This window comes from Sheuella amnicola (assembly GCF_010499255.1).
GTDB classification, from domain to species: domain Bacteria; phylum Pseudomonadota; class Gammaproteobacteria; order Burkholderiales; family Burkholderiaceae_B; genus Zwartia; species Zwartia amnicola.
This window is the reverse complement of sequence record NZ_JAAGRN010000001.1, coordinates 288,358-346,028: the sequence shown is the minus strand read 5'-3', so window position 1 is coordinate 346,028 and position 57,671 is coordinate 288,358. Positions and strand designations below refer to the sequence as shown.

The following is a 57,671-nucleotide window of genomic DNA, read 5'->3' as shown; positions in this document are numbered from 1 at the left end:
GTGCAACACGGTCTAAAGACTGGTGAAACACTTGGTACGGAGTTTTAAAACCTAATCGTTTTCGTGGTCGGTGGTTAATACGATCTTGAATCATTTTAAGTTCATCCGAGGTCACAGTCGATAAGGGGCGTTTTTTAGGAATGTATTGGCGCAGCAAACCATTAAAGTTTTCGTTCGAACCGCGTTGCCAACTAGCAAACGGATCTGCAAAGTAAGCCGTCGAGTTCAACGCCTTATCCACAACAGCATGATCAGCAAACTCTTTTCCGTTGTCGTAAGTCAATGTCTTGACGCAATTCGCCAGAGGCGCGAGACCCGCAATGATCGCTTGACTGACCAAGCCGGACGTTTTGCGAGTCACATGGGCCAGAATGGCAAACCCACTTTTGCGCTCAACCAGCGTCACGATAGCTTGTTTGTGGCCTGCACCAATGATGGTATCGCCTTCCCAGTGCCCGACTTGACTGCGAGTTTCAACAGAAACAGGACGTTGGGCAATGGGGCGCCTACCAATGATTTGGCCACGACGGTCCTGTCCTCCAGCGTAGCGCTTACGCCGTTTCTTCTGGCAGCGAAGGTGTTTCCACAGCGTACCGCCCTGAGCCTTGTCCGCGTAGACATGTCGGTAGATGGTTTCGTGGCTGACAGGCAAGAAAGCAGCAATCTGTTCAGGACTCCACTGCAGCTTGAGGCGCTCGACGACCTTATCTCTTGTCGTTTGATCAATTTGAAAGGCGTTACGGCTCGATTGGGCTCTTTCCTGACTAAGCAAATTCGCTTGTCGAGGGCGATAGCCTCGCAAACCAGAATTACGCAAAACCTCCCGGCTGATTGTCGACTTATGTCGACCCAGTATCCGGGCAATCGCTTGGAGGTTCTGTCCTGCTTTCATAAGTACGGAAATCTGATAACGTTCTATTTGGCTGAGATGTTTATAGCTCATAAGGTAACTTTGACTTGGCGGTCGAGAAATCTGAGATGCTAGAACATTCTCAGCCACCCACCTAATTAATCAAAGTTGCACTTCGTACTTGAAACCGCCAACACTTATATCTAGTCAAAACAAAAAGAATCAGATGCTTTCCAGCAAAAACGACACCAGTCATCTTAGAGGGCTTCTTTATATCGTCCTCTTCGGCTTATTCACGGTGCATATCTTTGGCACACTGGCCTATCAAGTATTAACCCATGGGCAGCACCACTGGTTCGATAGTTTTTACATGACTTTCATCACTGTTTCCACTATTGGATTCAGTGAAGTATTCGATATGTCCAATAATCCGGCGGCAAGAGCCTTGACCGTGTTATTAGGCATTTTCGGGGCCGGCACTTTGTCGATGATGTTTTCGATCATGACGGTCCTTTTTCTTGAATCCGATATAAATGAAACCTTGCAAAGGAAGCGCATGGATCAGGCCGTAAAAAAACTGAAAAACCATTACATTCTGTGTGGACTCGGTCGTGTCGGTGAAAACGTCGCGCAAGAGCTCTCAATAACCAAGCGACCTTTTGTTTCTATTGATCCGAATCCTCAGGCTATACAAAACCTGAAAGATAAAAATCCCGGTTTTTTATATGTGCTTGGAGACGCGACCGACGATGATTGCCTCAAACATGCCGGTATAGATCATGCAGTGGGCTTATTCGCAGTTTCCGGTGAAGATGCCTTGAATATGATGATCATTATCACCGCCAGGCAATTACGTCCGGACCTGCGTATCGTTGCCCGCTGTCATGATGTTAAAAATATCGAGAAAATGAAAAAGGCTGGCGCAGACTCAATCGTTTCGCCTGACTTTACCGGAGGAATGCGTATCGCATCGGCGATGGTTAGGCCTCATGTCGTATCCTTCATTGAAGAAATGCTGCGTGATGAAGCATCTTTTAGAGTAGAGGAAATTGAAATACCAAGCTCACGGACTGGCGAGTCATTGGGGAATATCGCCCAGCGTCATGAAAATTACATTTTGATGGGCGTCAGGAGACAAAACGGACAATTGATTTTCAATCCGTCATCCAGTTGGATTATTGAACAGGGGTCCATACTGATTGCAATGGCCAATACGGAAGGCAGGCAAAACCTGATCGATCAGCTAAGCTGATCATCAGGCAGGGAAATGCTTCTTCCAATGGCGCGCGATATCGATACGCCGACAGATCCACACCTTGTCGTGCGAACAGACGTGATTTAAAAATTTCTGTAATGCAACGATTCTTCCCGGCCGTCCAAGCAGTCGACAATGCATGCCAATCGACATCATCTTGGGTTGATGTTCACCCTCAGCATACAGAGAGTCGAAACTATCCCTGAGATATTCGAAGAAATGCTGTGAGGTATTGAACCCTTGTGGCGTGGCGAACCGCATATCGTTGCAGTCGAGGGTGTAAGGAACGATCAATTGTTTTTCACTCGTTCCATCCGACTTTTTGACCGAGGTCCAAAAGGGCAGGTCATCACCGTAATAATCGCTGTCATATTCGTAACCGCCGTTTTCTACGACGAGCCTGCGCGTATTCGGGCTGTCACGACCGGTATACCAACCCAATGGCCAAAGTCCACCCGTCAGCTCCCTGATTTGTTGAGTGGCCAAGCGCATGTGCTCGCGTTCCGTCGCTTCATCAATATTTTGATAATGAAGCCACCTTAAACCGTGACACGCGATTTCATGCCCGCTTTCAACTAGTGATGAAGCGAGTTCAGGATGTCTTTGTAGAGCTTGCGCTACCCCGAAAATGGTCAGTGGCAACTTTCTTTTATTGAATTCGTTCAGTATTCGCCAAACTCCTGCACGCGACCCATATTCATAAATGGATTCCATGCTCATGTGGCGCGCCGGAAAACTCTCGGCACCGACAATCTCGGAAAGAAATCGTTCCGAACCAGGATCGCCATCCATCACATTGCTTTCCGCACCTTCTTCATAATTGAGCACAAACTGCAAAGCGATGCGTGCCTGGCCAGGCCAATGCGGATGAGGGGGGTGACCGTTATAGCCAATCAGATCGCGCGGGTTTTCCTGGCTGATTGTCATTCTTACTCCTTGGGACAAGGAACTTCATTATTAGGTTGTATACGAGTTTCTCCGGGTGCTGATGAAATCATGACTGCCGCACCTTGTTTATATTCGCACAATCTGCCAACTTGGACCGAATTCATCGTGTGAGTTCCATCCTGATAGGTAATCGATACGCCCTCAACCATAACCGTATTGGAAACCAGCGAGCCGCCTGCACCGCCCGCTAAGCCGCCAAGGGCTATACCGGCGCCGGTGTTTCGAGATTGGTTACCCAGAACACCACCAATTACCGCGCCAAGTACGGCTCCACCAATCATGGCCGCCTGCTGGCCTTTAGTGTTATCCACTTCGACCTGGACAGGCGATAAGGCGATGATTTGAATAGTTTTGGCAGATTGCTGTTGATTAACCTGACCGCCACGATATACGTTTGGCTTGTAATTCTGACCGGTCGCACAACCGGCGAGTGCTAATACGCTGACCGATAACAGCGAACAACAAAATTTACGATTCATTTGATAAACCACCCATAGCGATGCTGATGTCCGATCGGACATCAGATATCGGTATTTTAAAAAAATAATCCTGTTTCAAGCTATGTTGAAACAGGATGAAACCGATACACCCCGGTCGATTTAGCTCAAGCCCTCGGCTTTTAAGGCCTTTTGAACACCGGTATCTTCGGACATTCTGGCAAAGTGAGCCTGCAAGTTCTTCAAAGAGCTCAGATCGATTTTTTTGGCAACTGCCCAACGCATCACAACATAGAGATAAGCGTCAGCCACCGAACGACTGTCGGATAACCAGTTGCGATTAGCCAATCGACTATCGGCGATAGCAAATAATTCTTTTAAGCGAGTTTCTGCATTGGCAACCAAACTCGCTTGTGCCGACTCGCCCTCGACAAATCTGGGGGCTCCAAAAACAAGGCTAAAAGTCTTGTGTAAATCAGAGTTCAGGAAGCCTAGCCAGCGACGGGTTTCAGAGCGCGCAGCAAGTGATGTACCACCCAAAAGCAGTGCCTGCGGATATTTCTCATCCAAATATTCAAGAATGGCAACGTTTTGCGTCAGGTAAAAACCGTTGTCATCAATGGCAGGTACCGCACCAAGCGGACTAATTTTCAAGTAGGGGGCTTCTTTAAGTGCTGTACGGGATACAGCTTCATATGTGAAGGGTTGACCTGTCCACTGAAGTGCAATGTGATCTACAAGTGAACAAGCGCCGGGCAAGCCAAAAAGTTTCATATCTTGATCCTGTGAATCTAACTAAATGAAAGAGGGAAGTTGTTGTTGAAGAATATCATTTCGTCACGTGATCTGAACCCCCTTAATTATCAGGGTCATTTATAGGGTTATTAATAGGGCCATTTCAATGCGGCGCTGCAGCAAAGAAAATGCCTCAAGCTTGTGCCAGCATTGGAAACAATCAAATTTCCTCGATCTGTGGAAAAGGGTAAGATCACAAAATCTTATTACAGGAATCAAACATGAGCCGCTCATTCAAAATTGCAGTACTACCAGGCGATGGTATTGGTAAAGAAGTCATGCCAGAAGGATTGCGAGTTTTAAAAACCGCTGCTGATAAATTCGGCCTGAATCTCGAGTTCCGCCATTTTGACTGGGCTTCTTGTGATTACTACGCAAAGACTGGCGAAATGATGCCAGCTGACTGGAAGAGTCATTTAATTGATTGCGATGCGATCTATTTCGGTGCAGTGGGTTGGCCTGACATTGTGCCTGACCATGTTTCCCTTTACGGATCATTGCTCAAGTTTCGGCGGGAATTTGATCAATACATCAATTTGCGCCCTGTGCGCTTATTCGATGGTGTCCCATGCCCGTTGGCCAATCGCAAAGCGGGTGATATCGATTTTTATGTTGTTCGCGAAAATACCGAGGGTGAATATTCCGCAGTTGGTGGTCGAATGTTTGAAGGCACGGACAGGGAAATTGTTCTGCAGGAATCGATTTTCACTCGCAAGGGTACGGACCGTGTCCTGCGTTTTGCCTTTGAGATGGCAACACGGCGTGCACGACGTCATGTAACGATTGCAACCAAGTCAAATGGTATCGCCATCAGCATGCCTTACTGGGATGAACGCGCAGCCGCAATCGGAAAGGAATATCCCGGCATTACGACCGATAAACAGCATATCGATATTCTCTCGGCTCGATTCGTATTGCAACCGGATCGCTTCGATATTGTTGTCGCTTCCAACTTGTTCGGCGATATCCTTTCGGATCTCGGTCCTGCCTGTACCGGCACGATCGGACTTGCACCATCTGCCAACCTGAACCCGGACCGCACTTTCCCATCCCTGTTCGAACCCGTGCACGGTTCGGCACCGGATATTTACGGTAAAAACATCGCGAACCCGGTTGCCATGATTTGGTCCGGAGCCTTGATGCTCGAATATCTGGGTCGCAGTTTATCTGAAGCAGAGCAAAAGCCTTACCAGGACGCGCACGATGCGATTGTTAAATCCATCGAAAAGGTTCTGGTTCAAGGCCCGCACACACCAGATTTAGGTGGCAAGTCATCCACATCCGACATGGGAGCAGCGATCAGCAAGCTTCTTGCCTGATAGTTCATGAAAGATGGTAGAGGAGACTACGTCATGTCGATAAACAAAAAAAATAACTTGAATTCGAGTCAGTTGGTACAAGGCAAGCGTCGGCAAGCTTTGCTTGGAGGTGCTGCGGTACTTTGCGCACCGGCCTTGTTGACTCGAAACGCATTTGCTCAGTCTTATCCTAGCAGGCCTGTCACCTTTATCTGCCCCTGGCCTGCAGGCGGTACGGCTGATGCAACTATGCGGGTTTTGGCTCAAATGATGTCCAAGGATCTAGGACAACCCGTTGTGGTCGAAAACAGGGCAGGCGCGGCCGGCATGATTGGTGCAAAGGCCCTCGCAAGCGCAAAGCCGGATGGCTACACGATTGGTCAACTTGCGCTGTCCGTTACACGGTTTTCCCAACTAGGCACAGTCCAGATAGATCCGATCAAGGACTACACCTTTTTAGGAATGACCTCGGCGCAAACTTTCGGCATCGTGGTGACCTCGGAGTCTCCCTACAAAACGATTCAGGAATTAATTGCATTCGCAAAAGCAAACCCCGATAAATTAACCTATTCGACCTCTGGAGTTGCCGGTCAAACCCACATCGGCATGGAAGAGTTTGCTCAGGCTGCCGGCATCAAGCTCAGACATGTGCCATACAAGGGTGGGGCGCCCGCGCTGCAAGGTCTTTTAGGCGGTCAAGTGGATATGCTTGCGGATTCGAGCTCCTGGTCGCAACTTGTCGAGTCGGGCAAATTACGCTTGCTGGTGACATGGGGTGAGGAGCGACTTCCGCGTTTCAAGTCCGTACCGACACTCAAGGAATTGGGCTTTGGTGTTGTCAATGATGCACCTAACGGCGTAGCTGCACCTGCAGGTCTTGAACCCGCAGTGGCAACCAAGCTTTCCCAGGCTGTTGAAAAGGCGGCAAAGAGTGAAGAGTTCAAAGCGGCTTGTCTCAAGATTGATGCCCCAGTGATGTATAAAGATCCGCAAGCCTATCGCCAGTACTTTGTGGATACCTACAAAAAAGAAACGATTCTGATTGAAAAACTGCAGTTGAAAAAACTGCTTGAGGGATAATTGATTCATGCCTGACTACACTAATCGCTTTAAAAAATCCCTCAAAGAAGGGCGTGCAAATATCGGGCTTTGGATCTCTTTGCCTACCGCGTTCACAACTGAAATCTGCGCTACCGCGGAATTCGACTGGATGCTGCTGGATGGTGAACATACTCCAACCGATCCTTTGACCATCATGTCACAGTTGCAAGCGTGTGCTGCCTACAACACGCAAGCAGTCGCGCGTCCGCCCATCGGCGAAACCTACATGATCAAACAGTTGCTTGATCTGGGTGTTCAAAATTTACTGATTCCCATGGTCGATACTCCGGAGCAGGCAAAAGAGCTCGTTCGGGCGGTACGCTATCCACCTCATGGCATTCGCGGTGTGGGCTATGGATCTGCCCGTGTCTCACGTTGGGACTCAAGAAAAGATTATGTTAAAGGCGCCAATGAAGAAGTTTGCTTGCTTGTGCAAGTCGAAACTGCGACCGGACTCGGCAATATCGATGCCATTTGCGCTGTTGATGGAGTCGACGGCGTCTTTTTGGGACCTTCGGACATTTCTGCCGCGTTAGGCCACCTTGGAAACCCAGGGCATCCCGAGGTTGTCGCAGAAATCGAAAGATGTATTGCCATCGTACTGAAGCACGGCAAAGCGGCGGGCATTCTTACGCCAGATCGAAATCTTGCTAAACGCTACCTCGAACTTGGTTGTACCTTCGTTGCAGTCGGTGCCGATGCCCGCATTCTTGCATTGGGTGCGCGTGAACTTCGCGCGGCTTTCCCAAGCTGATTATTCGGTAAGTCACACCGAAAGACATATCCCCATCTGGATTAAATGGGGATATGTTATTTTGGTCCAATGTATTTCCCCCACTGCGCAGACTTGATGATGAGGTCTAAGATTCATATATTGTCTGCAAAGGAAATATCTAGATGAAACTGACGTTCTTAGGTGCTGCCGGTACCGTAACCGGCTCGAAGACCCTTGTTTCTGTCGGAAACAAACGTATTCTGATTGACTGTGGACTTTTTCAAGGCTTCAAGAATCTCAGATTATTGAATTGGACTGATTTCCCGTTTGATGTAAATGACTTGGACGCGGTCATTTTGACTCACGCGCATCTGGATCATTCGGGTGCGTTACCATTATTAGTCAAGCAAGGCTATCGCGGTCCGATCTACGCAACGCCTTCTACGATCGATCTTTGCGAAATCATGCTTCTCGATAGCGCAAAACTTCAGGAAGAAGAAGCATCCTTCGCCAATCGCCATCACACATCCGGACATCAACCGGCATTGCCGCTTTATGACACACACGATGCAAAAAGGGCGCTTAAACAATTCAAATCCCTGAACATGAATCGGTCTTTGACTGTAGCTGAAGGCATAAGTGTTCGATTTCGGTCGGCAGGACACATCCTAGGCGCAAGTTCAGCAGAAATCACTGCCGAGGGTAAAACGGTTCTATTTTCTGGCGATCTTGGGCGTCCGGATAATCAGATCATGTTTCCGCCCGAACAGATCGACCACGCAGACTACATCATTGTTGAATCCACCTATGGTGACCGAACTCACGATAAAACCGATCCAGTCGAAAAATTTGCAGAAATCGTGAATCGTACGGTCGCGCGTGGAGGCATTGTTGTTGTGCCTTCATTCGCAGTTGGTCGTGCGCAGGAACTTTTACTTGCTATCTACAGAATGAAAAAGCGTCGATTGATACCGGATTTGCCCGTGTATCTGAATAGCCCAATGGCAATCGACATGACAGAGATTTATATGCGCCACTGCAAGGAACATAGGCTGTCAAAAGAAGAGTGTTCAGGAATGGGCTCAGTAGCAAAAATGGTGAGAACTGTGGAAGAGTCCAGACAACTTGATGCCATAAGGTTCCCATCGATTATCGTATCGGCGAGCGGTATGGCCACAGGCGGCAGGGTGCTTCACCATATCAAGGCGCTTGCTCCGGATCACAGGAATACGATTTTGTTTGCCGGATTTCAGGCCGGCGGTACACGTGGCGCCCGGATGGTCGCAGGTGAAAAATCGATTCGCATCTATGGCGATGACGTTCCGGTTAATGCTGAAGTCATATCTCTGGAGGGCATGTCCGCGCATGCGGACTCCGATCAGGTGATTGAATGGCTTAAAACAGCACCGTCTGCACCAAAAGCGGTTTATCTGACTCACGGCGAACCTGGACCAGCCGACACGCTCAGGCAAAGAATTAAACACGAGCTTGGATGGTCAGCTATGGCGCCATTGCTTGGACAGACAATTGACTTAATGTAAATGTCGCATAATGTATATTATGTAAAGTAATTATTTTATGTGTTTTGAAATGTAACTAATAAGCTGAAACCAGTACTTCGGATCAATCAGAATGAGATTATGTATTTTCGGTACGGGCGCAGTGGGTGGTCACCTCGCAGCAAGATTCATCTCTGCTGCAAAGGATGAGGTTTCTGTCATAGCCAGAGGTGCCCAACTTCAAGCCATTCGCACCAACGGGATCACCCTCCAATATGGCGATACCGTCTTTACAGGGCATCCCGCTCACGCGACGGATGATCCTGATGAACTTACGCCCCAGGATGTCATCATCGTGACCCTAAAGGCGCAAGCCATTCCGACGGTTGTCGAATCAATCGAAAAGTTGTTGTCACCAACAGGAGTTGTCATCTTTGCAATCAATGGCATACCGTGGTGGTGGAACTTCGGACTTCCAGTTGATCAAAAACCATTACCCTTGCTTGATCCGGATGCCAGTTTGTGGACAAGACTGAGAAAGCGTACTTTAGGCTGCGTTATCTATTCGCCCAACGAAGTAACGCGACCCGGAGTGGTCTTGGGGGCTCCCGGTGATCGCTGGATGATCGGTGAGCCTGACGGCTCCGAAACCCAGCGTCTGTCTGATGTAATCGCCCTTTTTGAGCGAGCCAATATCAAAGGCATTGCGACCTGCGATATTCGTAAGGAAGTCTGGAAGAAACTGGTCATCAATGCTGGGCTGAATCCCCTTGCTGCCCTCACCCGTTTGCCGACCGCTCAAATGACTTCTAACGAATCAGTCAGGCAGCAAATGAAGGATGTCATGCGAGAAGTATTGGAAATTGCCGCAGCAAGTGGCACGGACTTGCGCGATACGACAGACCTCGATGAAATGGTCGCACCTAAAAAGCGCCCCGGCTCTCTTCGTGCCTCCATGTTGCAGGATGTCTTAGCGGGCCGTTCTCTTGAAATTGAAGCCATTATCGGACAGGTTGTCGAATTTGCGCATGAATTAAAAGTGCCTGCACCCAAATGTGAATTACTTTTGGGCCTGACCAGAGGACTGGATCAATCTTTACACGCAGTCTGACGAGCTTGACCTTGGACCGAATAGCAATAAAATTGAACGAATCGCTTTCAACAGGATAATCGTCATGCATAGCCAAGAAAACATCGGAAAGTTAATACTGAGACTCGGTCTCGGTATTCTGCTGCTGATGCATGGCCTGAATAAATTGATTTATGGCTTGGACATGGTGGGTAACCTTGTAACGAATGCGGGCTGGCCCTACTTCATTACATATGGCGTATTGATTGGCGAGGTTCTGGCACCTTCGTTGATTATTCTTGGAGTTTTAACACGTGCATCTGCGATATTGATTGCTGTAAATATGGCAGTTGGTATTTATCTTGTTCATATGCGCGATATCTTCGTCATTGCAAAAAATGGCGCGTGGGCCCTCGAGCTGCAAGGTTTTTATTTGATCTCTGCCCTTGCAATTGCTTTCCTCGGGGCCGGATCTTACAGCTTCGCGGGCAGTCGAGGTCGATTCAATTAGCAGAAAATCCAAGTTCAATTCGGGATGCCGAATTGGGCTTTGATTCTGGCCATATCGGCCTCCATCTCGTGCCTTGCCTGCAATAAGCATTGAGCGGTATCACCTGCCTGTTTATGCTTACATTCATCAATTGCTATTTGATATGCTGCCATTGCTTCTTTTTTTGCAGTCGCGAACTGCTCATCTAACGTGATGTCCTCTTGCGTCCATCTTTCAGGATCATGATCTCGTTTTTGAACTTCAGTTAGAGATTGCGAATTGGGAGGGGGCGCAAGTGGCACAGGTACAGACAATGGACTCTGTGAATAGGCCATGGTCGAATAAACAAACAATCCAGAACTCACTATGTGTAAGACCGTAGTTTTAAAATAAATGTTCATGATGACACCAATTGATGTGGCATGATTTATACACTCAAGCTTATGCGATTTTCGCCACTCTACCCTGTTTTTTCATTAATTGTCGGATGAAGTATGACTTATATCAAGTTTATTAATAAGTTATGGATCGTCATTTCCTGCATGTTTTTACATATGTTCGCAGTGGGGGCGAACGCACAACTTTCTGTCGGTGCCACTGCGCCAATGTTCACGACATCAGCTGCACTTGCCGGCCAGACTTTTAAATTTTCCCTTTCTGAGGCACTCGTTAAGGGGCCAGCAGTTGTTTATTTTTATCCTAAGGCATTTACAACAGGATGCACGATAGAAGCAAATCTATTTGCCGAGGCATCAGACAAATTTGCACGTCTTCATACTACTGTCGTTGGCGTCTCCGCTGATGATATTGATACGCTCTTGAAGTTTTCCACTGGTCCATGTGGCGGAAAATTCGCGGTAGCTTCCGATCAGGATCTTAAAATTATTCAGGCCTATCGCGCGGCCCTTAAAGTTCGTCCGGATATGGCGGACAGAATTTCGTATGTGATTACCCCGGATCGTAAAATTTTATCTGTCATCAGCAGTGCCAATCCCGATCAACATGTCAATCAATCCTTGCAAGCTATCAAAGCATGGGGCGATCGCTCAATAAAAAACTAGGACAATGATCAATGACTACGTTATGTTGGTTTCGAAACGACCTGCGGATTGATGATCAACCCGCACTTCGCGCCGCAACCGATCATTCGCAAACAATTGCTCTCTATATTGCATCTCCCCAGCAGTGGCATGCCCACGGTGATGCTCCCGTTAAGGTTGATTTTTGGTTGCGGTCCTTGCACGCTTTACGCAATGATCTTGCGCAAATGAACATCCCTTTGATGTGGTTAGTTGTTGATCGGTGGTCTGATGTTCCACAGGCTCTATTGGATTTTTGCCTTTTGCACAAAATCGATCACGTTCATTGCAATCGTGAACACGCGCTGAATGAGAGAAAACGTGATCGTGCCTGCTATCAATTACTGAAAGCTCATTCGATTGCAATGACAGGGCATCATGGAACAACGCTATTTGTTCCGGGCTCGGTCAAAACAGGATCTGATCAGTATTACCGGGTATTCACCCCTTTTTCCAAGACCTGCAAAGAGCGATTGCGCATTGCTCCTTATCAGTTATCCGAGACACCTATTGCTCAAAATGCTGCGGGCCTTCCCGCTTCGGATCCATTGCCCGAAAATATGCCTGGATGGCCTGCACCGGATTCACGTTTGCGTGATTACTGGCCTGCCACAACGGATCATGCGCATGCGCTGTTATCTGACTTTGTCGATAGAAGAATTTTTGACTATCAACAAGCAAGAGACTTTCCCGCGATAGATGGTACGAGCACTTTGTCACCCTACCTCGCTGCAGGCTTGCTTTCGGCCGGTCAATGCCTGAACGCCGCCATGCGTGCTAACCAGGGTGAAATCGCAACTGGCCACCAAGGTGTTGTGACCTGGATAAATGAAATACTCTGGCGAGAGTTTTATCAGCACCTGCTTTACGGGTTTCCTACTTTGTCCATGCATCAACCGATGCGGCCTGAAACAAATGGTGTTGCCTGGCGTGTCGCACCAGATGATTTCAAAGCGTGGTGCGAAGCGCGCACCGGTGTACCCATTGTCGATGCAGCCATGAGGCAGTTGGTTTCCACAGGTTGGATGCACAATCGTCTTCGCATGGTTGTAGCAATGTATTTGACCAAAAACCTATTAATAGACTGGCGATTAGGAGAAGCGTTTTTCATGCGCCACCTAGTTGATGGTGAAATTGGTGCCAATAACGGTGGATGGCAATGGAGTGCATCGACAGGTGCAGATGCCGCGCCATATTTCAGAGTTTTCAACCCAATCAGTCAATCGGAAAAATTTGATCCGGATGGTTTGTTCATCCGTAAGTGGTTGCCGGAACTTGCAACTTTATCTAATAGAGAAATACATGATCCATCCGATATGGATCGCGAAAGACTTCACTACCCACCACAGATAGTTGATTTGAAATCTAGTCGGTTGCGCGCAATTGCTGCATTTTCCGATTTAAAAAATTAGAATGAGCAATCAGAAACCGATATAAATCTAAATCGCGGAGACTTTATGATCGATCTTTACTATTGGACAACACCGAACGGCCACAAAATCACGATGTTTCTCGAAGAGGCTGGCCTTGAATATGAAGTGATTCCGGTGAATATTTCCAAGGGCGAACAATTTAATCCTGATTTTTTGAAAATCGCACCGAATAACCGTATTCCCGCTATCGTCGATCATTCACCTGTAGATGGAGGTTCGCCAATATCGGTCTTTGAATCAGGGGCGATTCTTCAGTATCTTGCCGAAAAAACGGGAAAATTTCTTTCAACTGATCTTCGCCAGCGCACAATAACAATGCAGTGGTTATTTTGGCAGATGGGAGGGCTTGGACCCATGGCGGGTCAGAACCATCACTTTGGAACATATGCGCCTGAAAAAATCCCCTATGCGATCCAGCGGTATGTGAACGAAACAAATCGACTTTACGGGGTATTGAATAAACATCTAGCCGATCGTGAATTTATCGCAGACTCTTATTCGATCGCTGATATGGCTTGTTATCCCTGGATTGTTTCGCATCAGAGGCAAAGTCAAAAATTGGAGGATTTTCCTCATCTGCACAAATGGTTTAATGCAATTGCGGCCCGACCCGCGACCAAGCGAGCATACGCTATTGTTGAAAAAATTAACTCGCAGCCGACAATTCATGACGAAAATTCACGCAAAATTCTATTTGGTCAGAATGCTTCAAATCTACCTTCAGGTCAGCAAAAATGATTAAGCGTCTGGTGCTGTCGGCTTTAATTCTGTTCGGGATCAGCGGATGCCAAAGCAATCAACGCGCTGCGGATATCACGCTGGCCAACCAGGCATCAACGCTCTCCCAAAAGGATCAAAGTCAGGAAATTCCGAATACAAATATCGTTACGAACTCGAACTCCAATACAAAACCGAATACGGTTTCCGGTCCGAATAAAACACCTGACGTACAAACGATCACGCTTGTCAAAACCAAGCCTGATTGCAAAGGCAATGATTGTCCAGTCATCAAGGTGAAACGTCTAAATTTCACCGGTCGAGATAGATTCAATACATTTTTGGATAAAACCATGGCAAGCATGGTTCAAATGGAATCGAATCAGTCGCAGTCATTCAATACCTTCAACGAATTCGCTGAATATTTCTGGAGGACTTCTAAACCACGTGATGAAGTTGTCATCCAAGCAAGCGTGATTCGAGGCGATGAAAATATTGTCGTTATTCAGCTGGATGGCTACATTTATTCCGGCGGAGCTCACGGGATGAGCACGACACAATACATAAACTGGTTACCCAAGACAGATCGCCTGCTATCGCTTGAAACGATGTTATTGCCAAATAAAATGCGTGCATTTCAGGCACTATTGAAAAAGCAATATGACATATGGTTACGACAAAATCGCGAGGCGATATCCAATCCGGATTCGTACAAGAAAAAATGGCCATTTGTCGAAAATGACAATGCAGCCCTTCTTAAAGAAGGGGTTGCCATTACATACGACCCTTACGCAATTGCCCCCTACTCTTTCGGCCGACCGACTTTAATTGTGCCATTCAAGGATTTGAAAGGAATTCTTCGTCCCGAACTTCTTCCTAAATAGACTTAGGCCCCATCAGATTCCAAACTAATCTGGCTACGGCTCGTGCTGTGTGGCCATCGATATCAAACTGTGGATTGAACTCGGCCAGATCCGCCAATCTCATTTTTCCGCTATTTTTAACGGCCATGGCGATAGATTCGATCACAGTAAGCGGCACTCCTAGAGATGCGGGAGCAGAGACGCCTGGTGCAACACTGGCGGGCAGGACATCAATATCGATTGTCAGATAAACATCATCGGCATCATCCAGAAGTCTTTGAAGTCGGAACAAGACGGAGTCAAGATGCCTTTCCTGAAGGTTCTTATCTTCGATAAAGTCCGCGCCGAGCGCATGCGCGCGTTCGAATAATGCCGGAGTGTTAGCAATGCGTGACACCCCCCAACAGGCATATTTAAAATTTCGATTATTTTTTTGACATTCAATGGCAATTTGATCAAACGGGGTGCCGGAACTTCCAGGCCGACTTCCACGTAAATCAAAATGCGCATCAAGATTCAGAATCAAAAGTTTTCTATGATTCAAGCGTCCGGAAGAATGTTCCTGCGTGATTAACCATTTCTGTAATCCCTGAAAACTCCCCCAAGCAATTTCATGGCCCCCCCCTATGACGACCGGTACAAGTTGACTGGAAAGCATCATTGCTACATGCTCACCTAGCAACGCTTGAGCTTGCTCAAGGTCATCCTCCTGACATGACACGTCACCAAAATCATACAAAACAGAGTGATGGTGCGCCGGCAAGCCCGCAAGAATACGTCTTACAGCTTGAGGGCCAAGCCTAGCTCCGATTCTGCCTTGGTTTCGGGCAACGCCGGCGTCACAAGCAAATCCAAGAATTGCGCTCGAATCGGGAAGAACCGAATGATGGTCGGGTGCTTGAACGACTTGATATAGCCGACGTACATCCCCTGGCTCTGCGCTATCATCGCGCCCTTTCCATTGTGATAGATCAGCCGGAATATGCATCAGAATGATTTTTGATCAGGTTTGAGGACAGCTTGTAGAAATTCTTTTGTTCTTGGCTGAACAGGATCAGTGAATATGACTTGGGGTGATCCCGATTCAATGACAATCCCGGCATCCATCACTGCTACACGATCGGCTACTTCACGGGCGAATCCCATTTCATGGGTGACCACCATCATGGTCATCCCTTCTCTAGCTAACAGTTTCATGACAGAAAGCACTTCACCTACAAGTTCAGGGTCAAGCGCCGAAGTCGGCTCATCAAAAAGCATGACTTCGGGTTCCATAGCCAGTGCTCTCGCTATGGCCACACGCTGTTTTTGACCACCTGACAAACTTGCAGGCATGGCGGACAATTTTTCGGATAAGCCGACTTTTGCCAGAAGCGAACTCGCCCTCTCCCCCGCTTCGACTTTGTTCAGGCCTAGCAGAGTTCTCGGTCCAACAGTGACATTCTCAAGCACCGTCAAGTGAGGAAACAAATTGAAAGATTGAAAAACCATACCAACACGCATGCGGAGTTTATTCAATTTGGGCTCTTCGATCATTTTCCCATGATCAAGAAGACGTTCACCGCAAATGTCTATGATTCCCGATTGGGCGACCTCCAGGCCATTGCAGCAGCGAAGCAATGTACTTTTACCCGACCCGGATGGGCCGATCACCACAACGACTTCAGATTTTTTGACTTCGAAATCAATGCCTTTAAGCACCAGGTGATTTCCAAATGATTTCGATAAATCACGAATACTGATCATGCTATCGCTCATTGCACCATTCCTCCGGCGCGCAGGCGCTTCTCGATGACTCGCAGGATCGCTGATGTTGCGCTTGTCAAAACAAGGTAAATGAGAGCTACAACTAAATAGACTTCAAGAGAGCGGTAAGTGACACTAATGATTTTCTGCCCCTCATGCATCAAGTCATGAATGGTCAGCAAAGAGACAAGTGCCGAATTTTTAATTAACGCAATGAACTCGTTTCCGAGCGGAGGAATCATGCGGACAATTGCCTGAGGAATAATGATCTGACGCATAGCCTGCGCGGATGACATCCCCAGAGAACGAGCGGCTTCATTCTGACCGCGATCAACAGATTGAATTGCACCCCGGACAATTTCCGATACATATGCCCCGGAATACATGCCAAGACCGACGACACCACAAGCAAAGGCAGGCAGCATTAATCCGAATTGCGGCAAGCCGAAAAACCAGATGAAAAGCTGAACAAGTAGTGGCGTGCCACGAAAAAAAATCAAATAAACTGAACAAGCGCCATACACCAAACGTCTTTGGGGATTAAGCCGACCGATTCCAACAAGCAGACCAATCACGCATCCCAGTAATAATGCGCAGGCAGTGACTTCAACTGTGACAACCGCTCCCTTAACAAGCATGCCCCAGTCTGCAAAGACCGGGGAAAAGTCAAAACTCATTTGGCAGGAGCCTCAAACCACTTGGCAACGAGTTTGTCGTAGACCCCGTTTGCCTTGATTTTTTTAAGTGCTTCATTAATGGCCTGGGTTGTTGCAGGCTGATTCTTAGGAATCGCCATGCCATATTCCTCAGTCGTGATTTGCTCAGCCAATACAGTCATATCGGGATGGCTTTGCGCATAAAGTTTAGCCGCTGGTTTGCCGGTAACCGCTGCAGCAGTCCGTCCGATTTGAGCAAGATTGAACATTTCCTGATTTTTTTCGACCTCTACGCGTTCAACTTTAGGAAAATTGTCTTTCAGGTAGTTCACCGACTTTGTTCCAACTTGAACAGAGACCTTTTTGCCGTCAAGATCCTTCAGATTTTTGACCGGGCCATCTTTTTTGGTAAGAACCACCAGACCCCCTGCGTAGTATGGATCGCTAAAGTCCACAACCTTTTTACGCTCATCTGTAATGTAAATAGCTGACATTGCCATATCTGCGCGACCGGATTGCAAAGCAGGAATCAATCCTTTGAAATCGATATCGATCCATTCGATGGGACGCCCCATTTCTTTGCCTAGCGCTTCGACCAAATCAATATCAAACCCCGTGCGTTTGCCATCCTTGACGAACTCCATCGGAGGAAACGTTGCATCTGTCACGACTCGAAGTGGCGTTTTTTGAGCAAATGAGGCAGCGGATGCCAGTCCGGCTAAAGTAAATAAACAGGCAATCAGTGAGCGACGGGTAACAAACATGATCAATCCTTTAAAGGAAATGTGAAATCAGATGAAATCACATATAAATTAACCGAAATAGCCAAAAGTTATATTAGGTAAAACCAAAATAAAAGTTGAATCTATTTCTGATTATCTGAGGCACGCCTCTTTTCGGCAATTTTCTCAAGCGCGGCAGCAAGATCATTTTTTCCTTTCATGCGCGCAATTTCAACTGCGTCCTGTGCCTTGAAATTGGATGCGGAAGGATCGGCGCCGGCATTCAATAGCAATTGAACAGTCTCGATATTGTCCGATTGCACTGCCAGAATCAAAGCGGTATCACCGGTGGGCGCGACCTCGTTGGGATCGGCCCCTTTAGATAACAGAAGCTTAGCAATATTGGCGCGCCCCTTAATGCTCGCATAATGCAAAGGAGTCCAATCGGATTTATTGACATTGGCGCCAAGTGCGATGAGTTTTTGCGCTCGAGGTAAATCGCCTACCAGAGCTACATACATCAGCGGACTTTCACCTAATTGATTAAGTTGGTTGACGTTGATTTTGGGACTCGCCAGAAGCGCATCGAATACTTTCCAGGATCCGTCCCTGACTGCCTGAATGAGTGCCGGTTGATTATTTTTATTGACGGTATTCGGGTCAAGTCCACGATTCAGAAGTTCAATCAGATCATCTGATTTGTCATTCGTGACATACACCCATAAATCCTTTTCATTGGCAGCTTCGGAGCTTATCGCACAAAAAAAAGTCATAGAGGAAAAGAAAATAATTGCGATTTTTTTAAATAGCCGGATATTTTTATTCATATTCAAATTAAATCCATCGATTTATACATAATAAGTTGATAAATTACATTAAATAAATAAGTTTAAATATTTAATTTATCTTATTGAATAAATTGAAGAAATTTTGAGTAGTTACATCTTCAATTTGTTTTAAGCTAGTACCGCGAAGTTCTGCAATTTTTTCGGCGACATGAATCACCAACGATGGATCATTGGTCTTGCCGCGATATGGAACGGGCGCCAAAAATGGAGAGTCTGTTTCGATCAGCATTTTGTCCAGGCTGATTTTGCGTGCGACTTCCTGTAAAGATACGGCGTTTTTAAATGTAACTATTCCGGAAAAAGAAATATAAAACCCCATCTCCATCGCCGCTTGAGCTACATCCCAGTTTTCCGTGAAGCAGTGCATGACGCCACCAACTTCGTGCGCATTTTCTTCGCGCATGATTTTTAGAGTATCTTCGGCTGATGACCTGGTATGAATAATCAAAGGTAGATCTGCCTCGCGGGCCGCACGGATATGCGTCCTAAACCGATCGCGTTGCCATTCCAGATCGCCGGTTAGGCGGTAATAATCCAAGCCTGTTTCACCAATCGCTACAACACGCGGATGTTGACTTTTGCGGACCAGATCATCAACTGTTGGCTCTTCGGTATCCTCGTAATCCGGATGAACGCCGACCGAGGCCCAAAGCTGTGCATGATGTTCGACCAATTGAATCAGATTGGGCCAGTCAGGCATATTGACGCTAACGCACAGTGCGTGACCTACGCGGTTATGACTCATCCGATCGAAAATCTGAGACAAGTTTTCGGCCAAACCTGGAAAATCTAGATGGCAATGCGAATCTACAAACATCAATAATCCAAAAACGGTAAAAAAATTATTTCTTAAGCTGTAAAGCGCGCATAAATACGCCGGCAACTTTCTGGATGACCGAATGAGCAAATAGCTTAGTATTCAACGGATGGCCGGCTACTCGCTGTTGCTCATTCAACCAAATCGATAAATCACTTAAAGAAACGGCGGCTTTCTTGATGAATATCCTATCAAGATGGGACTGCATTGTCGGAAAATACCTCGCTTGAAGACCGTTCGCCACCATCAAAGCGTCAATAATCAGTCTTTGTAAAGAGTCTATCCAGGATGTCGTGGCTGATTTAGACAATAGATCAGCGATTTTTCCTATGTCAGGCATGTTTCCTTTCGACAAGGACTGAACAAATTCACTGATCCAGCTCGGGCAGGGATTATCGTGAGTAGCAGAAAGAGTCTTAGCCAATAGAGGAGCACCCCCACTAGCCGCCAACCATAAGTCGGGTTGCTTGACACCATTTTGTAAGAGCCAATTGTGTGCGATATCTTTTGGGGGAGTAGCCAGGGGGAGTCTTCTGCAGCGCGACAGCAAAGTGGGTAACAACCGATCGGGAGCATCCGCAACCAATAGAAATACAGTCGACGGTGGAGGCTCCTCAAGTACTTTTAGAAGCGCATTCGCCGAAATAACAGTCAATGCCTCTGCGGGATAAATCAAAGCGATACGCCAACCGCCACGATGAGTTGCATTGTTAAACCACGGCTCAAGGGAGCGTATTTGATCTATCCGAATATCTTTGGACGGGGCTTTTTTTGTTCCGGACACTTCACTGGTAGCAGAATCGCCACCTCCCTCTTCGTCTGAGTCCTGGTTAGCCCCTTCTTCGATGGCAATTGCTTCAGGGCGAATACGCCTTAGATCAGGATGATTTCCTTGATTAACCCAACCACAAGCTACGCATTGTCCGCACGCCATTCCATCGACTGGATTTTCACACAGGAGCGAGCGAGCTGCGGCAAAAGAAAATTCGCGTTTGCCGATACCGGCAAGTCCATGAATCAACCAGGCGTGTGCGAATCTATCCTGGTCTTTAAGCCACGCTTTAGCGACATCCGTATGCCAGGGCAAAAAAGCATCGAAAGACATCAATTGTCCCCAAACCGAATCAGATATTCGATATCCTCTTTTAATTCCTGACGTATTTCTTCAATGGTCCGTGTCGAATCGATAATGCGGATTCGATCCGGATCCAGTGATGCACGCTGTAAATAAACATCCCGTGTCCTTTCGAAAAATGAATCAGCTTCTTTTTCAAAACGATCTTGATCGCGGGTGCGATTAAGTCTTTCCCGCGCAACCGAAAGGGGAACATCGAAAAGCCAGGTTCGATCCGGTTGTAGATTGGGGTGCACCCAGTTTTCAAGCACGGAGATCTTTTCGTAGCCTAATTCACGCCCACCACCTTGATACGCGAAGGTCGCGTCCGTGAATCGATCGCATACAACCCATTGTCCGCGTGACAGTGCTGGTTCGATAACGGCTTTGAGATGCTCGGCACGTGCGGCAAACATCAACAAAGTCTCGCACTCGAGGTGCATGGGCTCATGAAGCAGCAGCTCACGAAGTTTTTCCCCCAGCTTTGTACCGCCTGGTTCTCGGGTTGAAACGACATTAATCCCCAGTGAACGCAATAACTCCTCGGCCCAGCCGACGTGCGTGCTTTTACCGGCGCCATCCACGCCTTCAAACGTCAAGAACAAACCACGGGTGATTTTCAAGGTTTACGTCCAAGAATATAAGTAGAGACATTCTTATTATGTTCAGGCAAAGTCGCGGAAAATGCACTGCTGCCGTCACCCTTTGAGACAAAATAGAGATACTGATGAGACTCGGGTTGCAGGGCGGCGATTAATGCAGCTTTTCCCACACTGGCAATCGGACTCGGAGGCAGGCCGTTACGCGTATACGTATTCCATGGCGTATCCGTGAGCAAGTCCTGTTTTCGGATCTTGCCGTTGTAAGCCTCGCCCATGCCGTAAATTACAGTAGGATCAGTCTGAAGCGGCATATTTATTCGAAGGCGGTTGATGAAGACACCGGAAATTCTTGCTCGATCTGTCGCCTTGCCAGTCTCTTTTTCAACAATCGATGCAAGAATTAACGCCTCGTATGGGTTCTTGATCGGTAAACCTGATTGCCTTTCGGGCCAGGCTTTATCGATGACGGTTATCTGCGCTCTCGCGGCACGTTGGAGAATTTCGACATCGGGCGTACCGATTGAAAAAATATATGTATCCGGAAAGAATAATCCTTCTGCATGTCTGGATGATATGGATTGTGCACTTAACCAATCTCCTACATTTTGACCTAGGCGTGAAATTAATTCGGCATCAGATATACCCGACAGAGTTTGTTTAATATCCGGGTGTTGAGAAAGAGCCGATCTTATCTGGCGAAGATTCCAGCCTTCAACAATTGTCAATTGCCTTTGAGTCATGTCGCCATCAGCCATCCTTTTAACTACTAGCCATGGGCTATCGCCACGTACTACTTGATAGCCACCGGCTTTTAGTTTTTTATCAAGCTCCGCCAAGCGTGACATCAGGACAAATGCCTGCTGATTGACATGTATTCCCGCTTGATTTAGCAGTCTGGATACACCCGATGGTGTGGTTCCGGAAGGAACAATGATATCCACCTTTTCTGCAGGCAAATCCAGTGGATGATGCATCCAGTAGTAAGCACCTGCTAAAGAGGCCACAGCCAATAGCAAGATGGGGACTAAAATAAAAAAGATAAGCTTATTCAATACTTTCATGGCAAGCTATTTTAGCCTCTGATTGCTATGATCAACTCCTTGAAACACTTACTGTGAAGTGATCGAACATGCCTCCGATTTTGATTCATTTGCCCACACAGGCACCGTCGCATCCACAACAGGATACCGGTTACCCCTTGGGTCAGATTCATGCGCTAACGGATCTTTGCGTATTTCAGGCAACGGGAATCGATGCCATCAGTTTTCTGCAAGGTCAAATTACCAATGACATTGCCGGTGCAACCTCAGCGCAATCCAGACTAGCCGGTTACTGCACGGCACAAGGTAGATTATTGGCTACGATGATACTCAATACGCCAACTGTTTCCACTGGACAGGATCCGGTCGTTTTGGGATTAATCAGACAAGACCTGACTGCTTCCGTGCTCAAACGTTTAAACATGTTTGTGCTGAGAGCAAAGGTTAAATTAGCACCTTCAGAACTAAAAGTTTATGGGGTGAAGACTACAAACGAGCAACTTCCCGGGTTGCAAAAATTGCTCGGTACAAGCCTGCCGACTGCGACATGGGAAACGATCCATTCCGAATCGGGGATGTGGATATGCGCACCATCAGTAAAGGGCCTACGTTGGTGGTGGGTGGCAACTGAAACACAGCTTAACAGCCATCAGAGGCTCATCGATGCATGCGAATCAAGACCAACTGACGAATGGAACGCACAAGATATTGAATCCGGTCTCCCATGGATCGATTCTACAGTTCAGGATTTGTTTATCCCTCAAACCGTCAACCTCGATCTGATTAATGGAGTCAGTTTTACTAAAGGTTGTTACCCGGGGCAGGAAATTGTTGCCCGCAGCCATTATCGCGGTACGCTTAAGAAGCGCATGGCTCGAGGGCATGTTGAAGGCGCAACACAATTAAAACCCGGAGTGGATATTTTTGATAACCGGCAACCCGATCAACCATGCGGAAGAATCATCAATATCGCCCATAGCGCAAACGTAACAAGCCTTCTGTTTGAAATTACGTTCGAAGCGATGGATCACAACGTCATTCGCGCAGGTACCCCGGAAGGCTTGCAAATCGCGCTGGACACGTTGCCCTACGAATTGCAGCCTTCGAAGTCATAGAGAAAACGGATTTGGACTATTTTTTAAGCAAATTCACTATGCTTGAAAAATCTTGCATTCCATTACCTTGAGTGCTGTGAACCGCGTATAAATTACGCGCCAACTCACCTAGCGGAATAGCGGATCCCGTACTCAAGGCTGCTTGTGCAGCCAATCCAAGATCCTTGAGCATCAGATCTACCCCGAATCCACCTGTGTATCCTTTGGATGAGGGCACGTTTTCCATGGTGCCTGGCCAGGGATTGTAAAGTTCGATTGCCCACGTCCGCCCTGAGCTTTTTGAAATGATGTCTGACAGAACTTTGGGGTCAAGTCCATTTGCCACGCCAAGAGCCAATGCTTCGGCCGTACCTGCCATGGCGATACCTAGCAGCATATTATTAGCTATCTTTGCGACTTGACCGGCACCGGCAGCACCGGCATGGAATATGTTTTTACCCATCTTTTCAAGTAAAGGACGAGCACGTTCGAGTCCTTCCGCAGGGCCACCCACAATAAAAGTGAGAGTACCGGCGATCGCGCCACCGGTGCCGCCAGAAACAGGGGCATCGATCATAGCGATGCAAAGCGCATCAGCCGCCTTCGCAACACGTCGCGCTGACTCTGCAGCAATCGTGCTGCAATCGATGATTAATGCATTTTTTGAAATATGCTGAAGTAAGCCGCTTTCACCAAGATACAGTGACTCGACATGCTGGCTGGCAGGAAGCATGGAAATGACAAAATCGGCTCCCTTCACGGCATCGATTGCAGATGTAGCTTGTTTGGCTCCCGCATTCACCAAAGTTTGTACTGCTGAGGGAACCAAATCAAAAACAACGAGTGAATGCCCTGCTTTGATCAGATTGATGGCCATTGGGCCACCCATATTGCCCAATCCGATGAATGCAATTTGACTCATGCCGATACCCCTAATGATTTAAGTGGATGCTGCTCGATAGGTACTGCAGGTTGAAAAAACTTTTCAACCCATTGCGCTGTCGCCTCTTTCAAGGATGGTGGATTCCATTTTGGTTGCTTATCCTTATCGACGAGAAGAGCGCGAATCCCTTCCGCGAAATCTCCGCTGGCAGCACACATCAGTCCGGCAGTCCATTCGATACGATAGACCTCAGCCAAGGAGACATGCTTGCAGCGTTGCAATAATGTAAATGTCAGTCTTGCCGACCCGGGGGAACCTGCAGACAATGTCTTCGATGCGCGTTGAAGCCATGGATCTTCGTGCGTGGATAGCGCAAGCAGATTAGAAACAATCTTGTTCAAATCAGATCCACTACAGAGCCTTTGAATTAATGGCATGTGTTGCTGAAGCGGGCCGACTTCCGGCTGGGGATCGGTTGAAAGGCTATGTAACAATGTGTTTAAGTAGTCATCATTCACAACCCGTAACGCATGTTCATCCATTCCCAGTTTCTGATTGACCCATGGGGTTGCCTTTAATCCTGTAATCAATCCGTCCCAGGCCGATCGCGGCAAATGATAATCTGCCATACCGGCAAACAAGGCATCCGCCGCACCAATATGAGCACCCGTCAAGCCCATGAACAATCCTGTTTTACCAGGCAATCGATTCAGAAGCCATGTACCACCCACATCGGGGAAAAGCCCAATCGTAATTTCCGGCATGGCAAGTTTTGATGTATCCGTCACGACACGGTGACTAGCACCCATCATCAAACCCATTCCGCCACCCATGACAATTCCGTCTCCCCAGACAAGAATTGGTTTAGGAAATGTATGGATTCGATAATCCAAGGCATACTCTTCGGCAAAAAAAGTACCGGCGTAGGCGTTATCAACAGGCGTTTTCCCTTTATTTTCAAGCATGCTGTGATACAGCGAATGCAAGTCGCCACCGGCACAAAACGCCTTCTCCCCCGCCCCCCTGAGTATGATCACAGCTATCCCATCATCTTTAGCCCAAGATTCCATTTTCGAGGCTAGCAGGCGCGTCATATCCAATGAAAGGCCATTCAACGTTTTAGGAGTATTTAACGTTGCCAGTCCAATTCGCATCGAATTGGCGCACTTAAGCTCCTCAAAAAGCACAATATCGGTATTAATTTCACTCATCTTGCATCCAGACCTTTGTAAAGTTGAATGTTTTTAGCGTAATTTATTTTCATTCTTGCTCCTCGAGTGATTGTTAATTATTGCGTCCTATCGCTTATTGGCACTTTTTTCTTGATATTACGTGCTTTTTGCCTATGGATTGCACGACGGCGGCGGGATGTTTTAGGGTCATAGATCAACGGGCGATAAATTTCTATGCGGTCATTGTCTTGCATAACGGTATCTAATGGCTTGATCGAGCCAAAGACCCCGAATTTTCCATCATTGATAGAAAATCCGGGATAGTCATTTAGGAATCCTGACTGAACGATCGCCATACCAAGTGTTATCGAATCCGGATAAGACATCGTGCGATCCCAGCATGAATCTTGATCGCAAAATACAATCCTAATTTGAATCAAATTGGATGATTTAAATGTCACTATGAGTCACCGTAACAGTCGTGTGCACGCTGGGTGAACGAATCGATGAAACTGGTCGCGATCTTGTTGAAAACCGGCCCGACAATTGTTTCAAGCGCACGACTTGAAAACGCATACTGAAGAGTGAAAACCACTTTGCAGGCATCAACCGCAAGCGGCATGAATAGCCATTGCCCTTTTAACGACGAAAAAGGTCCATTCACCAGTTCAAGTTCTATGCGATTTGGGTAGTCATGGCGATTTTTGGTGGTGAAAGTCTGTTTTAATCCCGCAAATGCAATCGTAATCGACGCCTGCATGCCGAGTTCATCCCGATGGGCAACGGATGCTCCCCCGCACCATGGCATGAATTCGGGGTATTTTTCAACATCGGCAACCAGATCAAACATCTGACTTGCACTATGAGGGACCAGGACAGAACGCTCTACAGAATGCATCGTTAATCGCAAATGGATAGAATGTAGGGATTTTAACGGTACATCGCCGTCAATTTCAGGTCTTATGAGTATTATTGAAAACCGCAAGGCCTTTCACGACTATACAATCGAAGAACGCTTTGAAGCCGGACTCGTTTTGCAGGGGTGGGAGGTTAAAGCTATTCGCGCTGGTCGTGCCCAGCTCAAAGAAAGCTACGTTGTCGTGCTTGATGGCGCCCTTTGGCTAATCGGAATGCATATTAGCCCTCTGCACTCCGCTTCTACGCACGTATTGCCTGATGCGACCCGAACCCGAAAGCTTTTGCTTAAAGCCGAAGAGATCAGAAAGCTGATAGGTAAGGTCGAGCAGCGCGGTTATGCGCTCGTTCCGATCAATCTTCATTACAAAAATGGTCGTATCAAGCTCGACTTTGGCTTAGGTCGGGGTAAAAAGCTTCATGATAAGCGCGAGGCATCCCAGGAAAAAGATTGGGCGCGCGAAAAAGAAAGACTCATGAAGCATGACACCAGACACCGAGACTAAAAAAAACCGCATCTTGAACACAGATGCGGTTTTTTTACTATCAGACTGCCGTAAAACCCAATCAGGATTTAGCGATTTTTTGCCAGGTATCCACAACCGTATCCGGGTTGAGGGACATGGATAAAATGCCTTCCTTCTTTAACCAGACAGCGAGATCAGGATGGTCGCTTGGGCCTTGTCCACAGATACCAACATATTTACCTGCTTTCAAGCAAGCTTGAATCGCCCGATTCAACATGAACTTCACGGAATCATCACGCTCATCGAAATCGGCCGCAAGTAGTTCCATACCGGAATCGCGATCAAGCCCGAGTGTCAACTGGGTCATGTCATTCGAGCCGATAGAGAATCCATCAAAATGCTCAAGGAACTGATCAGCCAAGATCGCATTGGAAGGAACCTCGCACATCATGATCAGTTTCAGCCCGTTTTTACCGCGCTCAAGGCCGTGTGAAGCAAGCAATTTAACAACCCGGGCAGCCTGATTGACCGTGCGAACAAACGGAACCATGATCTCTACGTTTGTCAGGCCCATATCGTCACGCACCCGCTTGAGTGCCTCACATTCCATGCGAAAGCATTCGGCGAAGTCGCTTGCGATATAGCGCGAAGCGCCACGGAATCCAAGCATCGGGTTTTCTTCTTCGGGTTCATAACGTGAACCACCGACCAACTTACGGTATTCGTTCGACTTGAAGTCAGATAAGCGAACAATCACAGGTTTTGGATAGAATGCCGCTCCAATGGTTGCAATGCCATCTGCGAGTTTATCGACAAAGAAGGCTCTAGGACTAGCATAGCCGCGAGCAGCGGATTCGACGGCGATCTTCAATTCACCATCCACATTCGGATAGTCAAGTACAGCTTTGGGGTGAATACCGATATTGTTATTGATGATGAACTCGAGTCGAGCGAGCCCTACACCGTGATTAGGGATTTGCGAAAAATCGAAAGCTAATTGAGGATTGCCGACGTTCATCATGATTTTCAAGCCTACTTCAGGCATGGCACCACGACGCACTTCTTCGACCTCAGTCTCGATCAGACCGTTATATATGCGACCTTCATCGCCTTCGGCACACGAAACGGTCACTTGCTGACCTTCTTTCAATTTATCCGTTGCGTCTGCACAGCCAACAACTGCAGGGATGCCGAGTTCACGCGCAATAATGGCTGCATGGCATGTCCTTCCGCCACGATTCGTGACAATCGCCGAGGCACGCTTCATGACAGGCTCCCAGTTCGGGTCGGTCATGTCTGTGACCAACACATCACCTGGCTGGACTTTATCCATTTCGGATATATCACCCACTACACGAACCGGTCCAGAGCCAATCTTCTGGCCAATCGCACGTCCTGTCACGATCACATCACCACTAGCTTTCAGGCGATAGCGATATTGCACATCGTGATTACCCTGTTGGGATTTAACAGTTTCAGGGCGTGCCTGAAGAATGTAAATCTTTCCATCCACACCATCACGACCCCATTCGATATCCATCGGCCGTTGATAATGTTTCTCAATGATCACTGCGTATTTAGCCAGCTCGATGATTTACGCATCGGTCAGCGAATAGCGATTGCGCTCTGACACAGGAACATCAACCGTACGAACTGCGCGGCCTTCGGTACGGGCAGGGTCAAACTCCATCTTGATCAGTTTGGAACCAATGCGACGGCTGATAATAGGCTCGAAACCGGATGCCAATGTTGGCTTGAAAACATAAAACTCGTCCGGATTGACAGCGCCCTGAACAACGGTTTCACCCAGTCCATACGAAGAAGTGATGAACACCACGTCGTCGAATCCGGACTCGGTATCAAGCGTAAACATCACACCAGAACTACCTTTGTCGGAACGAACCATGCGCTGGACACCGGCCGAAAGCGCCACATCAGCGTGCGCAAATCCTTTGTGGACCCGATAAGAAATGGCGCGGTCGTTGTAAAGGGATGCAAAAACGTGACGCATCTTGTCAATCACATCGTCAAATCCAACCACATTCAGAAACGTTTCCTGCTGTCCTGCAAATGAAGCGTCTGGAAGGTCTTCAGCTGTGGCGGATGAACGAACCGCAAACGAACCCTTGCCATCGGCATCGAGCTTGCTGAATGCGGCTTTAATTTCGTCGTGCAAACGCTGTGGCAAAGGCGCTTCAACAATCCACTGGCGAATTTCCGAACCAGCTAACGCAAGTTCACGGACATCGTCCGGATTCAGGGTTTTCAATCGGTCAGCAATGCGCTTATCCAGACCGGTTCCGGATAAGAAATCACGGAAAGCCTCCGCGGTGGTTGCAAAACCACCTGGTACCCTGACCCCCGCATCAGCGAGTTGACTGATCATTTCGCCTAGTGAAGCGTTTTTACCCCCAACTGAGTCAACATCCGTCATACGGAGATGCTCAAAAGATACGACATATGACATGAAAGTCACCTTTAACAATATAAGAAAGCGTGTTTGGTAAACATGCAGGATTCACTTCCCTACACACTGACCAAACCAGCCTCAAGTGCTTATGGGGTGACTAGGTATATAGTTAAGGGTATTGTACTTTGAACCTTGCCTGACTGGTCATTTTTATGAGCGCAACCGCATTGGAACGTACCGTTTTTATCATTTCAGACGGTACAGGAATCACAGCTGAAACATTTAGTCACTCCGTACTCTCGCAATTCGAATCTGTCAGCTTCAAGCAAGTTCGCGTTCCGTTTATCGACACGGTTGAAAAAGCAGATGGTGTCGTCCAGAGAATCAATCGTTGTGCCCTAGATCAGGGGGTTCAACCCATCGTATTTACAACCCTCGTCAATCCGGACGTATTAGCCAGGGTCAAGTTGGCAAATGCACTGTTTTTGGATCTTTTCGGTGCATTTGTGGAGCCACTGGAGGTCAATCTAGGTATCAAGTCCAGTCATTCGATCGGCAAGTCCCACAAGGGAGTTAGTTCAACTCAATACAGAAACCGTATCGAAGCGATTAATTTCAGTCTTGCCCACGATGATGGTCAATTCATCACTGGCCTAGCCCAGGCGGATGTGATTCTTGTTGGTGTTTCACGATGCGGAAAGACGCCAACAAGTCTTTATTTAGCGATGCAATACGGCGTTAAAGCAGCTAATTTCCCGCTGATTCCCGAAGATTTCGAACGGGGAGGATTACCCTCGACTGTTATGCCTTTCAGGTCTAAACTTTTTGGCTTGACCATTCAACCTGAACGCCTCACCGAAGTACGCAACGAAAGAAGGCCCGAGAGCAAGTATGCATCTCTTGAACAATGCCGTTATGAAGTTGCCGAGGCAGAAAGGCTGATGAGGCGCGAAAGCATCCCAATGCTTTCCACTACAACGAAATCAATCGAAGAAATTTCAACTACCGTACTGCAAGAAGTCGGCCTGGATAAACATACCGCTTATTGACGAGGATAGCGAAGCTGTCGACGCTGTTCAAATAGGCAAATCGCAGCAGCAACCGTTACATTCAGGGATTCGATTGCGCCGGTTTCATGCTGAATATGAACTTTCATGTCCGCACGATCCAATAATGCTGGATCAACACCCTGCCCTTCATGACCAAATACCCATGCGCAACGTTCAGGCAATTTTGTTTCGAATAAATCGCTAGCTTGCGTAAGGGTTGTAGCGATAAGCGGAATTTCCAATCGATCGATAATTGAAAACAAGTCGACATGTTCATGCAAGTTAAGGGCGAAATGAGCGCCTTGTCCGCTCCTCAATACTTTGGGCGACCAAAGCGCAGCTGTCCCCACCGAAGCAATAACATTTTTAATACCGGCTGCGACACAGGTGCGCAATAGTGATCCAACATTACCTGGATCCTGAAGACGATCAAGTAATACGACTGTATCGCTAATGGAATCGGCAATATTGGCGATAAAAGGCTGGACAATGAATAAAACGCCTTGACTCGAGTCAACACTGGATAATCCGTTGAGCAGCGAAGCAGGCATAGTGATGCAAATTTGATCTGGCAGTTTTGAAATCAATGACTTGAAAACCTGCGTATCTAGACGATTCTGATCGAAAATCGCAAATTGGGGCAAACCATGCGTATCAAGCCATGCCTCGCAAAGATGAACCCCTTCAAGCAAAATTGGTTCGCCTCGTCTCCCGGCAGCCGATTGCCATTTGAATAACTGCTTAAACAACGGATTGGCACGAGATTCGATCAGTTTCATGATTGTTTCAATAATGCTTTAACCGGAGAAAAGCTTCGTCTGTGGATAGGGCAAGGACCGAATTTTTTGAGACGCTCGAGATGAAGAGCAGTACCGTAGCCCTTGTGTAAATCGAACGCATAATCGGGATATTGAGCATGAATCAATAGCAAATCATGATCACGCGCTGTTTTAGCGAGTATGGATGCAGCAGAAATCGCTGGAAATAAAGCATCGCCTTTAATAATCGTACGTACTTCGCATGTAAGTCGAGGTGGTTGGTTACCATCCACGAGTGCGATTTGGGGGGCGAGATGCAAGCCATCTACAGCACGTCTCATTGCTAAAAGCGTAGCTTGTAAAATGTTGAGTGAATCTATTTCCTCCACTGTCGCCGACGCAATGGACCAGGATAAAGCATTCGAACGAATTTGATCGGCTAGTCGTTCGCGTGTTTGCGCTTTCAGCGTCTTTGAATCAGCCAGGCCTGCAATGGGTTTCTTTGGATCCAAAATCACGGCTGCGGCAAAAACATCTCCTGCCAATGGTCCTCTACCCGCCTCGTCTACACCCGCCACTATGATGTCATCTGTCAATTGAAGAGCAAACATGTCAAATTGAGCAGACTCGACCTTGCGTGCCGATGTTTTGCTCTCGGTTGCTACCGATTTAGATTCAACGCGTTTTGTCATGAATGACCTGAAGAATTGCCCGGGTGGCTCGCTCGGGAGTATTACAACGCAATGAATGGTGAATGTCCGAAAACTTCGTCACTATGCGACTGATACGTACATCATCAGTTAGCATGGACCATACCTCCAATGACAAGTTTTCCGGTGTTGCGTCATCTTGAAGCAATTCTGGAACAATGAAATCCCTTGCAAGGACATTGGGTAATCCTACCCAGGGCAAATAGGGTTTTTCCTGTCCGGATTTCCATGCCATCAGTCTTTTCATCCATGGTGATAACACATAGGAGATCACCATGGGACGTTTAAATAAGGCCGTTTCAAGCGTCGCTGTACCACTTGCTACAAGTGCTGCGTCCGATGCCTCCAACACATCCCAAGCGATCGGGCGATCATTAGTCGAATCTACTTTAGTCAAACACCTTAGGTTCTCCACCGGGAACTTCGAAAGGATTGACTTGAATTCCGACTCTCTGAGCGCATTGACCATCGGAACGATACAAATTAATTTAGGATCTCGCTTCAACAGAAGTTGTGCTGCAGATAAAAACCGGGGCGCCATCAATTGAATCTCGGACGATCGACTGCCCGGCAATATAGCCAGCACACGCGCACTAGGATCAATATTCAGCCGAGCACGCGCAGCCATTCGATCCGGCACGATAGGGATGGCGTCCGCTAAGGGATGCCCCACAAATGTGACGGGTATGTTTTCCTTTTGATAAATGGCTTCTTCAAAAGGAAAAAGTACAAGCATATGTGATACGGACTCACGAATCATATTGATTCTTTCGTAACGCCATGCCCAAATTGAAGGCCCTACGAAATGAACTGTCGGAATTCCGGACTCTTTAAGACTCTTTTCAAGCCTTAAGTTGAAATCAGGGGCATCAACACCTAAAAAAACAGATGGTGGATTATTGAGCCAACGTTTTTTTACGTTTTGAAATACACGGTACAAAGTAGGCAGCCGCTTGAGTGCATCCACATATCCGAATACAGATAATGCATGCATCGGATGCAATATATTCATCCCTTGGGACTCTAAATGTGGTCCGCCAATTCCTTCGGTAACAATATCGGGAATAGTTTCTTTGATGCCCGCGAGTACTTTCGAGGCAATCAGGTCGCCGGAGGGTTCCCCGGCAACAAGTCCAAGACGCAACGTCATGGCCTGATAATGCCTCGCGTACTTACATCCAGAAAATCGAGTAAAGGATCAAGTGCAGCAGCAATTCCAGGTTCTGATTCCTGCCGGGCCCTCAATTCTGCTCGTGCATCGTCAAGCGTCAAGCCACGGCGATAGATGATTTTGTATGCATCGCGAAGAGCAGAAATGGCTTCATTTGAAAATCCACGACGCTTTAAACCTTCAGCATTAATACCGACAGGAACGCATGGATTGCCGGAGCTCATGATGTAAGGCGGAATGTCTTTGTGAACAGCACTTTGACCACCCGTCATGCTGTGCGCGCCAATTCGACCGAACTGATGAACCGCGGCCAATCCACCCACGATCGCCCAGTCGCCGATGTGAACGTGCCCACCCATCTGAACTCCATTGGCCAAAATCACATTACTTCCAATTTGGCAGTCATGAGCAATATGAACGTAGGCCATGATCCAATTGTCGGAGCCTACTGTCGTCACGCCCCCGTCTTGTATCGTTCCGGTATTGATAGTGACATATTCACGCACCATGTTACGGTCACCGATAATTAGTTCGGTAGGTTCGCCGGCATATTTTTTGTCTTGAGGCATTCCACCAATCGAACAAAATCGATAGAAACGATTGTATTCACCGATTGTGGTGTGACCATCTATGACACAGTGGGAACCGACTTCACTATGAGCACCAATTTTTACATTCGGGCCGATGATCGAATAGGGGCCGACAGATACAGTTGGATGCAACTGAGCGAGCGGATCAACGAGCGCCGTTTGATGGATCAATGAAGACATTTACTTTTCCATTGGACGGATTGCACACATCAAACTCGCTTCAGCCGCTGACTCGCCATCCACATAGGCATGAGCACTGTATTTACAAATTTTTCTGCTGAGTCTTTCAGCGATCACTTCTATATGAAGTTGATCACCCGGCACTACCGGCCGCCGAAAGCGCGCACCATCGATTCCGACAAAATAATAGAGTATTTCTTCATCTTTGGGCTTAAGTCCCGTTTCGTCAGCAAATGAAAAAATAGCTGCAGCTTGAGCCATGGCTTCAAGAATAAGAACGCCAGGCATGACCGGATAGTGTGGAAAATGACCGGTAAAGAAAGGCTCATTGATCGACACATTTTTGATCGCTTTAATAGACTTGCCTGGTACCATTTCGACTACGCGATCGATCAAAAGCATCGGATAACGATGCGGCAGCCTGTCCAGAATACCGTTGATGTCTAATTGCATGATCTATTCCTGTCCTGCATGGTTAAGCGACAATTCATTGCGTCAACAACGAATCAAAATATTAATTATCGGATTCCCGTTCAAGAGATCGTAGACGTTTTCGTAAAGATGATAATTGCTGCAACACGGCAGCATTTCTCTGCCAATCGGAGTGATCCGAGAACGGAAACACTCCGGTATAACGACCCGGTTTTGAAACATTGGCCGTAATTGCCGTTCCCCCGGATACATGCACATCGTCACCAATCGTCAAATGGCCCGAAATCATAGCGGCACCACCGATGGTGCATCTTGATCCAATCGTTGTGGATCCAGCAACGCCAACGCAAGCGGCCATGGCTGTATGCGCACCAATACGGCAGTTGTGTCCGATCATGATCTGATTGTCCAGCTTGACGCCGTCTTCGAGAATTGTATTTTCGAGCGCACCTCTATCTACTGTCGTGTTGGCGCCAATCTCAACGTCATGACCAACAATAAGACCGCCCAATTGAGGAATCTTTCCCCAGGCACCTTTTGCCAGTGTGGGATCGGGAGCAAATCCAAATCCGTCAGCACCGAGTACGGCACCACTGTGAATAATGACCCGCATTCCGATCTTAACGCCATCGTATATGGTCACGCGGGGGTGCAACAGACTGGACGAACCGATCTCGACTCCTGTCCCTATTACACAACCTGAACCGATCTGTGCCATTTCCCCTATCTTGCAGTTCGGCCCTATCACTGCGTAAGGGCCAATTGTCACATTGCCCGCAATTTCTGCGGATGGATCGACAACAGCTGTAGGATGGATAGACAATTCACGCGCCGGTTGTTTGGCCCAGTCAAACCACTGGGCAATACGGGCGTAGAGTAAATATGGATGCTTACAGACAACCCGTGAGAAAGGGATTGGGTCGGATGTATTTTTTAGTTGCTCTTCGATTTCGGGAAGAACAATCACTGCGCATGCTTTAGTTGATGCGAGTTGATCCAGATATTTTGGATGAACAATAAAGGAAATTTCGTTGGAACCAGCTGACGCAAGAGATCCGATGCCGGCAATGGCAGGATTCTGCCATTGCCCTATTCCTTCAACCACATCCAGAACTAGACCACCGGGAATGGCCTTTAACAACTCGGTGAGAGAAGGCGCCCGATCGGGATTTATCAGAACGGGCATAACGAAAAATTAACGTCCGAGCGACTGGATCACCTTGTCGGTGATGTCAATACGAGGATTAACCGTAACAGCATCCTGAAGAACGATATCGTAGTTTTCCTGCTCGGCAATACGCTTAATCGCGGCATTAGCCTTTTCTACTATCGAGGCAAATTCCTCGTTGCGACGACGATTAAAGTCTTCCTGGAATTCACGACGCTTACGTTGTAAGTCGGAATCCATGTTTGCTAGTTCACGCTGACGCTTGTTGCGATCGGATTCAGACAAAACAGGCGCGTCTTTTTCAAACTTTTGTGCAGCGCTACGAAGATTATTGGCCAGACGCTGCAAATCATCATCACGTTTCTTGAACTCAGACTCAATTTTTGTCTGAGCGGCTTTTGCTGGTGAGGAATCACGCAAAATCTTCTCGGTGTTGACAAAACCTATCTTTGCACCTTGAGCTTGAGCCGGCGCGGCTACCATGAACGAGCATACCGCGGAAGCAGACGCTACCAAAAGGGCAAGACGCTTAGTCAGATTTTGAGTCATTGAAGTCGTAGTAGTTGCAGACATTATTGAAGTCTCATGATTAAACAAAGTTTCAGCTATATATTGTGCCATTAAATACTAGAAGCCTGTACCAATTTGGAACTGGAAAACTTGAGTATTGTCGGAATCTTGGGCATTTAGCGGTTTCGCATACGAAAGTTGCAAGGGTCCAAGCGGTGAAATCCAGGTCAACCCGATGCCGGCAGAGTATCTAAGCTGGCTCAAGTTGATCGAGGTATCGTTTCCGTATCCATCAGAACCATATACCTGACCGCCGTCAGCAAAGACAAACCAACGCAAGGATCTATCCTGCTGAGTACCGGGGAAAGGTAAATAAAACTGGACGTTACCGACCACTCTCTTTGAACCGCCAAGATACGTACCGGTGATCACATCTCTAGGACCAAGCGAGTTAGTCGAGTAGCCGCGAACCGAGCCGATACCACCGGCATAAACGTTTTTGATGACCGGATACTGCAGATCACTATAGCTCTTGCCATAATCAAACAAGGCATTAAAGGCAATGGTGTAATCGCGCCCGAGGGGAACGAATAATTGTTGCTGAGCGCTAAGTAAGTAATACTTGAGTGAAACGGTACCCATATCACCCTTCAGTCGGGTGTAAGAGCCTTTGGTGGGTACCATCGCGCTGTCACGGGTATCTTTAGACCAACCGGTATTCAGGATGGCAGCGTTAGTAGTGTCCCCATAGTTATAAACATACTCACGATAAGCGAGAGGCGAATTGTCATAAAGGGAGATCGTGTTTCTTTCCAAAGACACACCACCAAAGACCCGATCAAATTCTGTAATTGGTACACCAAAATTCAGGCCGGCACCAACAGTCGTAACCTGATACATACCCGGGTTATTGGAGTATGGCGTCATGGTCCGATAGTAAAGCGATGTGGTGCGACTGACGCCGTCATTGGTGAAATAAGGATCAGTATGAGCAAGTACGGCGGTACGGTTGTAAGCGCTTGTATTCAGATTCAATGTCAGGTTCGTACCGCTACCAAAAACGTTTTCCTCTGTAATGCCAGCCGAAAGAATTACCCCATCAACCTGGCCATACCCCACGCCGAGACTGACCATGCCGGTTGGCTTTTCTGAAACATCGATATTGACGTCAACTTGATCAGGTGAATTGGCGACTGGTTCGGTATTTAATTTGACCTCTTTGAAGTAGCCCAAGCGATCAAGGCGCTCTTTGGAAAGCTTAAGCTTGCCTGAGTCATACCAGGCTGCCTCAGGTTGACGTAGTTCACGACGTACAACTTCATCCTTGGTTCGATGGTTACCGCTAACCTGGATGCGTCGAACATATACGCGACGACTTGGGTCAATATAGAAAGTGAGATCGGCAGTTTGGTTATCGCGATTTAGGACGGGATTGGGGTTGACGTTTGCAAATGCATATCCTAGTCCACCAAGATAGTCGGTAATGCCTTTAGCAGTTGCATTCGTTTTTGCTCCCGAAAAGACTTCTCCTGCCTTGACTTGAACAAGTTCATTGATTTCGGAATCAAGTCCCAACAATTCGCCGGCGAGTTTTACGCTAGAAACCTTATACGGTTTGCCTTCGCTAATGGTAATCGTAATGAACATTTCAGTTCGATCAGGGGAGATCGTAACTTGAGGAGGTTCGGATTTGTATTCCAGATATCCCCGATCAAGATAAAAGGATTTAAGCCTTTCGACATCGCGATCAAGCTTTTCGCGAGAGTATTTATCGGAGTCGGTATACCAAGTCAACCATCCGGATGGGGTCAGTGCAAAAAGGCCGAGCAATTCGCTTTCTTTGAATGAGGAATTGCCAACGATTTTGATCTCTTTAATTTTTGCTACGGAACCTTCGAAAATATCGAAATTAATACCTACGCGGTTTCGAGGTAAAGGCGTAACAGTTGGGGTGATTTCCGTACCGTACTTACCTTTGCTGAGATACTGTTGCTTGAGTTCGAATTCAGCCTGTTCGAGCATCGACTGATCGAATACACGCCCTTCTCCAAAACCTACTTGTTTAAGGGATTCAGTGATCGTTTTGGATTCGAACTCACGCATGCCTGTAAACGAGACAGATGCGATGGTCGGACGTTCTTGTACAACAACAACTACAACGTTTTTATTAGTTTCAATGCGAACATCGCTAAACAGGCCAGTTGCATACAAGCGGCGCACGGATTCGGTCGCTAGTTCATCATTGAAGCGTTGGCCGACTTTGACAGGCAACTGTGAAAATATTGAGCCTGCATCGGTTCGCTGAATGCCATCAACACGTATATCGCTCACGACAAAAGGAGTAAATGCCTGAGCTGCCATGGACAACAACATAGCAGATGCGAGAAGGATATTGCGAACAATACCAGACAAGCCGTTCAGGGATCGGGCGCAAAAAAGGTTCCAGCTGGCTAGCATCCTCAGAAATCCTTCCAGATCAATTTCAATTGAAACAAAAACATGAATTTTAAGTCAGAAATGATCTAGGTGAAAATGCGCACTAAATCATTGAACAAGGCTAAAACCATCAACATCGCCAACAGGCTGAATCCAACTCGTTGACCGATTTCGACCCATTTCGGAGATGGGGGTTTACCGCTTGCGATCTCATAGAGATAGTACAGCAGATGTCCCCCATCGAGCATCGGAATTGGCAGCAGATTTAGAACTCCGAGGCTAATGCTCACAAGAGCAAGAAATGAGATGTAGGCAACCCACCCGATTCTGGCCGTTTGTCCTGCATAGTCAGCGATAGTCACGGGACCGCTTACATTTTTAAGCGAAACTTCACCGATCAGCATCTTGCCCATCATGCGGATCGTGAAACCGGCAGTGTCAATCGTGCGTGTAAACCCTAACCAAATGCTCTGCGCCAGTCCATGATTGATCGTAACCATCACCGGATCGGCACCAAGCTGAATGCCAATTCGACCGATTAATTCACCATTTTCGAGTTTGTGTTGCGATGGCGTGACAGGAATGCTTATCTGAGCACCATCGCGCTCCAGTGTGAGCAAAAGTGATTTATCCGGATTTTGTCTGATGATTTGAATGGCCTGAGTGACGTCCTTAACAGGAACCTCATTTATTGCGCGTATCAAATCACCTTGAAGCAAACCAGCCTTTTCACCTGGCTCGTTTGGAACAACCCCTCTAACAAGTGGGGGGGATGGTTGTAATCTAAGGCCAACCTGACCCAAGGGATCTTGCTTGGACAAGTCATCAAGTGAAGGTAGCTCTAGTGTCTTCTCAAAATTCTGCCCATTTCTGTCAATGGTGATCTCAACAGAACGGGATGAGCCCATTTCCTGAAGAAGAGCCCATCTGACTTGAGGCCAGGAATCTGTTGCCTTTTGATTCACTGCAACAATGCGGTCACCCGACTCAAGACCGGAGCGCGATGCGGAGGTTTGAGCTGCAGGTGTTCCGATCAGGGCAGCAGGTTCACTGGTACCGGTCAGATTGATGATCGCGTATAAGAAAACAGCCAGGAACAGGTTGAATAACGGCCCGGCAGCCACGATTGCGAAGCGGCGCCAGACGGATTGGGCTTGAAAGCTGTCGGGGGAGCAATTAGAAGCGCCTGTGTCGTTTTCGTCGAGCATCTTGACGTAACCGCCAAGCGGAATGGCCGACAAAGCCCATTCAGTTCCGTGCTTATCGACCCGCTTAATGATCGTACGACCAAATCCTATCGAAAACTTGAGTATACGAACGCCAAAATAACGGGCAACCCAATAATGCCCTAATTCATGAAACGTAATCAAAATGCCGAGAGCGACGAAAAATGAAGCAAGCGTGAATAACATTCAAACTTTCCCAGCTATTCAAGTAAGGTTTAACGTGGACGAAATAAAATTGAGCGCATACTGCCTCGCATGTAAATCACAGGATAAGACATCATCAAGAGTCGCATAGTTCAACTCACTTCGCCCGGACTGCCAAGAAAGCGTCGAGTCGATGACTTTGGAGATATCCGTGTAGCGCAACTTACGATTCAGAAAAGCGTCAACTGCTATTTCATTGGCGGCATTCAGCGCAATACAGGCCCCCTGCCCGGCTTTTAGAGCATCAAAAGAGAGCTTTAAGCAAGGAAACTGCTCAAGATCAGGTTCGGAAAAATCCAGCCTTCCTGCACGAGCAAGATCAAGAAGTCCCACGCCGGAGGATATTCTGTCAGGAAACCCTAAGCCATAAGCAATTGGAGTTCTCATATCCGGCTGACCTAATTGCGCAAGCACAGAACCATCTTCATATTCGACCATGGAATGAACGACGCTCTGGGGATGAATGACCACGTGAATTTGTTCTGCGGGCATTGCAAAAAGCCAGTGCGCTTCTATGACCTCAAGTCCTTTATTAAGCATCGTTGCGGAGTCAACGGATATCTTCCTTCCCATACTCCAGTTTGGATGCGCACAAGCCTGCTCAGGAGTGACCTGATCCAATTCGGAAATAGAACGAGTCCTGAATGGGCCACCAGAAGCTGTCAGTATGAGACGACTCACTCCAGGTGCGGGGCCGGAGGGCGCACTGGCACGACCTTGATGGGGTAAACATTGAAAGATGGCATTATGTTCACTGTCGATCGGCAAAAGCTCCGCTTTGGCATCACGAACAGCCGCCATAAACAATGAACCGGCAGCGACAAGTGCCTCTTTGTTGGCAAGCAGAACTCTCTTACCGGCACGGGCTGCGGATAATGCCGATGGTAAACCGGCAGCCCCGACAATCGCAGCCATCACTACATCGCATTCAGAGTCAGCGGCAGTTTGTGACAATGCATCTGCACCTACTCTGACTTCTGGACGGATCGATGCAGGCGGCCATTTGGCTTTAAATTCGTCACATGCCATTTGGTGGGGAACAATGACGAATCTGGCTCGCGAGTCTAGCGCTTGTTGTATCAACAAGTCGATGCGAGTATTTGCAGACAATGCATAAACTGCAAACCTATCGGGATGACGCTTGATCACGTCAAGCGTACTCTGCCCAATAGATCCGGTCGAACCTAAAATTGTGACGTTCTGTATTTTCACAACGAGAGTGATTCCGTCAACAGATAAGCAAGTGGAACAACAGCAACAACAGCATCAATCCTATCGTACACACCCCCGTGTCCGGGGAGCAAAGAACTGGAGTCCTTCACGCCTGCGCGCCGTTTCAAAAGGGATTCAAACAAATCACCAGCAATTGAAACAATAGCGAGTAAAACCGCTAAAAATACCGCACCAGTTAATGTCCACTTCTTGACCAACAGTGCACCGAAAGAGGCAGGCCAAAAAATTGCAGAAAAAATAACCCATAAAACAACGCCGACAATCCCGGCCATTGCACCCTCTATTGTTTTGCCGGGGCTGATTCGAGGAGCTAGTTTAGTTTTGCCAAAGGCTTTTCCAGCGAAATAGGCAAAAATATCCGCAATCCAGATTAGTATCAAAAGAGATAAAACATAACCTACGGAGTGATTGGAATATAAATGGGCAAGCACGGCCCAAGTGGAAAAAAGCGAGATCGGCGCGAAAATTGTCCAGACAATGCTAGAAGCAGGGGCATCGGATTTACCCTGAAATACCGTAGGCAAAACAACGAAAACCCAGATCGCTGCACTAATGACAACACTTGTGGTTAATAAAACAAGATTGGTTTGAGCTTGGCCTTGGACTTCCCAGTTATAGGCCTGGGATACTGTCGCAATCGCTAGAAAAATACCGGTTGCAATCGGAATGACCGGACCGCTTGTAGTCAGTCTGACCCACTCCCAGCCAGCAAGGGCGCATGCAACCGAAAGAAAGATGAAAAACGGCCAGTTAGAATCGAAGGAAACAGTTGCCGTCAGTACCACCAACAACACGATAGCAGTAAGTACGCGTTGTTTAAGCATGATCCATTTACTTCTTTGCGTGCACTTGCGCGCTAGTCCGACCGAATCTGCGCTCGCGCTGCGCATACCAGTCAAAAGCTTTGACTAACTCGGACTCGTCAAAATCGGGCCAATAACATGGCGTGAAATAGAGCTCGGTATAAGCAAGTTGCCATATAAGAAAATTTGAAATGCGTTGCTCACCACCCGTGCGTATAAATAAATCCGGTTCTGGTGCCCAAGACATACAAAGCTGATCGGATAAAGCAGACTCGTCTATTAGTGAGGGATCTAGCGCGAATGCGGGGTTAGCCTTAAGCATTTTGCGAGTGGCTTGCAAGACATCCCATCTGCCTCCATAGTTGGCAGCAATTGTCAGATGCAACTTATCGTTATATTCTGTTTGGGCTTGTGCTTCTTGTATCAAACCTTGAAGACGCGGTTCGAAAGCCGACAGGTCGCCCACAACATGCAAGCGTACACCTTGCTCTTTAAGTCTATTCACCTCACGCTCGAGAGCCTGCACAAATAGACGCATGAGCAAGGTCACTTCTTCCGCAGGTCTACGCCAGTTCTCCGAACTGAAAGCAAATAGCGTTAGATATTTAACACCCATACGACCACAGGTTTCAACAGCTCGCCTAACGGACTGAACACCCTTGGCGTGACCTGCTGTACGCGGCATAAACCGCTGGGAGGCCCAACGGCCATTCCCATCCATAATGATCGCAACGTGCTCGGGTGTTGCAGAGGTCGCAGGTATTGCTTGTGTTGAACTAATCGACATTTCTAATAACGGACTATTAAACCGTCAGAATTTCAGCTTCTTTTGTGGCAACAAGTTTATCGATTTCAACAACGAACTTATCAGTCATTTTTTGGATGACATCTTGTGAGCGACGTTCCTGATCTTCAGAAATTTCCTTGTCTTTCACAAGTTTTTTGAGGGCATCATTCGAGTCGCGGCGCAAATTACGAATTGCAATCTTTGCATCCTCTCCTTCGGATTTCACAACCTTGTTTAATTCGCGTCTGCGCTCTTCGGTTAATGCAGGCATTGGAACACGAATGCTTTCACCCATACCGATCGGGTTCAAACCCAGATCCGAGTCACGAATTGCTTTTTCAACTGTCGAACCGAGATTTTTTTCCCACACCTGAACACTTAACGTGCGTGCATCCATCAGCGTGACGTTGGCAACCTGGCTAAGCGGAACTGGTGATCCGTAATATTCGACCTGGATATGGTCGAGAATTCCGGTGTGAGCACGACCCGTTCGAATCTTAGCTAAATTAGCTTTGAGTGTTTCGATTGATTTGCCCATACGCTGTTCGGCAGAGCTCTGAATATCAGCAATACTCATTTGAATTCCTTTAAACGTGGACCAGTGTACCTTCGTCTTCACCACTGACAGCTCGACGCAATGCGCCAGATTTGTTGATGGAAAAAACTTTAATCGGCAACTTCTGATCACGACATAACGCAAAAGCGGTAGCATCCATCACCTCAAGGCGACGCATGATGGCTTCATCAAAACTGATACGGGTATAGCGAGTGGCTGCGGGATCTTTATTGGGATCCGCTGTGTAAATGCCATCAACTTTAGTGGCTTTGAGAACAATCTCGGCACCGATTTCTGCTCCACGCAATGCAGCGGCCGTATCGGTTGTAAAGAACGGGTTACCAGTGCCGGCTGCAAAGATGACAACCTTACCTTCCTCGAGATATCGCAAGGCTTTGGGACGAATATAGGGTTCAACCACTTGCTCGATTTTGAGTGCGGACTGAACGCGGGCATCTACACCGCGATGCTTGAGCGCATCTTGTAGAGCAAGAGCGTTCATGACTGTTGCCATCATGCCCATGTAGTCAGCAGTCGCACGATCCATACCTTGCGCGCCAGGGGCAACACCTCGGAAAATATTTCCGCCACCGATCACAATAGCCAGTTGCACACCCATCGATGCAACCTCGGCAACCTCTTCTGTCATTCGGATAATCGTACTGCGATTGATACCGAAGGCATCATCTCCCATCAATGCTTCACCAGAAAGTTTGAGAAGGACTCTTTTGTGCATTCTGGCAGTCATGATGTGCAAAATTCCGGAGAAAATGAAAACAATGAAATTTTAAACGAAAGCCGGGCGGGCATTACTGCTCCGCCCGGCTTTTTTAATCGGAAATTAAGCTTGTCCCGCAGCTGCAGCAGCAACTTCGGCGGCAAAATCGCTTGTTTTCTTTTCAATACCCTCACCGACTACAAAAAGGGAAAAACCTGTAATAGAAGCATTTTTCTCTTTCAGCATCTGCGCGATGGACTGTTTATCATTCTTGACGAACGGTTGCGACAAAAGCGCAACTTCTTTCAGGAACTTCTGGACAGTACCTTCAACCATTTTTTCGATAATTTCAGCCGGCTTGCCAGATTCGGCAGCTTTTTGACGAGCAACCGAGCGTTCGGCTTCTTTGTCGGCTTCGGAAACACCATTTTCATCGAGCGCACGGGGCTTGGTTGCAGCAATGTGCATGGCAAGGTCCTTGCCAACTTCATCAGCGCCTGCGAATTCAACCAGAACGCCGATTTTGCCGCTGTGGACATAACTAGCAAGCTTATTGGCGGTATCAAAGCGCTGGAATCGGCGGATCGAAATGTTTTCACCGATCTTGCCAACCAATGCTAAACGAACCGAGTCAACCGTACCTTCAGCCATAGGGGAAGCCGACAAGGCGGCCACGTCGGCCACGGCTGAAGTGGCGACTAGTTGTGCCAAGGCATTGACAAATTGAACGAAATCATCATTTTTAGCAACAAAATCAGTTTCGCAGTTCACTTCAATCACTGCGCCTTTCTTAGCATCAGGCGAGATATACAAGCCAATCAATCCCTCTGCCGTAACTCGGCTTGCAGCCTTACTAGCTTTGCTACCGAGTTTTACGCGCAAAATTTCTTCTGCACGAGCCATGTCGCCTTCAGCTTCAGTCAATGCTTTTTTGCACTCCATCATGGGTGCATCAGTTTTTTCACGCAACTCTTTTACCATTGCGGCGGTAATTTCAGCCATGTTTACTCCAGTATTTGAATAAGTATCCCGGATGCTTATCCGGGATACGCATTTCTAAACAACGACCAATTGTCGATGTTGGCTTGTAAATTAAGCCTGCTCTTGATCAACTTCGACGAACTCTTCGCCTTGGGCAAGCTCTTCAACCAGACCATTCAGGTTGGCAGCACGGCCTTCGAGGACTGCATCAGCCATACCCTTTGCATAAAGAGAAATCGCCTTAGCCGAGTCATCGTTACCGGGGATAATGTAGTCAACACCATCGGGAGAGTGGTTCGTATCGACAACGGCTACGACCGGGATACCAAGCGCCTGAGCTTCAGCAACAGCAATCTTGTGGTAACCGACATCGATCATAAAGATGGCATCAGGCAAACCGGCCATATCCTTGATACCGCCAATCGACTTGTTCAGCTTGTCGAGTTCGCGCTGAAACATCAAGCCTTCCTTCTTGGTCATGCGCTCGGTGCCGCCTTCAGCCATCTGAGCTTCCATGTCCTTCAGGCGCTTAATTGAACTTTTAACCGTTTTGAAGTTGGTCAGCATGCCGCCGAGCCAGCGGCTATCAACGTAAGGCATACCGGCACGTGCGGCTTCAGCGGCAACGATTTCGCGAGCGGCGCGCTTGGTACCAACAAACAAAACATTGCCGCCCTTTGCAGCGACCTGTTTAATGAATTTGGTGGCGTCTTGATAGTTAGCAACCGTCTTTTCGAGGTTGATAATATGAATCTTGTTGCGATGGCCGAAAATGTAAGGTGCCATCTTGGGATTCCAATAACGGGTCTGGTGACCGAAGTGCACGCCCGCTTCCAGCATTTCACGCATTAAAGACATTTAAAAGCTCCAAGGGTTGGGTCTTGTTTTGCACCTGCACCAGACTTTTTAAAAGACTGGCACCCTGGTGGTGCAAAACGCGATTTGGTCGTTTTTGGGCGACCGTGAATAAAAACTAAAATCTTATCGATTACCTAATTGAAGTAGGGAATTCCCCAGCCACAAATTTCGATAAGCCTATAATTCTACTATCTTTCACCTATTTCACTCAAGTCACCATGGGTTTAGTCACAAATACCGACGATCTGGATCGTATGCGCGCCGCGTGCCGCGATGCAGCAAAAATTCTGGATTTCATCGCTCCTTACGTCAAGCCTGGCGTGACGACAGGTGAACTTGACAAATTATGTCTTCAATACCTGACCGATGAGCTCAAGGTTAAGTCTGCGACAGTTGGCTATGCTCCTCCGGGCTATCCACCTTTTCCCGGAGCGATTTGCACGTCTGTTAATCATCAGGTCTGCCATGGCGTCCCCGGAGACAAATTATTAAAAAACGGGGACATATTGAATATAGACGTCACCATCATCAAAGATGGCTGGTTCGGGGACACCAGCCGAATGTATTACGTCGGTGAGCCATCCATTCAGGCAAAAAGATTGACCGAAGTGACTTATGAGTGCATGTGGCTTGGAATTCAACAAGTTAAACCTGGCAACACACTCGGTCATATTGGCCAAGCCATTCAAAAACATGCAGAAAACCAGGGCTTCTCGGTTGTTCGTGAGTTTTGCGGTCACGGAATCGGTCAGAAATTTCATCAAGATCCACAAATTCTTCACTATGGCAAAGCCGGATCCGGGGATGTCATGGAGCCTGGACTGATTTTTACGATAGAACCGATGATCAATGCCGGTAGACGCGAAATACGTCAACTCGCCGATGGCTGGACAGTCGTGACACGTGACCACAGTCTTTCCGCGCAGTGGGAGCATTCGATACTTGTCACTGAAACAGGTTTTGAAGTTCTGACGATTTCAGATGATATGCCCCCTCCCCCCTCCTTCATGACCAAGTAAGAAGGATACATGGATCAACTGCAAATCTCAGAGTTGCGTTCCGAATTGCAGTTGATGCGTCAAGCAGCAACTGACCAGTACCGCGCACACCGTCAACCGGACACTTTGCTTGCAGCCCTTTGTCGCAGTGCCGATCTGATTCTGAATAAATTACTGAAGATATGTCCAATACCTGAAGGCGCAGCACTAGCTGCAGTGGGGGGGTATGGGCGCGGCGAACTATACCCCTATTCCGATCTTGATTTACTCATTCTGCTCCCCCATGATCCAAACGAAAAGGAAGAAACACTTTTAAGCGCGCTAGTCGCCTCCATGTGGGATGTGGGTCTGGAGCCAGGTTACAGCGTCAGAACTATCAAGCAATGCGTCGCAGAGGCCGCATCGGACATTACCGTTCAAACCAGTTTGCTTGAAGCCAGGCGCATCGCCGGATGCGACGCACTTTTTAACGAATTTACACAAACGCTTAAAGCTCATCTTGATCCGCTCAAATTCTTCCGTGCCAAGCGGGCTGAAATGCAGCAAAGATACGCCCGTTATCAAGACACACCCTATGCGTTGGAGCCTAATTGCAAAGAGTCCCCCGGTGGCTTGCGTGATTTGCAAGTGATCATGTGGATGGCTCGTGCGGCCGGATTTGGTAGCTCTTGGGAACAAATTGCAGATGCCGGATTATTGACCGAAGCCGAGGCACGAGATTTGAATCGGGCGGAACAAGCATTCAAGCGCGTCAGAATCGAATTGCATCTTCTGGTCAAACGAAGGGAAGATCGGTTGTTATTCGATATACAAAACGGTTTGGCTGAAGTTTATGGTTTCAAGTCCTCAGAGGGACGTCGAGCCAGTGAAATCCTCATGCAGAGATACTATTGGGCGGCACGTCTTGTAACACAGCTTAATACACTCCTAGTTCAAAACATCGAAGAAAGACTTATCCGGATTGATGAAAGCAATATCCGTAGGATCGATCAAAATTATGTTGTCAGGCATCATCGGCTTGATGTCATCGACGAGAATCTCTTCGAGAAAGATCCTTCGCAATTGTTAAATGTGTTTCTCGTTATGCAACAGCACCCGGAGGTGACTGAGTTATCGGGTCGTGCGTTACGTGCCATTTGGCACGCCAGGGGTTTGATAGATTCGGCCTTTAGAGCCAAAAAAGAAAACAAAGATTTATTCCTGAAAATTCTCCAACAACCTCAGGGCATCGTTCATGCATTACGTCGCATGAATATGCTAAACATCCTTCCTCGTTATCTTCCAGTCTTCAGAAAGATAGTCGGTCAAATGCAACATGATCTGTTCCATGTCTACACCGTGGATCAGCACATTTTGACTGTCATCAGAAATTTGCGTCGATTCACGATGCCTGAGCATGCGCAAGAGTATCCGCTGGCGACCGAATTGATTGCAGGGCTTGAAAAGCATTGGCTTTTGTATGCCGCCGCTTTATTTCACGACATCGCAAAAGGTCGAGGTGGTGATCACTCGGCTCTTGGCGCAGTGGAAGTCAAACATTTCGCAATCGAACATGGGCTAGACAGTACGGATACTGATTTACTGGTTTTTCTTGTTGCCAACCATCTGGCCATGTCGCAAGTAGCTCAGAAAAAAGATTTGTCCGATCCCCAAGTCATACAGGATTTCGCCCAACTTGTCGGTAACACTCGAAAGCTCACTGCGTTATATCTGTTGACTGTGGCCGACATCAGGGGCACGAGTCCCAAAGTCTGGAATGCATGGAAAGGTAAATTGCTCGAGGATTTATTCAAACTAACACGTTCGGCGCTAGGTAATACTTCTGAAGATACCAAGACAGTACTCAAACTCAGAATGGATGAGGCCGCTGGTCTGACAAGGCTGGCGGGGTTACGTGACGATACTCGCGAAGAATTCTGGAGGCAGTTGGATGTCGCCTACTTTCTGAGGCACGATGCTGCCGACATCGCCTGGCACACCAGGCATCTTTACTATCAGGCGTCACCAGAGAACTCCGTCGTCAAAGCCCGTCCCACTGAGCATGGAGAAGGCTTGCAAGTCATGGTCTACACAAAAGACAAGTCAGATTTGTTTGCCCGCATCTGCATGTATTTTGGTGCAAGAGGATTCAGTATCCAGGATGCGCGAATCCATACGACAAGAAATGGCTATGCGCTTGATAGTTTTATTGTGCTGCCCGTTACTGCAAGTGAAGACCTACGCTCGCAAGCATCACTGATCGAGCATGAACTGTCTCGGTATTTAAACGATAAGACAAAGTCAGACATAGTGATTGCAAACACCTCAGGTCGCCGCCGTTCGCGCATGTCCAGAGCATTTCCGGTTCCACCTGTTGTTGAGCTTTACCCGGATGATCAAAAGCACAACTGGAGACTTGAAATCACCGCAACGGATCGTCCCGGACTTCTTGGGGATATTGCCAAGACCTTCATTGAATATGGTCTAGAGGTACAAACCGCTAAAGTCATGACACTCGGGGATCGTGTAGAGGATGTATTCGTCATTAGCGGGGAAACTTTACTCCAACCCCGTAGTCAAAGAAGCTTTGAACGGGCGGTTCTAGACTCATTGACACAGGACAACTGACATGCAGAGAAATAGACTAGTTCTTGCCGCCATCGGTCTCTTAAGTTTTAGCGGCGTCCTTTTGGCGTTGATTTCTCAGTATGTATTTAATATGCCTCCATGCGCATGGTGCGTATTTCAGCGCCTGATTTACCTCTGCATCAGTGCAATGTGTTTAGCAGGCGTTGTAGGACAGCCAAGCCGCTTAAGACTATCCGTATTTATGTCGATTGTGCTTGCACTTTGTGTCGCTGGCATCACTTCTGCTTGGTACCAGGTAAAAGTGGCATCTAATTCTTTCTCATGCGCCCAGACATTGGCTGATCAAGTCATGACCCAATCAGGCCTTGAATCGACATTGCCATGGCTATTTGGAATTTATGCATCTTGCATGGATGCGAAAGTAACTGTGCTAGGGGTCGAGTATGCCTACTGGAGCATGATGCTATTTATTTTTCTTGGCGGCTTGGCAACCGCAGCCCTCATCTCTTTGACCAAAAAATATAAATAAAACACAAACGAAAAAGGGTTAGTCTTTTTAAGACTAACCCTCTAAGTACTGGTCGGGACGGCGGGATTCGAACTCGCGACCCCTTGCACCCCATGCAAGTGCGCTACCAGGCTGCGCTACGCCCCGAAAGACGAGAAGTATATCAGAGGTCGGAAAAAAATTCTCGACCTGCATAGTTCGATATTACGAATGCAAATCAAGTAAACCGGTGCTTGAGCCGGACTCGGAAACTTTGGCAAGTAAAGTTCGAATATTCATAAGCTCAGATCTAAGGCCTTGCAGTTCCTGTGCCGATAGACGAACTGCTGCTTCGGGATCTTGAGGCGCGTCCCTGCCCTCTCCAAGCCGATTTCTAGCTCCGCTAATCGTAAACCCTTGTTCGTAAAGCAATTCGCGAATCTTACGAATAAGCAAAACTTCGTGATGTTGGTAATAGCGCCGATTTCCTCGACGCTTAACCGGTTTCAATTGCGTAAATTCTTGTTCCCAATATCTCAAGACGTGCGGCTTGACCGCGCAAAGATCGCTCACCTCACCTATGGTGAAGTAGCGTTTGGCCGGAATCGGGGGAAGTACAACGGACTTATCGGTAATTGTCATGAACAGAGTATCAGAGCGATGTACGTTTAATAGTTGCAAGCAGGTCTTTTAGATTACACAGCTTCTGTGTTTCAGGCAAATATGATTATCTTGCCTGAAGTTCGATATAAAAGATTAAACCTGATGGTTACCGGAATTTTCAACCGCGCCCTTAAGCTTTTGACTTGCATGAAAAGTAACGACTCTTCGTGCTGCAATCGGAATGGTTTCACCGGTTTTTGGATTACGACCCGGACGAGGTGGTTTATTTCGAACCTGAAAATTACCAAATCCGGAAAGCTTAACGGATTCACCACGTGCAAGAGAGTCACGAATTTCTTCAAAAAACGTATCGACAATGTCCTTTGCTTCGCGCTTATTCAAGCCAACACGATCAAAAAGCATTTCTGCCAATTCGGCTTTGGTTAAGGTGCGAACTTCAGTAATCGATGTATCGGAATTCATAATATCTTCTTTGTATCGAAAGAATGTCTATCGTTGACGCGCTTGATGCCCGGTTTCAAGGGCTTGACGCACTCGCAATAAACACGCATCCACACGCGCGTCATCCAGCGTAACTTCAGTGTCCTGCAACCAGAACCTGAAAGCAAGACTCTTTTCACCATGATCACCTTTAGCAGGATCTCGCCAGACGTCGAACAAGCGAACATCACGGATAACTGAAAGTGTCTCGTCTGCCTTGATCGTAGCCTGAATAGTCTTGATCAGCTCGCCTACATTTAGTTCGGCGGAAACCCACAAAGCCATGTCGCGCTGCACCATGGGTTGACGTGACAACTCCTGGACGTGAGGCATGGGAATCGATGTAAGAGAATCAAGGGTCAGCTCAAATACAACTGGCGCCGATTGAAGATCCTGACTTTGTACGAACTTGGGGTGGATTTCACCGATCCATCCGACCGGGTTCCCTGCATGATGAATCCTTGCTGAGCGTCCGGGATGCAGTCCGGGATGTGACTGAGGAACAAACTCTAGACCATGATCGCTACTTGAGAACAATTTCTCTACATCATTTTTGACATCAAAAAAATCAACATTGCGGGTACGTTCACCCCATTGATCCTCGACGTAAGGGCCCCAGGCCGCACCAGCGAGAAACTGTGGCTGATTTACCCCTGCTACTGTTAATGCACCATCCTTGATCATTGCGTCACGATTAAACACACGACCCAATTCGAAAACGCGAACTCTGGACTGTTTTCTATTTGCGTTGTAGCGAATGTTTGCAACCAGTCCCGGTATTAACGAGGAGCGCATGACTGCTAATTGGCTAGCAATCGGATTAAGTAGTTTGATCGGATTGACATTTCCAACCATTTCCGATTCCCAGGACTCTTCCACAAATGAGAAATTAATGACTTCCTGATAGTCCAGCGAAGCCATTTCAGCGCGAATGGTGTGAGCCGAACGCGTCGTCTCAGGAGCAATCCGCATGATTGCGGGCGCAACAGGCGGATTAGCCGGGATATTTTCAAACCCGATTATCCTTGCAATTTCTTCAATTAGATCTTCTTCGATTTTGATATCGAATCGATAGCTAGGAGGCGAAACTGTATAGATATCCCCACTAAGTTCAAAGGACAATCCAAGCTTGGAAAAGATCTGCGAGACCTGCTCGTGAGAAATTGAAACTCCAAGAATACGACTACAGCGATCCAATCGCATCTTGACCGGAGCTCGGACTGGCAAATTAATAAACTGGTCATCGATCGGACCGGCTTGACCGCCGCAGATGTCGAGAATTAAGCCGGTGATCAGTTCAATATGCTCGGGTATCGATTGAAAATCAACGCCTCGCTCGAAACGATGACTTGCCTCTGAGGAAAGTTTCAACTTGCGAGCTCTTCCCGCAATCGCGTCAGGCCACCAGAATGCGGCCTCAAGATAGATATTTTTAGTATCGAGTGTCACTGATGTGGACAGCCCCCCCATAATGCCGGCGAGGCTTTCGGGGACATCCTGACTCGTAATTACACCCATTGATGAATCCAAATCAATTGTTTGTTCATTCAATAGGGTTAACTTTTCGCCATTTTTTGCCCAGCGAACTTCCAGCTCGGGTGCCGGAATCTTATCCAGATCAAAGACATGAGTAGGCCGACCGACTTCGAGCATGACATAGTTCGAAATATCCACAAGAGCCGATACAGATCTTTGACCGGCTCGAAGCAATCGCTCAACCATCCAAGCAGGAGTTTGCGCGCGAGCATTCACGCCACGAATCACTCTTCCTGCGAATCGTCCGCACAAATCAGGGGCGGTAACCTTAACCGGTAAAACCTCGTTAAGAGTCGGCTGAATCGTCGGGGAAGCTGGTGCGTGCAACGCAGCTCCGGTTAGTGCGGCAACTTCCCGTGCGACGCCGAGAATCGACAGACAATCCGAACGATTCGGGGTTAATTTAAGCGTGAAAATCGTGTCGTCTAAATCGAGGGCATTTCTGATGTCGGTTCCCTCAACCATAGAATCAGGCAGTATCATCAAGCCGGCATGATCCTGCGAAAGACCAAGTTCCCGCGCTGAACACAACATACCTGAGGACTCGACGCCACGCATCTTGGCCACACCAATTTTCATGCCGCCGGGCATGATTGCTCCAACAGTGGCTAGTGGAACCTTGATACCAGCTGCGGCATTCGGAGCACCGCATACGATTTGCAACGGTGAACCAGTGCCAGCGTCAACTTGGCAAACTCGGAGTTTGTCTGCATTGGGATGTTGCTCTGCGGAAATGATTTTTGCCACAACAATGCCGGAAAACGCAGGGGCAACGGGATTGACTTCCTCAACCTCCAGCCCGGCCATCGTCAAGCGATGGGATAGTTCATCTGTACTGATATTGGGGTTGACTAACTTACGCAACCAAGACTCAGGAAATTGCATGATGCACCGTCACTATCTGAACAGAATTAATTATTGAACTGGCGCAAGAAGCGCAGATCGCCCTCGAAGAACTGACGCAAATCATTGACGCCATATCTCAGCATCGTCAGTCGCTCAAGTCCGGAACCAAATGCGAAACCAATATAGCGCTCAGGATCCAGACCGAAATTTCGAATCACATCCGGGTGCACTTGACCAGACCCCGATATCTCGAGCCATCGTCCCTTGTTGGGTCCGGATGTGAACATCATGTCGATTTCAGCAGAAGGTTCTGTGAACGGAAAAAAGGAAGGTCTGAAGCGTAATTCAAGATCTTCGGTTTCAAAAAAACATCTGAGAAAATTGGTGTAGACGCCTTTCAAATCAGCGAAAGAAATATTTTCGGCAATCCAAAGACCCTCGACCTGATGAAACATCGGAGAATGCGTTGCATCACTATCGACGCGATATGTGCGTCCGGGCGCAATTACTTTTATTGGAGGCTGATGCATGCGCGCATATCGAACCTGCATCGGGCTCGTATGAGTACGCAACAATAACGGTAGCCCCTGCTCGTCTTTGATGTCGACATAAAAGGTATCCTGCATAGAACGTGCAGGATGATTTTCCGGATTATTGAGCGCAGTGAAGTTGGTCCAGTCGTTTTCAATTTCAGGGCCATCTGCAACGTCAAAACCGATCGATTTGAAAATGGCTTCTACGCGTTGCCACGTCCGGATAACGGGATGAATCGTTCCACGACTCGAACCTCGTCCGGGAAGAGTGACGTCGATTGTCTCAGATGCCAATCTGGCATTCAATTCAGCCTGAGCCATTTCGGCGCGACGCGCATTAAGCAAAGATTCGATCTCCTGCTTAATCACATTAATTCGGGCACCTTCGCTACGTTTAGTGTCAGCATCAAGCTTTGCAAGACCTTTTAGCATCTCAGTCAAGCTGCCTTGCTTGCCAAGAAACCTGGCTTTGGCATTTTCAAGCGATGCAGCATCGGTCGCTTGCGCAAACAGCGTACGAGCCTGTTGAATCAGATCATCGACCATATCAGTCATCACACCTTCAGATATCACAGCTTAAAAATGCAAACGGAGCCCAGCGGCCCCGTTTGGCAATTACAACTTTCAGGTATTAAGCAGCCAAAGCCGACTTGACCTGATTGACCACAGCGGCAAAACCGGCTTTGTCGTTGACTGCCATATCTGCCAGCACCTTGCGATCAAGCTCGATTGCAGCCTTTTTTAGACCTGCAACGAATACGCTGTAGGTCATATCGAGTTCACGGACGGCTGCATTAATACGCGTAATCCACAGGGCGCGGAATGTACGCTTTTTGTTGCGGCGATCGCGATACGCATATTGACCGGCACGCATGACGGCCTGTTTAGCGATACGGAACACGTTGCCACGACGACCACGATATCCTTTAGCAGCGTTAATGACTTTTTTGTGACGGGCGCGGGCCGTTACACCACGTTTTACGCGAGGCATAGTTAATCTCCTATCAAGCGAATGGCATCATGGCTTTAACAGAAGCCACGTTTGTTTTATCAACCGCTGCCGAACCGCGCAGTTGGCGCTTGTTCTTGGTGGTTTTCTTGGTCAGGATATGGCGCTTGAACGCCTGTCCCCGCTTGATAGATCCGCTTCCACGGACCTGAAAACGCTTGGAAGCGCTTTTCTTGGTCTTCATTTTAGGCATAATAAATCCTGTTGCTTGAATTTGTGTCCGATAGGTGCACTGGCAAATCCTGTCAAATAGCAAGAATCAGCCAGGTCTTGATAACCCCGGGGCACTTCTTTTGCACTACAGCCAACTAGGAAGCATGGGGAATTAGTAGAGCACCACACCGCATACCTCGTCAGCACCTCATTGGATTTTGATTTGTAATTTAACAAGAAATCCAACGAAGCCTTTGATTATACGATATTTTTTAAAACATAGCATCCTACCCTATCCTGAATATTCAAACAGCTTTCAATGCTTGTGGCGTAGCTGTATTGCTTCCCCAAGGTGCGACACGGCAATCAGGTCCGCACCGTCTAAGTCTGCACAAGTTCTGGAAACTTTTCTTATTTTTTGTATGGACCTTGCAGATAATCGCATGGCCTGAACAGTTTTCGCTAATAGTTTTTTAGCCTCCAGATCCATTTGGCAATATTTATCTAGAGATGAAGAATTCATTTCGTAATTCGCACACCCTTGTCTGGAGAGCTGGATATTGCGGGCCCTTGTCACGCGCACACGAACTGAACTTGATGGCTCTCCTGCAGGAAGATTTAGCCAGGAGTGATCAATCTCACCCACATTAATCTTGATATCGATTCTGTCCAAAAAGGGTCCTGACAAGTGCTTCTGATAACGATCAATGTGTTCTGGCCGACAACTACAGTGCTTTTCGGGGTGGTCTCGCCAACCGCAAGGACAAGGGTTCATTGCCGCGATCAACTGAAAATCTGCAGGATATGTCACTCGGTGACGTGCCCTAGAAATGCATACCTCCTTTGCTTCCAAAGGCTCTCTTAATCCTTCAATCACTCTACGATCGAATTCAGGAACTTCATCCAGAAACAACACCCCTTTATGAGCTAATGTGACTTCTCCAGGTTGCGGTCTTGCTCCCCCTCCCAGAATGGCTGAAGCCGATGAGCAGTGATGTGGACAACGATAAGGACGCGCGCCCCAGACGAAATGGTGATTGGTGGCGGAAAAGGCGGCGATCGACGCGACTTCAAGCGATTCAGCTTCCGTCAAATCCGGCAAAATTCCGGGCAACCGACTGGCAAGCATACTTTTGCCGACACCAGGAGAGCCAGACATCAGAAGACTGTGCCCCCCTGCAGCCGCAATTTCCAGCGCTCTTTTAGCGAAAAGCTGCCCCTTTACCTCTGACAGACAATGATCATTCAAAGTGGGGGCCAAAGATTCTTTCGGGGTTGCATGCGGCAATTGTTCGGCACCGGTAAGATGTCTAACCACGTCAATCAGACTCAGGGCTTTGTAAATTTGAACACCCGGCACGCGTGCAGCCATGTCCGCACTTTGTGACGGCAATACCAGACATGCGTGTTGGTCATCCCGTGCTACTGCCAAAGCAATAGAAACAGCACCGGCAATCGGAACCAACACCCCTGATAACGATAATTCACCCGCAAACACCCAATTAGCCAAAGTTGGTTTATACGCCGTGTCGTCGTACCGCACCATAAGCTCAGGCATTTCAATTTGCCCAGACGCAAGTAACACACCAAGCGCTATAGGCAAATCGAATCGACCCGACTCTTTTGGTAAATCCGCAGGCGACAAATTCACCGTAAGACGTCCGCATGGAAAGGCAAACCCACTACTCTGGATCGCCGCCCTAACCCGCTCGCGACTTTCTTTGACTTCAGCATCCGCCAATCCGACAATCGTAAAACAAGGCAGACCGGATGTCAGATGAACTTCAACACGAACAACCGGCGCCTGAATGCCGATTAATGATCGGCTTTTCAAAACAGCGAGTGTCATTTCTCCTCCAGCATAAATTTGAATCACTCATGATCCCTGATGCGGAGAAAAAAGAAAGCCGCCTGGACATTTCTGTCCGGCGGCTTGGCATGATGAGAAAATTATTATTCGGATTCGAGCGAACTGACCCGGTGCTCGAGAGCTTGCACTTGAGACTCGAGTTTTTCAATTCGCTGAAGTGCCCGTGCAAGCAAGTCGACCTGAATGTCGAATTCTTCGCGGGTGATCAAATCCATTTTATTAAACGCCGAACCCATGAACGCTTTCACATTGCGTTCAATATCAGCCGCAGGACTCTTTGCGATCAGTTCAGAAACATTTTTTTGAAATTCTTCAAACCAGGCATTCGGTTTAGCCATGATGCATACCTCCAGTAACTAAATTTGTCGTATCAATGATAAAGCGACGAGGGATCAACTGCATGCGCTCGGTTCAACGCTTGTGCAACTTTATTTCGCAACGCATTGGAATGTGCATTTCTGATTTCTCGCTTCACATCCAACAACTGTTGCGGGTGCATCGAAAACTCAGTCAAACCCAATCCGAGCAACAGTCGGGTCAAATGGGCATCGCCAGCCATTTCACCACATACGGAAACGGACTTGCCGAATCGAACTCCGGCATTAATCGTGTTGGCAATTAAACGCAAAACGGCAGGATGTAAGGGGTCGTAAAGGGTCGATACTTCGTTATCGGCACGGTCGATCGCAAGCGTATATTGAATCAGGTCGTTTGTACCGATAGACAGAAAATCAAGTGCTGCTGCAAATGGTTCGATCGCGATTGCAATGGCAGGTACTTCCACCATGGCACCCAGTTCAATATGTTCTGCGTAAGATTGTCCCTTGGCATCAAGCTCTTGACGCGCAGAGGCGATAGCTGCGCGAGTTGCGATTACTTCATGCATATGTGAAACCATGGGGATCAAAATACGCACAGGTCCATGGACAGATGCACGCAAAATCGCCCTTAGTTGTGTGGCGAACAATTCAGGATTGGCGAGGCAAAAACGGATTGCACGCAGGCCAAGGGCGGGATTTGTCGCAACCGTAGCTTCACCATCAAGTGTTTTATCCGCTCCGATATCAAGGGTACGAATGGTTACCGGCAAACCTTTCATTGCCTTGACTGCAGTCGAATAGGCAAGATATTGCTCTTCTTCCGAAGGCAAGTCGGCACGACC

The 57,671-nt window shown here is 47.7% G+C and carries 60 protein-coding genes, 1 tRNA gene and 1 pseudogene (2 of these 62 only partly in view); 17 read left to right on the top strand and 45 right to left on the bottom strand.

The features are described from left to right. Positions 1–943, bottom strand: the 5' portion of a protein-coding gene (locus G3I67_RS01700; RefSeq protein WP_163651222.1) for an IS30 family transposase. The gene continues 11 nt to the left of window position 1, outside the view; only the first 943 of its 954 coding nucleotides appear in the window; it begins with the start codon at positions 941–943; its stop codon lies off the left edge, out of view. A 133-nt stretch (positions 944–1,076) separates the two neighbouring features. Here G3I67_RS01700 and G3I67_RS01695 point away from each other — a divergent pair, with 133 nt between their 5' ends. After that, positions 1,077–2,102, top strand: coding sequence for a potassium channel family protein (locus G3I67_RS01695; RefSeq protein ID WP_163651221.1), 1,026 nt, complete (start codon positions 1,077–1,079; stop codon positions 2,100–2,102). 3 nt (positions 2,103–2,105) lie between these two features. On the opposite strand, the gene puuE is transcribed toward G3I67_RS01695, so the two are convergent. The 3 genes from puuE to G3I67_RS01680 all read right to left on the bottom strand — a co-directional run bounded on the left by puuE (position 2,106) and on the right by G3I67_RS01680 (position 4,264). Next, positions 2,106–3,032, bottom strand: coding sequence for an allantoinase PuuE (puuE, locus tag G3I67_RS01690; protein ID WP_203583505.1), 927 nt, complete (start codon positions 3,030–3,032; stop codon positions 2,106–2,108). A 2-nt stretch (positions 3,033–3,034) separates the two neighbouring features. Continuing rightward, positions 3,035–3,532: a hypothetical protein gene (locus G3I67_RS01685; protein WP_163651220.1), complete on the bottom strand. Its 498-nt coding sequence runs from the start codon at positions 3,530–3,532 to the stop codon at positions 3,035–3,037. Positions 3,533–3,652: 120 nt separating this feature from the next. Further along, entirely contained in the window at positions 3,653–4,264 is a 612-nt protein-coding gene (locus G3I67_RS01680) for a glutathione S-transferase N-terminal domain-containing protein (RefSeq protein WP_163651219.1), read from the bottom strand. A 242-nt stretch (positions 4,265–4,506) separates the two neighbouring features. Here G3I67_RS01680 and G3I67_RS01675 point away from each other — a divergent pair, with 242 nt between their 5' ends. From G3I67_RS01675 to G3I67_RS01650, 6 genes are all read left to right on the top strand, one after another. Beyond that, the gene (locus G3I67_RS01675; RefSeq protein WP_163651218.1) at positions 4,507–5,604 is read left to right on the top strand and encodes a tartrate dehydrogenase; all 1,098 of its coding nucleotides are present in this window, start codon (positions 4,507–4,509) and stop codon (positions 5,602–5,604) included. Positions 5,605–5,637: 33 nt separating this feature from the next. Further along, positions 5,638–6,663: a Bug family tripartite tricarboxylate transporter substrate binding protein gene (locus tag G3I67_RS01670; RefSeq protein ID WP_163651217.1), complete on the top strand. Its 1,026-nt coding sequence runs from the start codon at positions 5,638–5,640 to the stop codon at positions 6,661–6,663. A 7-nt stretch (positions 6,664–6,670) separates the two neighbouring features. Then, entirely contained in the window at positions 6,671–7,438 is a 768-nt protein-coding gene (locus tag G3I67_RS01665; RefSeq protein WP_163651216.1) for an aldolase/citrate lyase family protein, read from the top strand. 143 nt (positions 7,439–7,581) lie between these two features. Further along, positions 7,582–8,940, top strand: coding sequence for an MBL fold metallo-hydrolase (locus tag G3I67_RS01660; protein ID WP_163651215.1), 1,359 nt, complete (start codon positions 7,582–7,584; stop codon positions 8,938–8,940). Between the two features lie 91 nt (positions 8,941–9,031). Next, entirely contained in the window at positions 9,032–10,009 is a 978-nt protein-coding gene (locus tag G3I67_RS01655) for a ketopantoate reductase family protein (protein ID WP_163651214.1), read from the top strand. 64 nt (positions 10,010–10,073) lie between these two features. Then, positions 10,074–10,478: a DoxX family protein gene (locus G3I67_RS01650; RefSeq protein WP_163651213.1), complete on the top strand. Its 405-nt coding sequence runs from the start codon at positions 10,074–10,076 to the stop codon at positions 10,476–10,478. 14 nt (positions 10,479–10,492) lie between these two features. On the opposite strand, the gene G3I67_RS01645 is transcribed toward G3I67_RS01650, so the two are convergent. Continuing rightward, positions 10,493–10,858 (bottom strand): hypothetical protein, encoded by a 366-nt coding sequence (locus tag G3I67_RS01645; RefSeq protein ID WP_163651212.1) that lies wholly within the window; start codon positions 10,856–10,858, stop codon positions 10,493–10,495. Between the two features lie 93 nt (positions 10,859–10,951). Between G3I67_RS01645 and G3I67_RS01640 the strand changes: the two genes are divergently transcribed. Genes G3I67_RS01640 through G3I67_RS01625 form a run of 4 tightly spaced genes read left to right on the top strand, consistent with a single transcriptional unit; the run spans position 10,952 to position 14,570 of the window. Further along, complete coding sequence (locus G3I67_RS01640; RefSeq protein WP_235931603.1) at positions 10,952–11,518, top strand: peroxiredoxin; 567 nt, start codon at positions 10,952–10,954, stop codon at positions 11,516–11,518. 11 nt (positions 11,519–11,529) lie between these two features. Next, positions 11,530–12,948, top strand: coding sequence for a cryptochrome/photolyase family protein (locus tag G3I67_RS01635; protein WP_163651211.1), 1,419 nt, complete (start codon positions 11,530–11,532; stop codon positions 12,946–12,948). Between the two features lie 45 nt (positions 12,949–12,993). After that, a complete protein-coding gene (locus tag G3I67_RS01630; RefSeq protein WP_163651210.1) occupies positions 12,994–13,707 on the top strand; it encodes a glutathione binding-like protein in 714 nt (237 codons plus the stop codon). Then, entirely contained in the window at positions 13,704–14,570 is an 867-nt protein-coding gene (locus tag G3I67_RS01625; protein ID WP_163651209.1) for a PdaC/RsiV family protein, read from the top strand. The genes G3I67_RS01630 and G3I67_RS01625 overlap by 4 nt, the downstream gene beginning before the upstream one ends. Here G3I67_RS01625 and hutG read toward each other — a convergent pair. The 9 genes from hutG to mltG all read right to left on the bottom strand — a co-directional run bounded on the left by hutG (position 14,563) and on the right by mltG (position 22,115). After that, positions 14,563–15,537 carry a formimidoylglutamase gene (hutG, locus tag G3I67_RS01620; RefSeq protein ID WP_163651208.1) on the bottom strand — a complete coding sequence of 325 codons (975 nt, stop codon included), beginning with the start codon at positions 15,535–15,537 and terminating at the stop codon, positions 14,563–14,565. The genes G3I67_RS01625 and hutG overlap by 8 nt on opposite strands. After that, on the bottom strand, positions 15,537–16,307 hold the full coding sequence (locus G3I67_RS01615; RefSeq protein ID WP_375539290.1) for an amino acid ABC transporter ATP-binding protein: 771 nt from the start codon (positions 16,305–16,307) through the stop codon (positions 15,537–15,539). The genes hutG and G3I67_RS01615 overlap by 1 nt, the downstream gene beginning before the upstream one ends. Beyond that, the gene (ehuC, locus tag G3I67_RS01610) at positions 16,304–16,972 is read right to left on the bottom strand and encodes an ectoine/hydroxyectoine ABC transporter permease subunit EhuC (protein WP_163651207.1); all 669 of its coding nucleotides are present in this window, start codon (positions 16,970–16,972) and stop codon (positions 16,304–16,306) included. The genes G3I67_RS01615 and ehuC overlap by 4 nt, the downstream gene beginning before the upstream one ends. After that, on the bottom strand, positions 16,969–17,715 hold the full coding sequence (locus tag G3I67_RS01605) for a transporter substrate-binding domain-containing protein (RefSeq protein ID WP_163651206.1): 747 nt from the start codon (positions 17,713–17,715) through the stop codon (positions 16,969–16,971). The genes ehuC and G3I67_RS01605 overlap by 4 nt, the downstream gene beginning before the upstream one ends. Before the next feature lie 101 nt (positions 17,716–17,816). After that, a complete protein-coding gene (locus G3I67_RS01600) occupies positions 17,817–18,500 on the bottom strand; it encodes an ankyrin repeat domain-containing protein (protein WP_163651205.1) in 684 nt (227 codons plus the stop codon). 70 nt (positions 18,501–18,570) lie between these two features. Further along, a complete protein-coding gene (locus G3I67_RS01595) occupies positions 18,571–19,338 on the bottom strand; it encodes a TatD family hydrolase (RefSeq protein WP_163651204.1) in 768 nt (255 codons plus the stop codon). Between the two features lie 25 nt (positions 19,339–19,363). After that, on the bottom strand, positions 19,364–20,443 hold the full coding sequence (gene holB, locus G3I67_RS01590) for a DNA polymerase III subunit delta' (RefSeq protein ID WP_163651203.1): 1,080 nt from the start codon (positions 20,441–20,443) through the stop codon (positions 19,364–19,366). Further along, positions 20,443–21,075: a dTMP kinase gene (gene tmk, locus G3I67_RS01585; protein WP_203583504.1), complete on the bottom strand. Its 633-nt coding sequence runs from the start codon at positions 21,073–21,075 to the stop codon at positions 20,443–20,445. The genes holB and tmk overlap by 1 nt, the downstream gene beginning before the upstream one ends. After that, positions 21,072–22,115, bottom strand: coding sequence for an endolytic transglycosylase MltG (mltG, locus tag G3I67_RS01580; protein ID WP_163651202.1), 1,044 nt, complete (start codon positions 22,113–22,115; stop codon positions 21,072–21,074). Before mltG ends, tmk begins: the two co-directional genes overlap by 4 nt. A gap of 68 nt (positions 22,116–22,183) precedes the next feature. On the opposite strand from mltG, the gene ygfZ reads away from it, so the two are divergent. Continuing rightward, on the top strand, positions 22,184–23,209 hold the full coding sequence (ygfZ, locus tag G3I67_RS01575; protein ID WP_163651201.1) for a CAF17-like 4Fe-4S cluster assembly/insertion protein YgfZ: 1,026 nt from the start codon (positions 22,184–22,186) through the stop codon (positions 23,207–23,209). A gap of 16 nt (positions 23,210–23,225) precedes the next feature. Here the strand turns inward: ygfZ and mmsB are convergent, their stop codons facing one another. The 4 genes from mmsB to G3I67_RS01555 all read right to left on the bottom strand — a co-directional run bounded on the left by mmsB (position 23,226) and on the right by G3I67_RS01555 (position 26,141). Further along, positions 23,226–24,110, bottom strand: a complete 885-nt coding sequence (mmsB, locus tag G3I67_RS01570) for a 3-hydroxyisobutyrate dehydrogenase (protein WP_163651200.1) — start codon at positions 24,108–24,110, stop codon at positions 23,226–23,228. Beyond that, positions 24,107–25,282 (bottom strand): enoyl-CoA hydratase/isomerase family protein, encoded by a 1,176-nt coding sequence (locus G3I67_RS01565; RefSeq protein WP_163651199.1) that lies wholly within the window; start codon positions 25,280–25,282, stop codon positions 24,107–24,109. The genes mmsB and G3I67_RS01565 overlap by 4 nt, the downstream gene beginning before the upstream one ends. Positions 25,283–25,359: 77 nt before the next feature. Further along, a complete protein-coding gene (locus G3I67_RS01560) occupies positions 25,360–25,704 on the bottom strand; it encodes an RnfH family protein (RefSeq protein ID WP_163651198.1) in 345 nt (114 codons plus the stop codon). Next, positions 25,704–26,141: a type II toxin-antitoxin system RatA family toxin gene (locus tag G3I67_RS01555; RefSeq protein ID WP_163651197.1), complete on the bottom strand. Its 438-nt coding sequence runs from the start codon at positions 26,139–26,141 to the stop codon at positions 25,704–25,706. The genes G3I67_RS01560 and G3I67_RS01555 overlap by 1 nt, the downstream gene beginning before the upstream one ends. A gap of 64 nt (positions 26,142–26,205) precedes the next feature. Here G3I67_RS01555 and smpB point away from each other — a divergent pair, with 64 nt between their 5' ends. Next, on the top strand, positions 26,206–26,664 hold the full coding sequence (gene smpB, locus G3I67_RS01550) for an SsrA-binding protein SmpB (RefSeq protein WP_163651196.1): 459 nt from the start codon (positions 26,206–26,208) through the stop codon (positions 26,662–26,664). A 61-nt stretch (positions 26,665–26,725) separates the two neighbouring features. Here smpB and ppsA read toward each other — a convergent pair. Beyond that, positions 26,726–29,092: pseudogene (ppsA, locus tag G3I67_RS01545) on the bottom strand (phosphoenolpyruvate synthase). Between the two features lie 155 nt (positions 29,093–29,247). Here ppsA and ppsR point away from each other — a divergent pair. Then, positions 29,248–30,084 (top strand): posphoenolpyruvate synthetase regulatory kinase/phosphorylase PpsR, encoded by an 837-nt coding sequence (ppsR, locus tag G3I67_RS01540; RefSeq protein ID WP_163651195.1) that lies wholly within the window; start codon positions 29,248–29,250, stop codon positions 30,082–30,084. Here ppsR and G3I67_RS01535 read toward each other — a convergent pair. The 16 genes from G3I67_RS01535 to rpsB form a co-directional block, all read right to left on the bottom strand. Further along, positions 30,078–30,863, bottom strand: coding sequence for a TrmH family RNA methyltransferase (locus G3I67_RS01535; protein WP_163651194.1), 786 nt, complete (start codon positions 30,861–30,863; stop codon positions 30,078–30,080). The two genes, ppsR and G3I67_RS01535, sit on opposite strands and share 7 nt — an antisense overlap. Beyond that, positions 30,860–31,453, bottom strand: coding sequence for a ribonuclease HII (rnhB, locus tag G3I67_RS01530; protein WP_163651429.1), 594 nt, complete (start codon positions 31,451–31,453; stop codon positions 30,860–30,862). The genes G3I67_RS01535 and rnhB overlap by 4 nt, the downstream gene beginning before the upstream one ends. A 64-nt stretch (positions 31,454–31,517) precedes the next feature. Then, positions 31,518–32,702, bottom strand: a complete 1,185-nt coding sequence (lpxB, locus tag G3I67_RS01525) for a lipid-A-disaccharide synthase (RefSeq protein ID WP_163651193.1) — start codon at positions 32,700–32,702, stop codon at positions 31,518–31,520. After that, on the bottom strand, positions 32,699–33,493 hold the full coding sequence (gene lpxA / locus G3I67_RS01520) for an acyl-ACP--UDP-N-acetylglucosamine O-acyltransferase (protein ID WP_163651192.1): 795 nt from the start codon (positions 33,491–33,493) through the stop codon (positions 32,699–32,701). Before lpxA ends, lpxB begins: the two co-directional genes overlap by 4 nt. Next, positions 33,494–33,946: a 3-hydroxyacyl-ACP dehydratase FabZ gene (gene fabZ / locus G3I67_RS01515; protein ID WP_163651191.1), complete on the bottom strand. Its 453-nt coding sequence runs from the start codon at positions 33,944–33,946 to the stop codon at positions 33,494–33,496. 61 nt (positions 33,947–34,007) lie between these two features. Further along, positions 34,008–35,111, bottom strand: a complete 1,104-nt coding sequence (gene lpxD, locus G3I67_RS01510) for a UDP-3-O-(3-hydroxymyristoyl)glucosamine N-acyltransferase (RefSeq protein WP_163651190.1) — start codon at positions 35,109–35,111, stop codon at positions 34,008–34,010. Positions 35,112–35,120: 9 nt separating this feature from the next. Continuing rightward, positions 35,121–35,666, bottom strand: a complete 546-nt coding sequence (locus G3I67_RS01505) for an OmpH/Skp family outer membrane protein (protein WP_163651189.1) — start codon at positions 35,664–35,666, stop codon at positions 35,121–35,123. A gap of 54 nt (positions 35,667–35,720) precedes the next feature. Next, positions 35,721–37,976, bottom strand: a complete 2,256-nt coding sequence (bamA, locus tag G3I67_RS01500) for an outer membrane protein assembly factor BamA (protein WP_163651428.1) — start codon at positions 37,974–37,976, stop codon at positions 35,721–35,723. Positions 37,977–38,125: 149 nt separating this feature from the next. Further along, complete coding sequence (gene rseP / locus G3I67_RS01495; RefSeq protein ID WP_163651188.1) at positions 38,126–39,451, bottom strand: RIP metalloprotease RseP; 1,326 nt, start codon at positions 39,449–39,451, stop codon at positions 38,126–38,128. A gap of 18 nt (positions 39,452–39,469) precedes the next feature. Continuing rightward, on the bottom strand, positions 39,470–40,681 hold the full coding sequence (ispC, locus tag G3I67_RS01490) for a 1-deoxy-D-xylulose-5-phosphate reductoisomerase (RefSeq protein WP_163651187.1): 1,212 nt from the start codon (positions 40,679–40,681) through the stop codon (positions 39,470–39,472). Then, on the bottom strand, positions 40,678–41,526 hold the full coding sequence (locus G3I67_RS01485) for a phosphatidate cytidylyltransferase (protein WP_163651186.1): 849 nt from the start codon (positions 41,524–41,526) through the stop codon (positions 40,678–40,680). Before G3I67_RS01485 ends, ispC begins: the two co-directional genes overlap by 4 nt. Positions 41,527–41,533: 7 nt before the next feature. Then, the gene (gene uppS / locus G3I67_RS01480; RefSeq protein ID WP_163651185.1) at positions 41,534–42,292 is read right to left on the bottom strand and encodes a polyprenyl diphosphate synthase; all 759 of its coding nucleotides are present in this window, start codon (positions 42,290–42,292) and stop codon (positions 41,534–41,536) included. A 16-nt stretch (positions 42,293–42,308) separates the two neighbouring features. Next, positions 42,309–42,869 carry a ribosome recycling factor gene (frr, locus tag G3I67_RS01475; RefSeq protein WP_163651184.1) on the bottom strand — a complete coding sequence of 187 codons (561 nt, stop codon included), beginning with the start codon at positions 42,867–42,869 and terminating at the stop codon, positions 42,309–42,311. A 10-nt stretch (positions 42,870–42,879) separates the two neighbouring features. Continuing rightward, positions 42,880–43,596 carry a UMP kinase gene (gene pyrH / locus G3I67_RS01470; RefSeq protein WP_163651183.1) on the bottom strand — a complete coding sequence of 239 codons (717 nt, stop codon included), beginning with the start codon at positions 43,594–43,596 and terminating at the stop codon, positions 42,880–42,882. A gap of 93 nt (positions 43,597–43,689) precedes the next feature. Continuing rightward, positions 43,690–44,568, bottom strand: a complete 879-nt coding sequence (gene tsf, locus G3I67_RS01465) for a translation elongation factor Ts (RefSeq protein ID WP_163651182.1) — start codon at positions 44,566–44,568, stop codon at positions 43,690–43,692. A 90-nt stretch (positions 44,569–44,658) separates the two neighbouring features. After that, positions 44,659–45,405, bottom strand: a complete 747-nt coding sequence (rpsB, locus tag G3I67_RS01460; protein WP_163651181.1) for a 30S ribosomal protein S2 — start codon at positions 45,403–45,405, stop codon at positions 44,659–44,661. Positions 45,406–45,623: 218 nt separating this feature from the next. Here rpsB and map point away from each other — a divergent pair, with 218 nt between their 5' ends. Genes map through G3I67_RS01445 form a run of 3 tightly spaced genes read left to right on the top strand, consistent with a single transcriptional unit; the run spans position 45,624 to position 49,500 of the window. Further along, positions 45,624–46,424 carry a type I methionyl aminopeptidase gene (map, locus tag G3I67_RS01455; RefSeq protein ID WP_163651180.1) on the top strand — a complete coding sequence of 267 codons (801 nt, stop codon included), beginning with the start codon at positions 45,624–45,626 and terminating at the stop codon, positions 46,422–46,424. Between the two features lie 9 nt (positions 46,425–46,433). Next, on the top strand, positions 46,434–49,010 hold the full coding sequence (locus G3I67_RS01450; protein ID WP_163651179.1) for a [protein-PII] uridylyltransferase: 2,577 nt from the start codon (positions 46,434–46,436) through the stop codon (positions 49,008–49,010). A 1-nt stretch (position 49,011) separates the two neighbouring features. Beyond that, entirely contained in the window at positions 49,012–49,500 is a 489-nt protein-coding gene (locus G3I67_RS01445; RefSeq protein WP_163651178.1) for a disulfide bond formation protein B, read from the top strand. Positions 49,501–49,549: 49 nt separating this feature from the next. On the opposite strand, the gene G3I67_RS01440 is transcribed toward G3I67_RS01445, so the two are convergent. From G3I67_RS01440 to ptsP, 10 genes are all read right to left on the bottom strand, one after another. Next, positions 49,550–49,626: transfer RNA gene (locus G3I67_RS01440), tRNA-Pro, on the bottom strand. Between the two features lie 57 nt (positions 49,627–49,683). Next, complete coding sequence (locus G3I67_RS01435; protein ID WP_163651177.1) at positions 49,684–50,100, bottom strand: MerR family transcriptional regulator; 417 nt, start codon at positions 50,098–50,100, stop codon at positions 49,684–49,686. Positions 50,101–50,214: 114 nt separating this feature from the next. Then, positions 50,215–50,544 carry an integration host factor subunit alpha gene (locus G3I67_RS01430; RefSeq protein ID WP_163651176.1) on the bottom strand — a complete coding sequence of 110 codons (330 nt, stop codon included), beginning with the start codon at positions 50,542–50,544 and terminating at the stop codon, positions 50,215–50,217. Between the two features lie 27 nt (positions 50,545–50,571). Next, the gene (gene pheT, locus G3I67_RS01425) at positions 50,572–52,983 is read right to left on the bottom strand and encodes a phenylalanine--tRNA ligase subunit beta (RefSeq protein WP_163651175.1); all 2,412 of its coding nucleotides are present in this window, start codon (positions 52,981–52,983) and stop codon (positions 50,572–50,574) included. Positions 52,984–53,009: 26 nt separating this feature from the next. Next, positions 53,010–54,032 (bottom strand): phenylalanine--tRNA ligase subunit alpha, encoded by a 1,023-nt coding sequence (gene pheS / locus G3I67_RS01420; RefSeq protein WP_163651174.1) that lies wholly within the window; start codon positions 54,030–54,032, stop codon positions 53,010–53,012. A gap of 76 nt (positions 54,033–54,108) precedes the next feature. Continuing rightward, positions 54,109–54,468, bottom strand: coding sequence for a 50S ribosomal protein L20 (gene rplT, locus G3I67_RS01415; protein WP_163651173.1), 360 nt, complete (start codon positions 54,466–54,468; stop codon positions 54,109–54,111). Positions 54,469–54,481: 13 nt separating this feature from the next. Further along, complete coding sequence (gene rpmI / locus G3I67_RS01410; protein WP_163651172.1) at positions 54,482–54,679, bottom strand: 50S ribosomal protein L35; 198 nt, start codon at positions 54,677–54,679, stop codon at positions 54,482–54,484. Positions 54,680–54,955: 276 nt separating this feature from the next. Next, positions 54,956–56,488 (bottom strand): YifB family Mg chelatase-like AAA ATPase, encoded by a 1,533-nt coding sequence (locus G3I67_RS01405; RefSeq protein WP_163651171.1) that lies wholly within the window; start codon positions 56,486–56,488, stop codon positions 54,956–54,958. 104 nt (positions 56,489–56,592) lie between these two features. Beyond that, a complete protein-coding gene (locus G3I67_RS01400; protein ID WP_163651170.1) occupies positions 56,593–56,847 on the bottom strand; it encodes an accessory factor UbiK family protein in 255 nt (84 codons plus the stop codon). A gap of 32 nt (positions 56,848–56,879) precedes the next feature. Beyond that, positions 56,880–57,671: the 3' end of a phosphoenolpyruvate--protein phosphotransferase gene (gene ptsP / locus G3I67_RS01395; protein ID WP_163651427.1), read on the bottom strand. The gene runs 921 nt beyond the window's last position; the window shows 792 of its 1,713 coding nt (coding positions 922–1,713); its start codon lies off the right edge, out of view — the gene reads right to left on this strand; its stop codon occupies positions 56,880–56,882.

Coding starts and splice junctions, on each gene's coding strand:
- G3I67_RS01630 (WP_163651210.1), top strand. CDS start 12,994: ATGATCGATCTTTACTATTGGACAACACCGAACGGCCACAAAATCACG.
- pheS (WP_163651174.1), bottom strand. CDS start 54,032: ATGACTGATATGGTCGATGATCTGATTCAACAGGCTCGTACGCTGTTT.
- fabZ (WP_163651191.1), bottom strand. CDS start 33,946: ATGCAATTAGACATCAACGGTATTCTGGACAGGCTGCCGCATCGTTAT.
- rplT (WP_163651173.1), bottom strand. CDS start 54,468: ATGCCTCGCGTAAAACGTGGTGTAACGGCCCGCGCCCGTCACAAAAAA.
- G3I67_RS01625 (WP_163651209.1), top strand. CDS start 13,704: ATGATTAAGCGTCTGGTGCTGTCGGCTTTAATTCTGTTCGGGATCAGC.
- puuE (WP_203583505.1), bottom strand. CDS start 3,032: ATGACAATCAGCCAGGAAAACCCGCGCGATCTGATTGGCTATAACGGT.
- G3I67_RS01400 (WP_163651170.1), bottom strand. CDS start 56,847: ATGGCTAAACCGAATGCCTGGTTTGAAGAATTTCAAAAAAATGTTTCT.
- G3I67_RS01565 (WP_163651199.1), bottom strand. CDS start 25,282: ATGAGTGAAATTAATACCGATATTGTGCTTTTTGAGGAGCTTAAGTGC.
- holB (WP_163651203.1), bottom strand. CDS start 20,443: ATGTCTTTCGATGCTTTTTTGCCCTGGCATACGGATGTCGCTAAAGCG.
- rpmI (WP_163651172.1), bottom strand. CDS start 54,679: ATGCCTAAAATGAAGACCAAGAAAAGCGCTTCCAAGCGTTTTCAGGTC.
- G3I67_RS01655 (WP_163651214.1), top strand. CDS start 9,032: ATGAGATTATGTATTTTCGGTACGGGCGCAGTGGGTGGTCACCTCGCA.
- bamA (WP_163651428.1), bottom strand. CDS start 37,976: ATGTTGTTGTCCATGGCAGCTCAGGCATTTACTCCTTTTGTCGTGAGC.
- rnhB (WP_163651429.1), bottom strand. CDS start 31,453: ATGTTTGCTCTTCAATTGACAGATGACATCATAGTGGCGGGTGTAGAC.
- G3I67_RS01595 (WP_163651204.1), bottom strand. CDS start 19,338: ATGTTTGTAGATTCGCATTGCCATCTAGATTTTCCAGGTTTGGCCGAA.
- G3I67_RS01640 (WP_235931603.1), top strand. CDS start 10,952: ATGACTTATATCAAGTTTATTAATAAGTTATGGATCGTCATTTCCTGC.
- G3I67_RS01650 (WP_163651213.1), top strand. CDS start 10,074: ATGCATAGCCAAGAAAACATCGGAAAGTTAATACTGAGACTCGGTCTC.
- G3I67_RS01450 (WP_163651179.1), top strand. CDS start 46,434: ATGGATCAACTGCAAATCTCAGAGTTGCGTTCCGAATTGCAGTTGATG.
- G3I67_RS01660 (WP_163651215.1), top strand. CDS start 7,582: ATGAAACTGACGTTCTTAGGTGCTGCCGGTACCGTAACCGGCTCGAAG.
- ehuC (WP_163651207.1), bottom strand. CDS start 16,972: ATGAGTTTTGACTTTTCCCCGGTCTTTGCAGACTGGGGCATGCTTGTT.
- ppsR (WP_163651195.1), top strand. CDS start 29,248: ATGAGCGCAACCGCATTGGAACGTACCGTTTTTATCATTTCAGACGGT.
- tsf (WP_163651182.1), bottom strand. CDS start 44,568: ATGGCTGAAATTACCGCCGCAATGGTAAAAGAGTTGCGTGAAAAAACT.
- lpxD (WP_163651190.1), bottom strand. CDS start 35,111: ATGCCCGTTCTGATAAATCCCGATCGGGCGCCTTCTCTCACCGAGTTG.
- mmsB (WP_163651200.1), bottom strand. CDS start 24,110: ATGAGTCAAATTGCATTCATCGGATTGGGCAATATGGGTGGCCCAATG.
- uppS (WP_163651185.1), bottom strand. CDS start 42,292: ATGTCGATTAGTTCAACACAAGCAATACCTGCGACCTCTGCAACACCC.
- G3I67_RS01675 (WP_163651218.1), top strand. CDS start 4,507: ATGAGCCGCTCATTCAAAATTGCAGTACTACCAGGCGATGGTATTGGT.
- smpB (WP_163651196.1), top strand. CDS start 26,206: ATGAGTATTATTGAAAACCGCAAGGCCTTTCACGACTATACAATCGAA.
- rseP (WP_163651188.1), bottom strand. CDS start 39,451: ATGTTATTCACGCTTGCTTCATTTTTCGTCGCTCTCGGCATTTTGATT.
- G3I67_RS01435 (WP_163651177.1), bottom strand. CDS start 50,100: ATGACAATTACCGATAAGTCCGTTGTACTTCCCCCGATTCCGGCCAAA.
- G3I67_RS01555 (WP_163651197.1), bottom strand. CDS start 26,141: ATGCATTCTGTAGAGCGTTCTGTCCTGGTCCCTCATAGTGCAAGTCAG.
- map (WP_163651180.1), top strand. CDS start 45,624: ATGGGTTTAGTCACAAATACCGACGATCTGGATCGTATGCGCGCCGCG.
- G3I67_RS01600 (WP_163651205.1), bottom strand. CDS start 18,500: ATGAATAAAAATATCCGGCTATTTAAAAAAATCGCAATTATTTTCTTT.
- lpxB (WP_163651193.1), bottom strand. CDS start 32,702: ATGACGTTGCGTCTTGGACTTGTTGCCGGGGAACCCTCCGGCGACCTG.
- G3I67_RS01430 (WP_163651176.1), bottom strand. CDS start 50,544: ATGAATTCCGATACATCGATTACTGAAGTTCGCACCTTAACCAAAGCC.
- G3I67_RS01680 (WP_163651219.1), bottom strand. CDS start 4,264: ATGAAACTTTTTGGCTTGCCCGGCGCTTGTTCACTTGTAGATCACATT.
- pheT (WP_163651175.1), bottom strand. CDS start 52,983: ATGCAATTTCCTGAGTCTTGGTTGCGTAAGTTAGTCAACCCCAATATC.
- G3I67_RS01635 (WP_163651211.1), top strand. CDS start 11,530: ATGACTACGTTATGTTGGTTTCGAAACGACCTGCGGATTGATGATCAA.
- lpxA (WP_163651192.1), bottom strand. CDS start 33,493: ATGTCTTCATTGATCCATCAAACGGCGCTCGTTGATCCGCTCGCTCAG.
- G3I67_RS01670 (WP_163651217.1), top strand. CDS start 5,638: ATGTCGATAAACAAAAAAAATAACTTGAATTCGAGTCAGTTGGTACAA.
- G3I67_RS01485 (WP_163651186.1), bottom strand. CDS start 41,526: ATGCTTAAACAACGCGTACTTACTGCTATCGTGTTGTTGGTGGTACTG.
- G3I67_RS01685 (WP_163651220.1), bottom strand. CDS start 3,532: ATGAATCGTAAATTTTGTTGTTCGCTGTTATCGGTCAGCGTATTAGCA.
- pyrH (WP_163651183.1), bottom strand. CDS start 43,596: ATGACTGCCAGAATGCACAAAAGAGTCCTTCTCAAACTTTCTGGTGAA.
- G3I67_RS01405 (WP_163651171.1), bottom strand. CDS start 56,488: ATGACACTCGCTGTTTTGAAAAGCCGATCATTAATCGGCATTCAGGCG.
- G3I67_RS01665 (WP_163651216.1), top strand. CDS start 6,671: ATGCCTGACTACACTAATCGCTTTAAAAAATCCCTCAAAGAAGGGCGT.
- hutG (WP_163651208.1), bottom strand. CDS start 15,537: ATGCATATTCCGGCTGATCTATCACAATGGAAAGGGCGCGATGATAGC.
- ygfZ (WP_163651201.1), top strand. CDS start 22,184: ATGCCTCCGATTTTGATTCATTTGCCCACACAGGCACCGTCGCATCCA.
- G3I67_RS01505 (WP_163651189.1), bottom strand. CDS start 35,666: ATGTCTGCAACTACTACGACTTCAATGACTCAAAATCTGACTAAGCGT.
- frr (WP_163651184.1), bottom strand. CDS start 42,869: ATGAGTATTGCTGATATTCAGAGCTCTGCCGAACAGCGTATGGGCAAA.
- rpsB (WP_163651181.1), bottom strand. CDS start 45,405: ATGTCTTTAATGCGTGAAATGCTGGAAGCGGGCGTGCACTTCGGTCAC.
- mltG (WP_163651202.1), bottom strand. CDS start 22,115: ATGAAAGTATTGAATAAGCTTATCTTTTTTATTTTAGTCCCCATCTTG.
- G3I67_RS01615 (WP_375539290.1), bottom strand. CDS start 16,307: ATGAGCGATAGCATGATCAGTATTCGTGATTTATCGAAATCATTTGGA.
- G3I67_RS01445 (WP_163651178.1), top strand. CDS start 49,012: ATGCAGAGAAATAGACTAGTTCTTGCCGCCATCGGTCTCTTAAGTTTT.
- G3I67_RS01695 (WP_163651221.1), top strand. CDS start 1,077: ATGCTTTCCAGCAAAAACGACACCAGTCATCTTAGAGGGCTTCTTTAT.
- G3I67_RS01645 (WP_163651212.1), bottom strand. CDS start 10,858: ATGAACATTTATTTTAAAACTACGGTCTTACACATAGTGAGTTCTGGA.
- G3I67_RS01535 (WP_163651194.1), bottom strand. CDS start 30,863: ATGAAACTGATCGAATCTCGTGCCAATCCGTTGTTTAAGCAGTTATTC.
- G3I67_RS01605 (WP_163651206.1), bottom strand. CDS start 17,715: ATGTTTGTTACCCGTCGCTCACTGATTGCCTGTTTATTTACTTTAGCC.